Below are 57,671 nucleotides of genomic sequence, written 5' to 3' on the forward strand. Positions count from 1 at the left end.
CTCTTGTTCATATGGCAAGTATTGTAATTTGACTTTTCAAAGATGAGTTACAAATCTAATTGTTAACGGATTAAAAAGCTGCAAATTTTACACCAACAGATAACAGGCGGCAATTCCTCAAAATATTTACATCTATATATACCATTGAATACCAGCAACAGTATAGGCTTTAGCGGGAGACAGTGGTAAAAAACGGGGTCTGAGGGGTGGGAAATTCTGGAAATAATACTATTTTACCACTACCTTCATGTGAAAAGAAGTAGAGCATTATTTAATTTTTCAACAAATGGAACTATTTATCCCGGGCGATGCTAACTGCGGAGATAGAGATGCAATCCCCCACTGTTTGAATCAGCAAACAAAAAATTTTCACACCGGATATACCGGTCAGTTTTGCACCGCCATCAGAATAAGAGCGCTCTTTTGTTGAATTGCTGTTATATTCATCATCCATAATTAACACTAAACATATAGCCAAATGCCCTGGCTTACAGATTAAAACTAATTTTTAAAGCATTTCCGTACATGCTTAAGGTAAGAGTATTCAAGGCGATAGAGTATCCTGAAGAATGTTTGCAGTATATAGCAGGCCACCGGAAAGTGCTTGAAGCTTATGGCGTGACCAAGGTTACGTCTGCCAATGTAGACTGGATGTACGAGCCATACACCTATATCATCACAGTTAGCAGTGACGACTATACGAAAACGTATGGCGGGTGCAGGATTCAGCTGGCAGGCGGGAGCGTGCCCTTACCCATTGAATCGGCTATTAATGCCATGGATCCCCGGATTTACAGTATTGTAAAGGAGCTGGCGGACGCCGGCGGTACGGGCGAGTTCTGCGGACTCTGGAATTCACGCGAAGTAGCCGGCTGGGGCATTGGCAGCATCGTGCTCTTCCGTGTGGTGAATGCCGTACTGAACCAGTTGCCGGTGACTACCTTCCTCGGTTTCTGCGCACAGGCTACCTTCAGAAACAGCATCAGAACCGGTTACCAGATCATGACCAACATCGGTAACCAGGGTACTTTTTACTACCCCAAGGAAGACCTGATAGCTACCGCCCTGATCCTGCACGATCCCCTGGAACTGAAAAGCGCCCATCCTGAAGACAGAGACCGTATGATGAGTCTGCGTCACAACCCCGTACAAACCATAATAGAAAGAGGTCCTAAAGGTGAAATGCAGGTAGATTACGATCTTCGCATTATCTCTGCCACCAGCGACATACCGCTGTTCACCTAGTAAATGATATCAAGATGAACAACACGATAGTACATGCGATTCAGCAAAGCAAACGTTTGAATGATGATTATAAGGTAAGATTTTTCAGGTTACAGGATCCTGTTCAGTTAGCAGACCTGACCAACCTGTTGCAGCAGCAGCCACACATCCGGGTGTCTGACGAGATACAGACGCAACTGGCTGAGCTGATAAAACTACAGCATCCGGCAGAGCGGCTGACCGACGAAGCCGTTCAGGAACGGATAGCCGCACACCTCGGCGCTACCCCGGCAGCCGCTTACGGCGTATGGGTATACTACCCCTGGCTGTCGTGCGTGGTACACCTGCTCGATGAAAACGAGTTCATCTGGCTCCGCACCAGCAGAAATAAACAGAAGATAACGGAAGCAGAAAGACAACTGCTGCATACCCGGAAACTGGGCGTGATTGGATTATCCGTAGGCCAGGCTGTAGCAGTTGCCATTGCTATGGAAAGGCTCTGCGGCGAGTTGCGGATCGCGGATTTCGACCGGCTGGATCTCAGCAATATGAACAGGATCCGCACTGGCGTGCAGCACCTCGGTGTCCGCAAAACAGTATTGGTAGCCAGGGAAATAGCAGAAATTGATCCTTTCCTGCGGGTTATCTGTTATGAAGAAGGCATCCATGAAGGAAACATCCATGATTTTCTGACACAGGGCGGCCGGCTGGACATACTGATAGAAGAATGCGACAGCCTGGATGTTAAACTGCTGGCCCGGCATAAGGCCCGCGCACTCCGCATACCGGTGCTGATGGATACCAGCGACCGCGGCATGGTAGATGTGGAACGGTTTGATCTGCACCCTGATTTACCTATCTTGCATGGACGTATACCGGAAGACATCACGCCGGAAAAAGTCCGCCTGATGCAAGGCCCTGAAAGAATGCAGCTGGTAGACAGCATCGTGAATATAAGCCGGCTTTCACCCAGAATGCAGTCTTCCCTGCAGGAAATAGGCAAAACCATTACTACCTGGCCCCAGCTGGCTTCTGCTGTGATGCTTGGCGGCGCAGCCATTGCACACGTCTGCCGCGAGCTGGGACTTGACAGAAATATCAGCTCCGGCCGTTATTATGTGGACCTGGATCATATTTTTAACCGATAAAAATGATTGATTATAAGACAATGCTACACCTGACCAAACCGGCACTTTACAAATTCGTGTGCCTGTTACTGTTAGTAATGATCCGCTACATGCCCGCCCAGGCAGATACCATTACCATTGCCCCCAATCATTCCATCCAACTGGCGGAATACGGCCAGCTGGAATACCTGCTGGATGCGGAAGGCAACATGCAGTTCCCGGAAATTGAAAATTCCCCTGCCTTCAAAAAGCTCAACAAGCAGATCCCCAATTTCGGGCTCACCCAGGATGCCATCTGGCTGCGTTTCACCATCAGCAATACTACCCCGTCTGCCCACCTGATGCTGAACGTTACCTACCCTATCCTGGACCTGATAGATCTCTATTACCCGGATTCTACCGGGAAATATCAGGTAATACCGGGCGGAGAGCTGCGCCCCTTCAACAAAAGGCCGGTTAACCATCAGAATTTCGTATACAACCTGAATATCCCTAACGGTACCGCACAAACGTTCTACCTGCGTATTCAGAGCCGGGAAGCCATATTAGTGCCTATCTATGCAGGCACCGAAAGGGAAATCTATAATAAACTGTACAACGACGACCTCCTGCTGGCTATCTACATCGGTATCATACTGGTGATGATCTGCTATAATACGTTTATCTTCTTCTCGGTTAAAGACTGGAGCTACTTCTACTACATTATATATATCGCCTGTGTGGGGCTGGCACAGATCTGCCTGCACGGCTTCGGATACCGTTTCTTCTGGCACGAAAATATTTATGTGACCGAGCAGAGTGTGCTATGGGCCGGTGCGCTGTCCGGCATATCCGTACTGCTGTTTGTGCAGAGCTTTCTGCATGTACGGGATAAAGCGCCCTGGGCCTACCGGGTCATGTCCCTGTTCATCATCGTATATTCCAGTACCATTGTATTATCGCTGCTGGGTTACTTCTCCATCGCCTATGCGCTGATAGATTTTCTGGCCATCACCGGCGTTATCTTCATCATGGTATTTGCGGTCATGCAGGCAGTCCGGAAGTCGCGTACCGCGCGTATTTTCGTACTGGCGTGGACGGTATTCATCCTTGCGATCATCTGTTTTGTGCTGAAAGATGTGGGTATCATCCCCTACAACATCTTCACCAGTCACATTATCGTTATCGGGTCAGCGATAGAAGTTATCCTGCTGTCATTTGCACTGGCAGATAAAATCAACACCTTCAAGGCTGAAAAGGAAGCCTCACAGGCCATTGCACTGGAAATATCGAAAGAAAACGAACAGCTGGTAAGAGAACAGAACATTATACTGGAAGCCAAAGTGCAGGAAAGAACCGAAGAACTGCAGAACAGTAACCTGGATCTCAACATAGCCCTTACTAATCTGAAAGAGGCGCAGACCCAGCTGGTAGAGAAGGAGAAAATGGCGTCCCTCGGTCAGCTGACCGCTGGCATAGCCCACGAGATCAATAACCCGATCAATTTTGTTACCTCCAATATCAAACCGCTGAAGCTCGATATTGCAGACCTGAAAAGCCTGCTGACGCGCTATGATGAGCTGTCTGCCAAATCAGAGCCTGAAATCAGGAAGGAGCTGGCGGATATTGAAAAGTTCAAGCGGGAAATAGACATCGAGTATATTCATGAAGAAATTACGTCCCTGATAAAAGGAATAGAAGACGGAGCCGCCCGCACCGCAGAAATTGTAAAGGGGCTGCGTACCTTCAGCCGGCTGGATGAAAGCGAAGTCAAATCCATTGATATTCATGAGGGCCTGGACTCTACCCTGGTATTACTGCGTAACGGCATTCCCGCCAATGTGAATATCATCAAGGAATATGCTGACCTGCCCAAGATAGAATGCTATGCCGGCAAGATCAACCAGGTATTTATGAATATTTTCTCCAACGCATTGAATGCCATCAGATCCAAGGCAGTGCAGCGGGAAGAATCCATCACCATCATCACCCGGCAGGAGGGAGATTTTATCGTGATTACCATCAGGGACACCGGCATCGGGATGTCCAGGGAGGTGCAGGAAAAGATCTTCGACCCCTTCTTTACCACCAAGGATGTAGGCGAAGGCACCGGCCTGGGATTATCTATCGTATTCAGTATTATAGAGAAACACAAAGGCAAAATAGTAGTGAATTCCAACCCTAACGAAGGAGCAGAATTTATTATATATTTACCTCTCAACATAGTAAATCATTTGTCTTAACCATAAGCTCCCTTAATGAAAGAAAGCCGCATTAGAATATTATACATCGATGATGAAATTCATAATCTGAACGCATTTAAGGCCAGCTTTCGCAGAAGCTATGAGATATATACCGCCACCTCCGCACAGGAAGGCAAGCAATTGCTGAAAGAGATTATGGTGCATATTATCATTGCTGACCAGAAGATGCCTGTATCTACAGGTGTGGAGTTTTTCAATGAAATCAAGGATACGCTTCCCGATCCGATGCGTATACTACTCACGGGCTATACGGACGTGGATGATATCATTGATGCGATCAACAAAGGACATATATTCTCCTATATCAAGAAACCCTGGGATGAACACGAGCTGCACAAAACCATCAACAATGCGTATGAGATCTATCATACCCGCAGGCAGCTCAAAGAGAAAATTACAGAGCTGGAAAAAACGAACGATGAATTAAACCGCTTCATCTATTCCACCTCGCATGATCTCCGTTCCCCGTTAATGTCTGTACTGGGTATTATCAACCTTTCCCGCCTGGATAATTCTGTAGTGGATCCCAATGGTTATGTTGACATGGTAGAATCCTGTGTGCTGAAGCTGGATGACTTCATTCAGAAGATCATAGAATACTACCGCAACTCCCGGCTGGAAGTGGAATACGAGAAGATTGACTTTAACAGTCTGCTGAATGACTGCATCACTGCGTTCAAGCCCCAGAACACCCAGATCCGTTTCCATACGCAGGTAGAGCAGATGATAGATTTCCGCGGCGATACCTTCCGCATCAGCGTTATTTTAAACAATCTTATCTCCAATGCTGTTAAGTACCAAAAACCGGACGAAGCTGAACCCATGGTGAACCTGGCGGTTAAAGTAGAACCGCACAAGGCAACCATTTCGATCCGTGATAATGGCATTGGTATCCTGAGCGAGCATCTGAATAATATTTTCAAGATGTTTTTCCGTTCAAAAAATAACAATAAACCCGGCAGCGGTATAGGGCTGTATATTGTGAAAGAAGCGCTGAGTAAAATAGGTGGCACCATTAATGTGGAGTCTAAATACGGAGAAGGCACCCAATTTGAAATTACCATCCCCAATAGAAATGAATTCGATACCTGACCTACGTGTCATATTGATAGATGACAATGAGATTGATTTATTACTGCATGAACGGTTGATTACACTTCAACAGATCAGCAGAACAGTACTTTCATTTGTAAATGCCAACAAGGCGCTGGAATTCCTGTCTTCCAACATTTCCCTGCCCCGTATACCCCCTACCGTTATCCTGCTGGATATACAAATGCCGGAGATGGATGGCTTCGAATTCCTGCAGGCTTTTGACGCCTATCCTGCCAAAATAAAATCCCAGTGTCACATTATTATGGTCTCTTCCTCCCTTGATTATGGTGATATTACCCGTACCAATGCCAATCCGCTGGTAATAAAATTATTACGCAAACCATTGCTGATAAAGGATTTGAAAGAAACCGTAGAAGGAATTTTCAAAGATTTTCTATAAAATGTTTTGTTTTCCGGAAAAAAATATATTTTTGCACTCCCGCAAGGGGATCAGGGGGATTAGCTCATCTGGTAGAGCGCAAGCATGGCATGTTTGAGGTGATCGGTTCGAGTCCGATATCCTCCACTGAAAATTGAAGTACCGGTGTAAGCCGGTACTTTTTTTATTTATACCAATTTAATATAATTACGAATTACGAATTGCGAATTACGAATGAGGAGCGAAGACATAAGCGGATAAAGAATTTACTTCTCCCCTTATGTCTTCGCTCCTCATTCGTAATTCGTAATTCGTAATTATTTTTTACTCTGACTTACCGGCAGCACAATAACAAACGCCGTTCCTTCCCCTTCTGTACTTCTGGCGGTAATAATGCCCTGATGTTTGTCGATTACCTTTTTGGCGATGGCCAGGCCGATGCCGGTGCCTTCGTACATGTCTGCGGTGTGCAGGCGCTGGAAGATGGTGAATATTTTAGATAGATATTTTTCGTTGAATCCGATGCCATTATCCTGGATGATGATGCGGCAATAGCTTCCGTCAGCAACCGGGGGACTGTCTGCATGGTTGTCTGCTACCAGGGCCGCGCTGATGCTGATTTCCGGTGGGGTATCCTTTTTGGAAAATTTGAGCGCATTGCTGATAATATTCTGGAATACCTGCCTGATCTGGCCGGGCACTACTTCTATGGGTGGCATTTTTTCCACGCTGACAACAGCCCGGGTTTCTGAAATGGTCAGTTCCAGGTCGCTGATGATTTCTTCCACAACGATGTTGAGGTCTGTTACTTCGTATATGCTTGCTACGGATAGCCGGGAGTAGCTGAGCAGATCGTTGATGAGGCGGGCCATACGTTCTGAAGAGCCTACAATGCGTTCCATGTATGACATGGCATTCGGGTCCATCTTCAGGAAACGGTCGCGCAGAATGGCGCCAAACAGCTGAATTTTCCGCAGGGGTTCTTTCAGGTCATGCGAAGCTACCGAGGCAAACTGCTGCAAATCGTGGTTGCTGGCTTCCAGCGACTTATTAATCTCTATCAGCTCTTCGGTTCTTTCCTTTACTTTTTGTTCCAGAATTTCGTTGGCCTGTTTCTGATGCGCGATATCCGTGAAAGTCCCGATCCATTTCACGATCTCCTCTCCTTCCCTGACGGGAATGATACGCAGCAGGTGGCAGCGGAAAGCGTTATCCTGCTTGTCTTTCAGGTATACTTCCGTTTCCAGCGGCAAGCCGTTAATGATCGTCTCCTGCAGGTATTGCTGCAGGGTTTTATCCATGGGCAGGGTTTCCGGCAGGTCGGTAATATCATCGGCATATTTAAACCAGTTACGGTTGGCGTATTCTATTTCGCCGGATACGGTGAGTGTAAAAGCTATCTGTGGCAGCACTTCCAGGGTGGTATGCAGCTCATTGACTTTTTCGCTAAGCGCTGCCTGCGCCAGCTTACGCACTTCTACTTCCTCCTGCAGGGATTGCTGTATCTGCTTCAGCTCCTGCGATTGTTCGTAGAGCCGGGAGAAGGTTTTTACCTTCATCAGTAAAACATCCGGATCAACAGGTTTGGTGAGGTAATCAATTCCGCCGGAATCATACCCTTTTACGATGAAGCGCTTGTCTTTGTTAACTGCAGACAGAAAAATGATGGGGATATCCTTTGCCTTGCTGTAGCCGGAAATGGCTTCGGCCACCTCAAAGCCGTCCATACTGGGCATCTGCACGTCCAGGATGATGAGCTTATAACTATGTTTTAATATTTTTTTCAGGGCTTCTTCGCCGGATAAAGCTGTATCTACTTCGAACTGGTATAGTTCGAGGATCTTCCGGATAGATAAAATATTTTCCGGCTTATCATCAACAATTAAAATCATACGCTAAAAATATTCACTGTTATATTTCAATAACCATACCTTAACCGGCAACTGTTCCGGCAAAATTGTTAATAAATGCGGCCATTTCGCAGGCCGGCAGCACATGGTGTACAGGTGCGGCAAGTATAGCCTGCCGGGGCATGTAATCTACTTCAGCAGTGTCCGGATCCTGTACCAGTGTAATACCACCGGCATCGTGGATATCCCGGAGCCCTTCCACGCCGTCGTTGTTGGCGCCGGAAAGCAGGATGGCGGCCATCCGGGAGCGCCATGCCCATGCGGCAGCCGAAAAGGTCACATCTATACTGGGTCTGCTGTAATTAACCTTCTCTGAATAGTCAAGAGAAAATGTATGATCTCCTTCTATGAGCAGATGATAATCTGCCGGGGCAATGTATATCACGCCGGGCAGCAGTTCTTCCTTTTCTTCTGCTTCCTTTACCTGCAGGCGTGTTTTAACAGATAACAATTCAGTAAGTACAGAATCATAGTAACTCTGGCGATGCAACACGATAACAACCGCTGCGTTGAGCTGCGGATCCAGGTCCGGCAACAGTGTCAGGATAGCCTGGAGTCCTCCGGCAGAACCGCCTATCAGTATCAGTTGTGGCGCATTTTCCATGGTTATGTTGATTTCATATCAGAGGTGATTCTTACGCCATATTTTCTCCCTGTTGTCCAGTTGTCTGAACTTTGTGGACACGCTGGTGAAGTTAAGTGTTTCCTTGCTGCCGAGCGCCAGGAATCCCAGTGGTTCCAGGCTGTCACAGAACAGGCGTAATACTTTATCCTGCAGGGTTTTATTAAAATATATCAATACGTTTCTGCACACAATCAGTTGAAATTCATTGAAAGAGCCGTCTGTTACCAGGTTATGGGGAGAAAAGATAATTTTTCCGCCCAGGTCTTTCCTGAATTTAGCATATTCATAATTAGCGGTATAGTAGGAAGAGAAGTCGTGCAAGCCGCCGGCTTCCATGTAATTGCGGGAGTACTGCTGCATCTGCGAGATGGGGAAAATGCCTTTGCGGCCGCGTTCCAGTACGCTGGTGTTGATATCGGTAGCATAGATCACTGATTTATGCAGCAGGTTGGCTTCTTTCAGCAGGATGGCCATAGAATATACTTCTTCCCCTGTGGAGCAGCCGGCATGCCAGATACGGATCAGCGGATAGGTAGCCAGTACCGGCAATACTTCCTGCCGCAGGGTGGCATAAAAGTGAGGATCACGGAACATTTCGGTTACGTTCACCGTGATCTCTTCCACAAACCTGATTGCATATTCCGGGTCCGTCATTACGCGGTACCGGAACTCTGCAAAACTCGGAAACCTGTCTGCCTGGAAAAGGTGGTTCACCCGCCTGTGAATGGATGCGGGCGCATACCCGGTAAAGTCGTAACCATACCTTTCCAGCACATCGTTCAGCAACATGTGCACTTCCGGCTCACTTACATGCATTCTTACCACAGCTTATACCGATATGTACCGTTGTATTTGTGTCAGCAACACATCTACATCGATAGGTTTTGAAATATAGTTGTCGGCGCCTGCTTCCAGGCACTTTTCGCGGTCGCCCACCATGGCTTTGGCGGTAACTGCTATAATGGGCAGGGCCCTGTTTCTGTCATTACTGCGCAGGGCGGCAATGGTTTCATAGCCATCCATATCGGGCATCATAATATCCATCAGCACTACCCCCACCTGGTGATCGGCATCCAGGAGCTGCAGGCCTTCTTCGCCGGTGGTGGCGGAAATACAGGCAATTCCTCTGGAACGGAGCACCGCTTTCAGCGCAAAGATATTGCGTGCATCATCATCGATTATCAATACTTGTTTCTGTTCCATATTTACTTCATGCCTTTATCGTATAGCCATACCCGTAACAGGGATATTAACTGATCTACATCCACGGGTTTTGAAATATAATCTGATGCGCCTGCCTGCAGACATTTTTCGCGGTCGCCCATCATCGCTTTGGCAGTAACGGCGATCACCGGCAGCTGCGCCAGCTTCGGCTGTCTGCGGATAGCGGCAATAGCATCGTAGCCGTCCATCTCCGGCATCATCATATCCATCAGCACTATGTCCACCGGATGTTCTTCCAGTTGCTGCAACGCTTCTTTTCCGTCGATGGCGGACACCACTTTCATCTGATGCATTTCCAGCGCCTTGGTGAGAGAATAGATGTTACGCACGTCATCATCTGCGATGAGCACGGTTTTATCTTTCAGCACTTCATTGAGCAGTGCCATCTTCCCGTTGCCGGACTGTACTTCCGGCGCTTTTTCCGATACCAGGTGCAGGAACAGGGATACTTCATCGAGCATACGCTGATAGGAATGGGCCGTTTTCACGACGATGGAATCCGCATATTGCCGGATACGCTGTTCTTCAGACCTGGAAAGGCTTTTACCGGTAAAGATAATCACCGGTATATTTTCCAGCCCTTTGATCTCCTTTACCTTTTCCAGCGCTTCGTAGGCATGCTGGTCCGGGATGCCCATATCCAGTATCACGCAGTCTACATCTTTCTGTTGCAGCAGCTGAATACCTTCATTGACGGTGCCGCTGATTTCAGAGTTCACCTGGTAATTGCTGAGGAAGTAGGCCAGCGCTTTGGCGTGTTTGGCATTTTCTTCGAGTATCAGCACTTTCTTGGTGGAGCGCTGCAATACAAACTCCATTTTTTCAAAAATGAGTTGCATGCTCTCTGCTGTAACCGGCTTGCTGATGAAGTCCACCGCGCCTTTCAGCAGGCTTTCCTTTCTCGCTTCCATGGAAGAGATGATGTGTACGGGGATGGCTTTGGTGGCCGGATCATTTTTCAGTTCTTCCATTACCTGCCATCCGTCTTTTACCGGCAGTTGAATATCCAGCAGGATGCCTACAGGCTTGTATTTGCGGGCCAGCTCACCGGCCTGGTCGCCGCGCACGGTTACCACGCCTTTGTATCCGCGCTGCCGGGTAAAGTCGAGCAGGGTTTTGGCGGTATAGGTATCGTCTTCCACTATCAGGATGACAGCATCGCCGGCTTGTACGGCTTCCCGGTCATCTTTAATATCTGCCGGTATGACGGAAGAAAGGAAAGGACCTCCTGCGGCCAGTCCTTCTTCCACCACATTTTTCTCCGGGGTGGCCGCCGCGACCGGTACCGGTTTTACCGGTGCAGGTACATATTTTCGTTTATACGGTAACGTTATATAGAATTCACTTCCCTTGTCGTCGCTGTTCAGGTGAATCTGGCCTCCCAGTAATTTTGCCAGCTCCCGGCTGATGGATAATCCCAGGCCGGTGCCGCCGTATTTCCGTCTGGTAGAGCCATCTGCCTGCTGGAAGGCTTCAAAGATGATCTGCTGTTTTTCCGGAGGAATACCGATACCGGTATCTTTTACAGCGAAACGGATTGTGCCGGGCACTTCTCCTGCGCGTACTTCCAGCGTTACGGCGCCTCTGGCGGTAAATTTGAGTGCGTTGGACAACAGATTTTTCAATATCTGCTCCAGCCTGTTCTGATCTGTCTCTATTGTTTCGGGAATCTCAGCATCCTTTACCAGTTTAAGTTCCAGCCCTTTCTCCCTGGCAATGGGCTCAAACAGCGCCTGCATGTTGGACAGTATATTGGCGATATATACCTGCCCGTATTCCAGTTCCATCTTGCCGGACTCGATCTTCGACAGGTCCAGTATTTCATCAATCAGCGTCAGCAGCCCCTTTCCGGAAGTGTTGATAACGTTGGCGTATTCCACCTGGTCTGTATTCAGGTTATGTTCATTATTCTCTGACAGCAGCCTTGACAGCAGCAGGATGGAATTCAGCGGCGTACGCAGTTCGTGCGACATGTTGGCCAGGAATTCCGATTTATATTTGGTACTGAGTGCCAGCTCTTCTGCCTTTTTATGAATATCAAGGTTACGCTCAACGATGATCTGATTTTTTTCTTCCAGCAACCTGCTGCGCTCTTCCAGTTCGGCGTTGGATTGCATCAGTTCTTCCTGCTGTACTTTCAGCTCTTCTTCAGATACCTGTAATTTTTGCGTCTGCGCTTCCAGTTCCACATTCAGGCTTTCCAGTTCGCTGTGTTGCACCTGTAGTTCTTCCGCCTGTGATTGCGTTTCCTCCAGCAGTTCCTGCAGTTTGGTTCTGCTGCGGGTACTCTGGATAGCAATGGCAATATTGACAGCGGCCTGTTTCACATAGTCCAGCACCTCATCGCCGAAAGGATGCAGCGCGCCTATTTCCAGCACGCCTTCTGCAATGCCTGCATGTACCAGCGGAACAATCAGCACATGACCGGGTTGCGCGCCGGTGGTGCCTCCGGAAATATGCAGGAAGTTATCCGGTGTTTCTTTAAGGTACATAGGCTCCCGTTGCATCATGGCCTGGCCCAGCAATGTTTTGCCCGCTGTAATCACCGCAGGCGCCGGGTACTGGTCAGACAGCGCATAGCCGGCAGAGAAGTGCAGTTCACCCGCCTGCCTGATATACAACACACCAACCTGCGCCCTGGTATAGAACACCAGGTCGGTGAGCGCATCTTTGGTAAGGGATCCCATGTCCCTTTCAGCCAGCAGGGTTTCGCTGATGCGGGTGATGCCTGACTGCACCCACATTTTACGCTCATTGTTGTTTCTTAACTCTTTCAGATCTGCTGCCATCTGCACCACGGCATGCCCCAGCACATCTTCCTCGCTGCGGGGCTGTACGCCGATATTGAAATTGCCTTTCCCGATTTTATCTGCCGCATCAGCCAGCTCAAGGCCGGTGCGGTCTATCTCTTCAAAGGAGCGGGCCAGGCTGCCGATGGCATCTTTCGATACAATACCCGTTTTAATACCGCCCATACCTTTGGAAATCTTATCTGCCGCATCGCGGAGCATATTGAGGCTATCTGTGATGGACTTGATGGTAAAGGACACAAAACCAATTACCAGCGCCACAATAAGTACCAGGAAAACAAGATAGCGGGTTTTAAGATCGTTTTCTGCTTTGGAAATAGCGCGGGCTTCTTTACTCACACGTTCAATGATGCTGCGCTGCAGTTGTTTCAGCTGATCCACGGCCTTACTGGAATTATCCCACCAGGAATCCGCATTAAACAGCGTATCAATTCTTCTTGACCGGATCGTGTTGGCAATAAAATCCTGGGTGATGGTGAATTCATTTGTTTTCTCCATCTGCTCAAAATCCCTTACTGTCACCGGTGATCCTTTGTCTGTAAACTCAGCCCGCAGGGAAGCATATACTTCTGCATTATTTTCTATACGCGAAAAATCTTCCGGCCACACTTCCTTCTTCTGCATGAAATAATAGATATCCATCCGGATCATTCCCTGGTAGGTAGCCATCTGGGCCAGCAGGTATAACGCATTAAGATCGTTCTGCAGCGTTTTCAGGTCGGCCACATCCGGCGTGTTGGTCCGGGAAAGATTATTCAGTCTGAATATGAGATTGGAATAGTAATCCAGTACTTCCCGCTGGGGCATTGATTTATTATCTATTTCTTTTCTCTTCTTCGCTAAAGTATTCAGCAGAGAATACTGAAAGAAGTGGCTGTCGTTCGCCAGCAGGCTACCTTTCACGGAGTTGATAGCCATGTCGGTTTTCGCGCGCTGCAGGAGCAGGTCCTGCTGAGAGCCATTACCGGAAACATAGTTTACGCTGTAGCGGCGTTCCATATGTACTTCATCCGCCACTTTCATGATAGTGGTGGTATTGTTCACTTCCAGCAGCAGGTTATCGATGTTTTTAATATCCTGGCTTTGCTTGTTGAATACCTGAATTCCAAAATAGATAAGGCATATCAGAGGGACCAATGCAATTAACAACAGCTTGCGTGGTAAGGGAAGCTGCATAAAAAATTTTTTCATCCGCCAGAGCTTGTTTAATTTTAACTATCCGGAAAGGCTGATGGAACCCATACAAACCTCATACCCGTCAGTAAGTTAAGTTGAATTATATTCATAAGAAAATAACCAACAAAATCATATTTTTGCCTTTATTTTTAATTTCTTATGGTCAATAGCTGTAAATATAGCTCAGTGCTTTTAATTGATGATGATGTGGATGACAGGATGATATTTGGCGATGTATTAAAAGAACTGGTGCCGGATATTATTTACAACGAAGCCATCAACGGGGAGGACGCATTAACCAAACTCGGAAACGGGCTTCTGCCGGACATCATTTTCGTAGACCTCAACATGCCAAGAATTGACGGCAAACAGTTTCTCGCAGAGATACAGAAACTGGAGCAGCTGCGTCATATTCCTGTTATCATCTATACTACCTCCTCCCACGAATCCGATAAGAAAGAAACCCGTGCACTGGGTGCAGCCTATTTTCTTACCAAGCCGAATAGTTTGCATGAATTGAACCTGGTGCTGAAAGGTATACTGGAGCGGACCATCGCTTATGAGGTGAAATAAAAACAATACATTTTTTTCCGGAAGAAATTTTTGACAGAAATCTGTCAGCCGGAAACCTGTTTCCCAAAAAATCCGTAAATATCAAAGGGCCTCACAAAGAATTGTATGGCCGGCAGTTCGTAATTGTTAAGATATAAAGTTTGCCGTTCCCAACGGCATTAAAGTTGTTTCAGCACTTCTTCCAGCCAGCCTTTCCGGCTCAGATCCACTTTTACATCCGGCTGAATACCTTTTCCGTCAGCCACCTCCCCTGCATTAATACGGCGGGATCGTGTGACGGGCCAGGCGAGTATAAGGTCAGGGGAATAGAACTGTTTATGGCAGCAGCCGGCTGCGTCGGCGGCTCCTGTGGCGGGTTCCCCAAAACGCTTTACCTTGCTGCTTTTCCGGCTTTCGACAATCAGTTGTTCTGCCGCACCGGCGCTGTTCCTGTTCATAATCACCGCGATGCGGGCGGGATAAGGCAGCACTTCCGGCAGGGTGATCGTTTCATCGGGCGTAAATGGAATAAATTTTCCCGGTGCGGTATCACTGCGGCGAATCAGTTGCCGGTATTTTTCCCGCTCTCCGTTGGGCAGGCTTTCTGCCGCTGCTACTTCCTGTTCAAACCGGCGTATATTCTCCGGCGTTGCCAGGAAATCATCGCCTTCCAGCTGCCACGGACCGGTATATAACAAGGGTCTGATACTGCGATATACCAGATCAGTGCCCCCGTTGTTATCGCGCAGATCCAGTACCATCCTGGCGTTGCGGCGCAGCTGACCGGAGTGGGCGCTGATAACGGAATCTATACTGGCGGCAGATACTGATTTCAGACGCAGGTAGCCGGTACTGCTGTCCAGCTGCCGGTAATAGGCGTTGCCGGAAGTTTCTTCCGGAAACAGGACCTCCGCTGCGGTGACCTTCCGCGGAGCAGCAACTACATTTCTGCCGACTTTTTTCCAGCCCTGAGCCGCCAGCAGTGCGGCGGTATCAGTTGCTCCCCGGCTGGCGCCGTAATCTTTTCCATACATGATAACATCGTAATATCCGTATCCGGCAGGTATCAGTTCGAGCTTCACATGTCCCGGCTGCCAGCTGCCAACGGCAGAATGGATAATAACGCCGGCGTATGTACGTAGTCCTCTGGCAGACTTCACTACCGCTATCGTATATACGCTGTCCTGCTGATAGATGCCTTCTATGTCTGCAGTCGTTTTCAGGTAGAGGTCACGCACACGGTCTACGGTAAGCGGCAGGGAATCGGGGGCAAACCGGCCTCCGCTGATATACAGGTTTTTATCATTAAACGCGTTGATCCATTTTCCTAAAAGGTAATAGCAATATTTTTCACTGTTGATTCTGGCAGCCTGCCGGCGATAGGTATCGTATTCCGCCTGGTAGGCAGGCAGCCCGGCGGTGGTTACCCTGGCAGAAAATCCGGCGTAATTGTTTTCAACAAACAGTTTCAGGCTGTCCAGCTTCCTTTCACAGTTGCACCGCTGCCGGGCATTTGCAGTGATAATAATACAACATAACAGGGAAGCGGCTAAAAGCAGTTTCATGGTAGCGTATCAGGATTCTTTCAGAAAGGTTTTTCAGTGGTTATATGCTACAGGTTGCCGGCATTCGGACTGGATCACTTTATCTGGGAGGAGACTGTCGGCTAACCTAAAAACATTAAATATTGATTAAATATATAAAAACAGTTTCAATAATTATAATTTATTTAAGGTGTCAGTATACATGATCCAATATTAATAAATTGCACGTTCTAATATGACGGTATTATGTACTTAGAAGAACTGGAACAATTGTACAATGAACAGGCATACACAGTAGCAACTATTCAACTGGAAGCCTATCTGCAGGAACATGCCACCTCCGCGCAGGCATGGCACCTGATGGGGCTGTGTAAACTGGAAATTGCCAAATCAGCAGAAACAAGGGAAGAAGCCACTGAAGTATATACCTCCGCCTATCATGCCTTCAGCGAAGCCCTGACACACGATTCTGCGCATATACAGGCACGCCTGCACCGCGCCTATATGGGCGCCAATGTAATAGACGGCAAAGCCGATACCACGCTCAGCGACTGTGAGCAACTCATCGATAACGGTGATGATGAACTGACCACCAAGGCACTGCTGTACCGTTTCCAGGTATGGGTGCTGCTGAATGAAACTGACAAAGCGCTGGCCGACATGCACCGTAACCTGGAAATATATGAATCGCTCTACAAAGATGACCTGCCGCAGCTGAATGTAGCGAGGTTCCAATGCAATACCCGCATCGGCGACGTATACTACCATAATGATGATAAACCGGCGGCACTTGATTATTACAGGAAAGCATTCCATTGCACCGTATATAATAACCGCAGCCTGTCTACCATCTATTTCGCACTGGAAATGGAAGATTACGACTTTGCTGCCGACATGCTGCATATCATGACTACCGCCGGGGAATACTCCGAGGAAGATATGCTTGCCCTCCTGAGAAAAATTAAACAGCAGCTGGACGAAGGCCTGCAACATGCTGCGCTGGCCAGGGAATTCTGCTGGGGCACCATCGACTACTGGCACCATTTCTACGGTGAAGATGAGGCAGAAGGCACACTGGAACAAATCTCCACCGGTAAACGGTTTATTGCACAATACCCGGAAGAATCCTACTTCTATCATTTCACCGCTACCGCCCTCTTCAATATAGGCAGCTACGGCGAATCACTGCCCTATTACGAAAAGGCGACAGCCATCAGCGCATATCCCAGCACCATCATCCGCTGGTATTACGCCATGTATAAAACTACCGGACAGTTTCCGGCATCATGGCCTGAAACAGACTACAGCGTGCCGTTTGACTGGTACAGCGCGGGCGTCATCTGTGGCGAACTGGTGCAACAGGAACAACAGACGCCCGGCAGAGAACAGTTGCTGCAGCTGAAGAAATATCTCTATAAAAAAGCCTTTGACATCTACCATCCCTATTGGTATAGTAATACAGGATCGTCCTACGCAGGTCATCCTCACCACTTTGCGATGTGCTGTAATAACTACGGTATCACCCTGTTCGAGCTGGGCGATTTTGAAGAAGCCACCCGCGTGCATAACATCGGATATAACATGTCGCCCTTCTGGGAACAGCTGGAATCCAGGGCAGAAGCGTGGCACGCCCAGGAAAAATATGCAGAGGCGGTTACCGACCGGCAAACCATCCTCAACAACTTTACCAGCACCCTGCCACTTGTATACTACGTATCCATTCATGAGCGCATTATAGAAGATCTCACTACGCTGGAACGTTACGAGGAAGCCCTCGCGCTCTATCATAAAATTCTGCAGGAATACGATGAGTGGATTGCTGCTGATATGCAGGAACTGTCTGCAGAAGAATGCGACTCCATCATTTACAATATAGACCGCATCAAAACAGACCGCGCCTTTATCAAAACCGGTACAGACGGGGATCTTACAGAACGTATTGAAGCGCTGGAAGCACATCTGACAGAAAAACCGGACGACAGCGATGCCTACTTCAATCTGATGTATCTCTATTTTGAAGGAGGCCGGTATGAACACTGCATCGGAGCTATTAATAATCGTATATCCATTGGCGGTATAGCAAGATTACCCCTGGTATCGCAGATGAAAATTTATTACTTCCGCGGAAAAGCAGCGTTAAAGCTGGGAAAATACCAGCCCGCCATCAGTGATATGCTGCAGACCCTGGATATCATGTCCGGCGGCGGAGAAGCAGATAATACTCCCAACAACCGTTGCGGCGTATTTGCGTTCCTCGCAGAAGCCTACCTCGGCGCCGGCGATACGGACAACAGCATCACCTACGGCCAGAAATGCATACAGATCTACAAAACCATGAACTGGTCCTGGGATAATGAATGCGTTAACTTCTATTTCATCCTGGCCCAGGCCTATGCTGCCAGGGAGGATAACAGTCACTGCAAAAAAATGCTCGATAAAATACTGGAAAACACACCCGGACATGAACCGGCACTCCAGCTGAAAGCCACCCTGAAAGGCAGCGGAGGCTTGTTTTCCTTTCTCCGGAAGAAAAAGAGTTAGGGAGTTAAGGATTTACGGATGTTGTAATTTTCTGATTACTAAATGCAGCGGAGATATACGTGTATATCTCCGCTGCATTTTAGTGTATATTCATCATGTTGTCAGCTGGTATTCAGCTATTCAGTAACGGCAACGGATATACTTTTGTTTCAGCTTACATGTACATCTATCTACACAATCATCACCGTTCATATCACCGCTGGAGATATCGGGATTAAATTACTTTTGAGCCTTTTGCAATTTTCTGATATAAGCGGGCAATGGTAAAAACTGGCTTTTCCTTCCACTTCTCCGTTCTTCCAGAACACCATTTTCAACCAACCCTCCAAGATCATTTCGTGCAGTTTGATTACTAACTCCAAATTTATTCTGAACCTGAGCCACTGTAAAGTAAATTGTAACATCTTTTAATATTTCCTGAATCAAACCAATTTGCCGATCATTAAAAGATGTATTGCGGAGCAATGTAATAATATTCTGTTTTTCTGCTGTTTTACGCTGAATATAACTTTTCAAATCCTCCATAGCGATATTAATTGACCGGAGGTTATAAATAATAAAATATGTTAAATCATTATCATCTAACTCCGTATGCAGATATGCATGAGCATATTGGGCTTTTGAATTTAGAATAGTGCGAGACACTGACATATATTCAATTAGCCAGTATCCTTTTTTAATCAAATACCAGTAAAAAATAGTCCTGGCAGTTCTACCATTACCATCTGCAAACGGGTGAATATACCCCATAAGGAAATGTAAAATAATCCCCTTGGTAATTGGATGCATGAAGAAACTCAGCTTTTCCCTGTCATTGGCAAAATGACAAAAATCATCCATAAGTTGCTCTAATTGATCTGCAGGCGGAGGTGTGTAAACTGATTTTCCCGTTTGAACATCTACAACGTTAATATCATCACTCTTTCGAATTACGCCTTCCTCACTTCTTTCTGAAAATGTGTTTTTGGTAAGTATTGCATGAATCTGAAGAATTGCATCCTTGGTAATATCCATACTTTTATTCTCCACAATCCATTTCATTGCCTCATAGTTGTTGAGAATCATTTGCTCGGAGGTATTTCTGGGCTTTCGGTTATTCTCCAACATTTCTTTTGCCACCTTTCGGGTGGTGGCTGCCCCTTCCAGTTGGCTGGAGGCAATGGCCTCTTCCATCAGCGAGCTAATCAGGTAACGATCTCTATCTTCTGAAGGTATGATGCTATCTCCTTGTAAAGACCCCCCTAAGTTCATGTCGAATGCATGAAGAGCCTGCTGTACTACCGATGGAGATCCGACAAGAAATTTGAATTTTGGCAGAGAAGAAATACTGAGTCTTTTATTAGATATTCGCCAGGTTTTCACAGCGGCCCAGAGCCTTTTGGCATCTATCTTCCAGTCATCAGCAAGATATTTCCACTTTTCCCAGTAATAATATTTATTATCGTTTATATCTAGGAATTCCTGGAATTTCTTTTTCTCACTTAACTGTGACAACACTTCAGCATAAACAAAATCTTTGGGCGTGATAGGTGGGCCTTCAGGTATTCTCATTTTCTCCTAATTTTTACAAAATTAGGAGTTTTAAGGGACTATAAACTTGTATAGTTCCTCATTCTCCTAAAATTGACAAAAAAAGGAGTAAATTGACAACACAATATTTATAATTGATAATCAGAGAATTATATCAATATCTCTTTTCTTGACAACATCATTAAACCCCAGACAGCAGATTTGTATTCCATCCGCCCCAGGCCCTTTCATCAGTTAATCAACACCTTATTTCTAACCAGGAGGCAGGCGCCGATAATGCCGGAGCGCTCTCCCAGTGTAGATATTTTCAGTTTGGTATCGTTGTTTACCAGGCTGAGGGAGTATTTGTTCACGGCGCTTTTTATCGGTAAACGAATGTAATCCTGTGTGGCTGCCAGGCTTCCGCCTAAGATCACCAGTTCGGGGTTAAAGATATTAATCAGCAGCGCGATGCCGCGGCCCAGGTTCTCACCGATGCTGGCAATCAACTCTATCGCCAGTACGTCGTCGTGGTTGGCAGCGTCAATAATATCCTGGAGCTGAATGTCTTCCGGAGCCAGCCCCTTACGGGTAAGCATAGACGAAGATCCTTCCCGGAGGCGGTCGCGGAACATACGCATGAGCGCCCATCCGGAGGCCTCTGTTTCCAGACAGCCTTTCTTTCCGCAATGACAGATGATTTCATTGTCAAACAGCGGAATATGGCCAACTTCGCCGCTGTAGCCGGATTTACCGTAATACAGCTGTCCGTCAATCAGTACCCCCATTCCAATGCCGTAGTCCAGGTTCAGGAACAATACATTTCTTTCCCCATGCACGGCATCTGAGCAGAACTCGCCATAGGCCATGGCCCGGGAGTCGTTCTCCAGAAATACCCGGATACCTATTTTGGTTTCAATGATTTTACTGAGCGGCTCCTCATCAAAGTAAAAGAAGCTGTAACTGTAGCCGGTAGCGAAATTGATACGCCCGGACAGGTTGATGCCAATACCAAGAATTTTTTCTTTCGGTACCGGCAACGCCTTGATAAAATGACTGATCAGCCGGCAGAGTTCTTCCAGCGATGCTTTACTGTTATCCAGCTTATAGGGAATATTTTCTTCCGTGCGGATCAGGTTTTTCTGCAGATCAGATAATCCCAGGTTCAGGTGATGCTGCTTTACATCTACGCCGATAAAGAAAGCGGAGTCGGGAACCAGCCCATACAGGTTTGGTTTGCGGCCGCCGGTAGATTCTATCTTGCCGTAGTCTTTCACCAGCCCGTCGTGTATCAGGTCGTTCAGTAAGGTCGTTACTTTCGGTGCACTCAGGTTCAGTTCCCGGCACATGTCCGCAATAGTGGCATTCCCGATGTTGGCAAAGTAAGCCAGGGCAGCCTTTTTCAGATGAATATTTTTATAGGCAACCCCTGTCAGGTTTTCATTGTTCAATTCTTCAAAAAAGGTTTTACCCATACTACGGCGCTTTCAGTTTTTAATATGCGGTTAAGATAATCCGCTTCTTCTTAATTTTTTCAGAAAAGAAGAAACTACAAAAATCCATTATTTATACAAACTTCTTATATTTTGAAAAATATTCTTCTATTCATTTCAATTAAATAAAATTTATTAATTACTAGTGATAGTTGATGAAATATTTCATTATCTTGATTTAGGCGTTTTTTATTATGAAACGGAGAAAACCATTACGGGCCACCTGTTATGCCTGCTACCATGGAATAGCCACCGGCGGTTCAGACAGATCTGATGCACAGGCGTACGCATACCGGGTCAGTCAAACCTGGTTATGTCCGCAGCATACCAACCCGCTGTCAAAGGCTGACAGCCTGTCTCCCCGTCCCCAAAATTCATTTTTTTAATTCGGGGAAAATAATACCTTTGCAATCCTTTTTGAGCAAAAAAGGCAGCTCTTTTTTATTATTCAAACGCCTCCCCGGGAAGCCGACGAATAGCAAAAGTTCTTATTTTTATCCTTTTCCGGGTGTGGTGAAATTGGTAGACATGCCAGACTTAGGATCTGGTGCCGCAAGGCATGGGGGTTCGAGTCCCTCCACCCGGACATATTCTATTATGTGGCAATGTGTCAATATGGCAATGTGATAATGCTATGCTTACCTTCACTTTCATTGTCACTGCAGTCGTATCAGACGCGCTCTCACTTAATTATCAGCTTTTTTAATCCTGCCATTCCTGCTTGCCGTTGTGACTTCATGGCAGAAAAATAAACAAGGAATCATTATTGCTTCTTAAAGAACATTTTTATACAATTCAATTATGGCAACCGTTACCAGAGAAAACATTGGTTTATTGAACGATAAGATCACTGTGAAAGTGAGCCAGGAAGATTACCTTCCTAATTTTGACAAAGCAGTAAAGCAATTCAGCAAAAATGCAAACATACCCGGCTTCCGTAAAGGCATGGTACCTGCAGGTATGATTAAGAAGATGCATGGTCCTGCTATTTTTGGCGACGAAGTGCTGAAAACAGTGGAAAAAGAACTGATGGGTTATGTACAGGCTGAAAAGCTGGATATCTTCGGTCAGCCTTTATCTCTGGATAAAACTGCGAAAGACCTCGATTTCAGCAACCCTGCTGAATACGCATTCGAATTTGAAGTGGGTCTGAAACCTGCTTTCGAAGTTACTCCGCTGGAAAACAACAAAACCACCCTTACCAAATATAAAGTAACCGTTACCGATGAAATGGTAAACGATGAAATCCAGCGTTTACAGCTGAAAGGTGGTAAAACTTCCGAGCCTGAAACAATCACTTCAGAAGATAATGTAATAAACGTTACATTCGAAGAAGCTGATGCAAAAGGCAACGTAGCGGAAGGTGGCATTACCAAAGAAAACGCCCTGCTGGTGAAATATTTCACCCCGGCTGTTCAGGCTGAACTGCAAGGCAAAAAAATCGGTGACAGCATCACCATTAAACTGGCTGACTCCTTTGACGAACAGCGTCTGGGCTGGATCCTGAAAGATCTGGGCTTCGCTGCTGACGATAAGGAAGCTGCACAGAAAACTTTCAAACTGGCGATCACTAAAGTGACCCTGATTGAAAAAAGAGAACTGAACGAAGAATTCTTCAAAGAAGTTTATCCTGCTGAAAGCATCACAACAGAAGAAGCTTTCCGCGCTAAACTGAAAGAAGAAATCGGCAAGTACTGGGACAACGAAAGCCGTAACCACATGCACAACGACCTGTTCGAAGTGCTGGTACATGAAACTCCTATCGAATTACCGAAAGAGTTCCTGAAACGCTGGTTACAGGTTGGCGGTGAAAAACCTAAAACTGCTGAAGAAGCAGAAAAAGAATTCCCCGGCTTTGACCACCAACTGCGCTGGACGCTGATCAGCGATAAACTGGTTCGTGAAAATAAACTGGAAGTTTCTTTCGAAGATCTGAGAGAAAGTGCCAAACAAAAAGTACTGGGCTACTATGGCGGCGCCGCTGCAGATGGAGCAGAATGGCTGGATAGCTACCTGGATCGCCTGTTACAGGATGAAAAATTTGTTGACCAGACTTACCGTGAAATGATCACCACCAAGTTATTTGACTGGGCGGAAAGCAAGGTGACCGTGAAAGAAGAGGAAATCAAAGCAGACGATTTTGTTAATTTACCTCATAAACATCACCATCATGAACATTAATAACGATGAATTCAGAAAATATGCCATCAAGCATCGTGGAATCAGCAGCCTGGTAGTAGATAGCTATGCTAAAAGTCACCAGATTAACAGCCTGACTCCATATATCCTCGAAGAGCGCCAGATGAACATGACACAGATGGACGTTTTCTCCAGGCTGATGGCTGATCGTATTATTTTCCTGGGAGATCCCGTTAACGACTACGTGGCTAACGTAATTACCGCGCAGCTGTTATTCCTGGAGTCTTCCGACCGTAACCGTGATATACAGATGTACATCAATAGCCCCGGAGGCAGCGTGTATGCCGGCCTGGGTATTTATGATACCATGCAGATCATTTCTCCTGATGTTGCTACTATCTGCACCGGTATGGCGGCCTCCTTCGGCGCTGTACTCCTGGTAGCCGGCACAAAAGGCAAACGTACTGCCCTGAAACACGCCCGCGTAATGATTCACCAGCCTCACGGCGGCGCTGAAGGTCAGACTTCTGACATCGAAATCACTGCCCGTGAGTTCGTTAAGCTCAAAAAAGAACTGAACGAAATCATTGCCGGCCACTGCGGTCAACCCGTGAAAAAAGTGGAAAAAGATTCTGACCGTGACTACTGGATGACCGCTGACGAAGCGAAAGAATACGGCATCATCGATGACGTACTCCAGAAAAATCCTAAGAAACAACTGGATACTCCACAATAATTCCGGTTATCCGGACAATCAGGCGAATCCTGGTTAAGACAATTTTAACAGTCCCGCCTGTGGCGGGGCTGTTTTATTTTACCTCCTACCCGGATTTTTAGTGTAAATTTGTAACCCTGTAATATCATTGCAGGCAATGACAGATTCGTCGAAAAATAACTTATTCTGAAATGAAAGAATCGAAAATTCGTTGTTCCTTCTGCAACCGCTCCAAAGATGATGTGCAGATACTGATTGCGGGCGCCGAAGGACATATCTGTGAAAACTGTGTCGCCAACGCACAGGAAATTATTGACGCGGAGCTGTTCTCTCCCGGCAAGAAACCTGCATCCTCCGGCGCTGCCAGCGTAATGCCCAAAGTGGCTAAACCCGTGGAACTTAAAAAGTTCCTGGATGAATACGTTATCGGACAGGACGATGCCAAAAAAATCCTGGCTGTAGCTGTATACAATCACTATAAAAGACTGAACCAGCAAATAGGCGACGATGAAGTGGAAATCGAAAAATCCAATATCATCATGGTAGGTGAAACCGGTACCGGTAAAACCCTCCTGGCCAAATCCATCGCCAAACAGCTGAACGTTCCGTTCACCATCGTGGATGCTACCGTATTCACCGAAGCCGGCTACGTAGGCGAAGACGTGGAAAGTATCCTCAGCCGCCTGCTCCAGGTATGTAACTACGACGTGGAAGCTGCTGAACGCGGTATCGTTTACATCGATGAAATCGATAAAATCGCCCGCAAAAACGATAACCCTTCCATCACCCGCGATGTAAGCGGCGAAGGCGTGCAGCAAGGTCTGCTTAAACTGCTGGAAGGTGCAGAAGTACTGGTACCTCCGCAGGGCGGCCGTAAACACCCGGAACAAAAACTTATCAAACTCAACACCAGCAATATCCTGTTCATCTGCGGCGGCGCTTTCGATGGTATCGACAGAATCATCAGCAGAAGAGTACAGACGCATTCCATCGGCTTTACCGTTAACAAGGAAAAAGAAGAAGAAAGCAGGAAACAAATACTCCGCTATGTGAACTCCCAGGATCTCAAATCCTTCGGACTCATTCCGGAACTCCTGGGCCGACTGCCGGTAGTTACCTACCTCAACTCCCTGGACAGAGATACGCTGAAAGCCATCCTCACCACACCGAAAAATGCACTGATCAAACAGTACAAAAAACTGTTTGCCATCGAAAATATCGATCTGCAGGTGGATGATGAGGCAGTAGAATATATTGTAGACAAAGCCATGGAATACAAACTGGGTGCACGCGGCCTCCGCTCCATCTGCGAAGTGGTACTCAGCGACGCCATGTACGAACTGCCATCCAGCAACGAATCCGCTTTTGCCCTGACCAAAGAATATGCGCAGGCCAAACTGGAACAGTCTACCCTGGTGAAATTAAAAGTAGCGTAATAACCAATAAAACCCTTTTTTTATGCAGGAACTCATTCAGCAATTACAGGCGAAGGCCGGACTTACTCCTGAGCAGGCTGCTCAGTCCATCGAAGTGATAAAGGAATATGTGAAAGGTAAGCTCCCTCCCTTTATCGCAGGTACTGTAGACAACTGGTTTGCAGGCATGTCTAAATCTGATGAAGGCAAAAAAGAAGGTCAGGCCAGTGATTTCCTGATTTAAGATTTTATTATTTTATTATTTGAGATTTGAGATTTGAGATTTGACCTGAGCGGATAAAAAAATGCAGCGGATGTTCTCCGCTGCATTTTTTTATCCGCTCAGGTCAAATCTCAAATAACCAAATAATAAAATTTCCCCATACTTAGAGGCTGCTGAGATACCGGAAAAGGGCTTTGAGTTCTTCGTCGGTGTATTGGGAGGTCATGGACCAGGGCATGTCTTTATTTTCCAGTTGTTTGCCTTCGGGTGTTCTGCCGGTGCGCAAAGTGGAAATAAAGCCCGATTCCGTCCATTTTCCCAGATTGCCCCTGGAGGTAATATCCGCCACCCTTTTTCCGCCCGGAATGGGGCTTTCTCCCCCTGTTAAATGAGGATTATGACAGCCGGTACAGGACACCGACAGATAAGCGCCGTATTCTTTCGTGGCAGCTGGCGCCATTACTGCAGGCTGACGAAACCTGTGATCTACCTTTTGTGCCGGAAACAGCGGCATTTTACCCAGTACCGTAAGTACCCTGCCTACCGGGCCGGCATGTGTACGGGGCAGCTCCCGGTCAACCGGCGGCTGCGCCTTACAAAATGCAATGATCGCTGCTATGTCCTGGTCTGATAACCGGGCATACTCATAAGATGGCATCAGCAGCAGGGATTTCCCCTCATGGCTCACCCCGTGCCGAAGTGCCAGTAACCAGTCGCGGGTACTGTATCCGGGCCTTAAACCACCTTTTCCGGTGGTCAGGTTAGCGCCGGCAAAATAGCCGATGAGCGGATCATCCAGGAAGGTTTTTCCGGCCAGGTTTTTATCATGACAATCACTGCATCCCTTAATTGTAAAAAGGTGTTCTCCGGCCGCGATGGCAGCAGCGTCCGTCGGGATGGGAATTTCGCGCAGCTGTATGGCATAGCGTGTGTTTTGCTGCCGGTTGAATAAAAAGGTGAAGATGCTGTAAGCAATAACGAACATGACGACAAGGCACAGCAATGCTATGCCGGTCCATTTAAGGATTCGGGCTAACATACAAATAATGCTTAATGAAGAAAAGTTTTTACGCGTACAAAATTAAGCGGGATGTATGTCTCCCGTTTCAGTACTACTACTGATTTTTGGGGGTTAAACGTAGTACTGATGGTGGTGGAGCGTAGGTTCAGGTAAATAACGTGGATTACAGGTCCTGTAATCTTTATCTGGTTTGCAGATTGAAGCTCTTTCTGGTTATAGAAAAGCACCCGGGTTAAAGGGTGCTTTCCTGAGAGTAAAAGTGTTTCAAATCTTTCTTGATTTTTGTGTTAAGGTTGATAAACGGTAAAGAGTGATGAATTAACCCAAATTTAACGTTCCTTTTGCAATATCAAATAACACTAAAGGGGTAATATTTCATTTAATTGTCAAAAAAGATGAATGGTTTGCACCTTCGGTTTTTTTACATTAAAAAAATATCATCCTTACAATCAAATAAGAATCAATAACAAAAACGATATAGCTATTTCAATGATTCTCTGGCGATAACGATTTTTTGAATTTCAGAGGTCCCTTCTCCGATGGTGCATAATTTTGCATCACGATAATATTTTTCCACCGGGAAATCTTTCGTGTAGCCGTAGCCACCGAAAATCTGTACGGCATCGTTGGCTGTTTTCACCGCTACTTCCGACGCATAGTATTTGGCGATGGCTGCTTCACGGGTCATTTTCACCTTTCTGTTCTTCATGTCTGCTGCCTGGAGCGTCAGTAATTCCGCGGCTTCTATTTCGGTAGCCATATCTGCCAGTTTGAAAGAGATGCCCTGGAAGGAGGCGATCGGCTGATCAAACTGGTAGCGCTCCTGCGCATATTTCAGGGCTGCATCGCGGGCGCCTTTGGCGATGCCGAGAGACAGGGCAGCGATAGAAATGCGGCCACCGTCCAGAACTTTCATGGACTGGATAAAGCCATCTCCCACTTCGCCGAGTACATTGGCTGCCGGCACGCGGCAATTGTCAAATATCATTTCTGCCGTTTCGGAGGCGCGCATACCGAGTTTATTTTCTTTTTTGCCGCCGCTGAAACCGGGGGTTCCCTTTTCTACCACAAAGGCCGTCATACCGTGGCTGTCTCTGACATCGCCGGTACGGGCTATGACTACAGCCACATCACAGCTTTTGCCGTGCGTGATCCAGCATTTGGTACCGTTGATGATCCAGTCGTCCCCGTCTTTTTTAGCCACGCACTTCATGTTCATGGCATCGGAGCCGGTATTGGGTTCTGTTAGTCCCCATGCTCCCAACCATTCTGCGGTGGCCAGTTTGGGCAGGTAGCGCTGTTTCTGTTCTTCATTGCCGAACTGCAGAATGTGTCCGGTGCATAACGAGTTATGTGCAGCCACACTGAGGCCGATAGCTCCGCAAAACCTGGCGATTTCGCTGACTACGGTTACGTACTCCAGGTAGCTGAGACCGCTGCCGCCGTATTCCTGCGGCACCAGTACTCCCATCAATCCCAGTTCCCCCAGTTGCCTGAATAATGACACAGGAAATTCCTGTGTTTCATCCCACTCCAACACGTGCGGTGCGATGTGTGTTTTTCCGAAGTCCCGGATCATCTGGGCAATCTGTTGCTGCATATCCGTTGGCTCAAAATTCATAACGTGCGGGTTTAAAAAGTGATAACAATGTAAGGTTCAATTTTACGATAAATAATTTCATCCACCAACGGCAGGCTGCGAAGCTCGTCAACACGCCTGAAACCCGCATGGGCACTGCGATACTGAACAATCAGACGGGCCAGTTTATAACGTATATATGGATGAGCCGCCAAAGATTTTTCATCTGTGAGGTTGAGGTCTATTTTTTTTAGAGAACCATCACCGATCTTCAAAAAAGGTTGAATTTTTTGAAATGTACTGTCAGGCAAACCGTAGCACTCCCCCACCTGCGATATGGCAAAGAAGCCGCCCAGCTTATCCCGGAAGGCAGTAATACGCCGGGCATAACCCGGCCCGATTCCTGGCAGCAGCTGCCATGCAATAGTATCTGCCGTATTGATATCAATGACTGCCGGCAGTTTGCGCGGTGGGCCTCCGCTGCGTTCCGTTCGCTTGTATGCGGACTGATAACCGCTGTGGTAAACGGTATCAGTATACCGGGTGCGATGATATGGCCGTCCGGCAGCAGCAATTTTCACATAGGGTATCAGCCGTGTGCAGGTTGCAGCCGTCAATCCATAGATCCGCTGCAGGTCCGCCGCTTCGCGGAAACGCCCGCCCTTCTCCCGGAAACGCTGAATAGTTGCTGCCGTACGGGCAGGCACGCCTAATTGTTCCCAGCCGCTGACCGGCAAGGTATTCGGATCAAAATAAAACAAGGCTCCGGTGGAAACGGCCACCTCTTCCCTCCGCCCTGCTGTTACAGCGGGAGCATCCGGTTTGCGCTGCGCTTCAAATGCCGTTACGGCTGCATGTAATGCCGTACTATCGCCCACGGTTACACGCTGCAACGGGAACAGCATATCCGGCAGCCAGGCCGTCATCAACATGAGAGCTACCATTACCAGGATACCTATACGTTCCCTCGGCGAAAACCGCCACCATTCCTTTACCGGAGCTTTCCACATGGGCTAACATTTACAGTGGAAAATTACGGCCGTGAAAAATGAAGAATGTTAACCGGATGTGAAGAAGTTAAATTTCTATGGTCAGACCGTCATACGCCAGCGCCATGCCATCGGGCAGCTCTTTCATCACCTCGTCATGCAGTCCCATCTGGTGGCTGATATGCGTGAAATACACCTGCGGCACTTCCAGTTCTTTGCCCAGCGCGATAGCTTCTTCCAGGGTAAAATGGGAAATATGTTTTTCCCTTCTCAGGGCATTCAGCACCAGTACCTTTGAGCCACGTATCTTCTCTTTCTCTTCCGGTGCAATGTAGTTGGCGTCTGTGATATAGGTAAAGTCATGTATGCGGAACCCCATGACCGGCATTTTGTAATGCATTACCTGTATAGGCGTGATGGTGAGTCCGTTGATGGCAAACGGGGTATCGTCAATGGTTCTGAGGTTGATTTCCGGAATACCCGGATATTTAAATTCAGCGAAGGCGTATGCAAATTCACGCATGATAATATTCTGGGAAAATTCTGTGGCGTAAATATCAATGGCGCCCTGCTGAAAGTAGTTAAAGGCACGGATATCGTCCATGCCTGCAATATGATCTTTATGAGAATGCGTAATCAGTACCGCTTCCAGGTGCTTCACGCCTGCGCGCAGCATCTGGTACCGGAAATCGGGGGTGGTATCCACTACAATATTCCCTTCGGGGGAAGAAATAAAAATGCTGCTCCTCAGTCGCTTGTCCTTTTTGTTGGCAGAGGTGCAAACCTCGCAGCCGCAAGCTATTACCGGTACTCCCTGCGATGTGCCTGTTCCGAGAAATGTAACTTTCATCCCGATGTTTGATTAGTGCTGGTTTATTATTCTGCGCTTTCGCTGCCGATGTTATTATTTTCATCCGATGCATCCGGCACCGGTTTACTGTTGAGGATCTGCTTGTACAGCTTATGTGATTCTGCAGTCAGCAGGTCTTCATCCAGCGGCAGGGTAGAAATAATGTCCAGCAGGGTGTTGATGCGTCCTTCCAGATTCAGGAATTTGTTGATCACCACAACCTTCTTGTGTTCCAGGATGCAATAACCGGAAGTAAAGGAGCCTTTTTCGAAGCGCAGCACGTATTTGGCGTCTTCGAAAATCTTTTCCAGTTTAGTGAGATTACCGGGGGTGATTTTAATATTCATGCAGCAAAAGTAGGCAAAAATAGTGTTTGGAAACAGCTATTTGCTGGCCATTCTGGCTACCGGTACAATCATTTCTTCCAGTGAAATACCGCCATGCTGAAAGGTGTTGCGGTAGTAGTTCACGAAATAATTGTAATTGTTCGGATAACATAAATATCCGTCTCCCCTTGCAAAAATATAGGATGAATTCACGTTGGGCTTGGGCAGTCCGGCTTCCCGCGGATCCCTGAATGCCAGTACATCCCGCGCATCATAGTTGAGGTTGCGGCCGTGCTTGTAGCGCAGGTTGGTGGTTGTCTGTTTATCGCCGATAACTTTCACGGGTGTTTTCACGCGTACGCTGCCATGATCGGTGGCGATAATGAGATTGATTTTTTTATCACTGATGCGTTTCAGCGCCTGGTGCAATGGACTGTGTTCAAACCAGCTGGCGGTCAGGGAGCGGTAGGAGGCTTCATCTCCGGCCAGTTCCTTCAGCACTTCCATTTCTGTGCGGGCATGGCTCAGCATGTCCACAAAGTTGTATACGACGATGCTCAGCGGATAGTCGAGCAGGTTATGAATATTGTTCAGCATATGCTGCGCATCCTGGTGATTGGTCACTTTTGTGTAGGAAAACCGTGGATCCATTTTCAGCCGCTGCAGCTGTGCCGCAAAGAATTTTTCTTCATACAGGTTTTTTCCGCCTTCTTCATCATCATTCTTCCATTCTTCCGGGAATTTACGTTCAATGTCTACCGGCAGCAGTCCGGAAAAGATGGCGTTCCGGCTGTATTGCGTGCTGGTAGGCAGTATACTGAAGAAGGTATCTTCTTCCAGCAGGCGGAAAGACTCCTGGAAGATCGGCAGGATGGCCTTGTATTGGTCCAGCCGCAGGTTATCGATCAGCAGGAATACGTTGGGCACTTCCGGATCCAGTGCGGGCACTACCTTTTTTTCGAAAAGGGTGTGCGACATCACCGGGGCGTCTTTTGTTTTGGGATGCAGCCAGTCTGCATAATTACGGCTGATGAATTTGGAGAATTCGGTATTGGCTTCCGCTTTCTGGGTGTTGAAAACTTCCAGCATTTCCGGGCTGTTGGCTTTGGTCATCTCCATTTCCCAGTAAACGAGTTTTTTGTAGATGTCCATCCATTCGTTGTAGTCCGGACTGGAGTTAAGCGCCATGAACAGGGAGCGGAACTCCTGCTGGTAGGCATTGGTGGTTTTTTCGGCCACCAGTCTTTTATTGTCAATGATTTTTTTGAGCGACAGCAGTACCTGGTTGGGATTAACGGGTTTGATGAGATAGTCGGTGATCTGGGAGCCGATGGCGTCGTCCATCACGTTTTCCGCCTCGTTTTTGGTAATCATGACCACGGGGATCTGCTGGTCTATCTCCTTTATTTTGCCGAGGGTTTCCAGTCCGGTGATACCGGGCATGGACTCATCCAGCAGCACTACGTCTACCACCTGTTCCTTCAGGAATTCCAGGGCGTCATATCCGTTGGTGAGCGCGGATACCTTGTAGCCTTTGCTTTCCAAAAAAATTATCTGTGATTTTAAAGATTCTATTTCGTCGTCTACCCAAAGTATATTTATCTGGTTCATAGTTCATTTTGAAGGTTCCGGAAAGAAAATTACCGCTATTTTTTCTCAAAAACCATTCCCTGCCTGCCCGGCACCGGTAATTATATGTTAAAATAGTACGGGATATCCAAAAATCCCAGGTGGAAAAAGCGGCTGAGGTCTTAAAGTTATTTACCTTCGCGCATAACATTTTTCTACCTGTAACCTACCAGCTGTTTTTACTGTAATAGGGGTATTCCATATAAAAAGCGTCATTATAAGTAAAAAAATTACATATAATTAATTCATATTGTAGTTTTGTATAATGGCACACAGCATTTTGGATGTGGATAACTCATCTGAAATTGAACAACTTGATGCAATGACCGAACGCAAGCGAAAAATTGTTAATGATCCGGTGTATGGCTTTATTACCATAGATCACCCGTTGATTTTTAACCTCATTTCCCATCCCTGTTATCAGCGGTTGCGCCGCATTCATCAGATGGCGCTGGCACACCTGGTATATCCCGGTGCAATGCACACCAGGTTTCATCATAGTTTGGGAGCCTATCATCTGATGACCATGGCGTTGCAGGAGTTGAAGAGCAAAGGCACGGAGATTACTGAAGCGGAGGAAGTAGCTGCCAGAATGGCGATACTGCTGCATGATATAGGCCACGGGCCTTATTCTCATGCATTGGAGAATGGTATTATTGAGGGCGTTTCCCACGAGGAGATTTCGCAATGGCTGATGGAAGACCTGAACAAACAGATGGATGGTGCGCTGACGCTGACCCTGGATATCTTCAATGGCCGTTATCATAAAAAATTCCTGCATCAGCTGGTTTCCAGCCAGCTGGATGTGGACAGAATGGATTATCTGAACCGTGACAGCTTCTTCACCGGCGTGGCAGAGGGCACTATCGGCTACGACCGTATCATAAAAATGCTGAAAGTTCACCAGGGTGAGCTGATGGTAGAAGAGAAAGGTATTTATTCAATAGAAAAATTCATTATTGCACGCAGGCTGATGTATTGGCAGGTATACCTGCATAAAACCGTACTGAGCGCGGAAAATATGCTGGTAAAAATCCTGCAGCGGGCTAAAATGCTGGCACAGGACGGGCAAAAGCTGTTCTGCTCCCCTGCCCTGGAATATTTCCTGTACAATACCATTACCCGGGATAACTTTGAACAGGAGCCGGATTGCCTGCGCCTGTTCTGTAAACTGGATGATTACGATATACTGGGAGCCATTAAGGTATGGACCGGACATTCGGATAAAGTACTGTCACTTTTATGCAACTGGCTTATTAACAGGGAGTTATTCAAGGTAGTGCTCCACAACGAACCTTTTGACAACAGCACGGTTGAGCTGCTGCGTCAACAGGTGGCACAAAAATGGGAGATATCAGGAGCGGATCTTGATTTCTTCGTTTTCACCGATGTAGCCTCCCTGCGGGCCTATAATGCAAGCGACGAAAATATCAATATTCTTTACAAAGACGGAACTGTGAAAGACATTTCCTCCATTGATAACGCACTGATTAGTCACACACTGGCTATACCGGTAAAAAAATTCTACATTTGTCATCCAAAAATCTAGGCTAACAACGTTTTATAAAGCATTAAAATGTTAAAGAATTAATTCATACAAATCCGGAAGTAGCCTGGAAAACATTACAAATATTAATTATGCAGTTTAGCGCATTACAATTAGCTACCATGTTAGATGGTAAGCTGGAGGGAAATCCGGACGTGAAGGTGAGCAACATCGCCAAGATCGAAGAAGCTGGCGAAGGGATGCTCAGTTTTATTGCCAATCCAAAGTATGAAGAGTTCATATATACCACAAACGCGTCCATTTTAATAGTAAATGAGAGCCTGGTGATAGAACGCCCCATTACATCTACCCTGATCCGGGTGAAAGATGCCTACAGCAGCTTCGCCCTGTTGCTGGAGAAATACCGCTACCTGACAGGTAACAAATCCGGTATTCAGCAGCCATCCCATATACCCCAGACGGTAAAAATGGGGGAAAATGTGTTCGTAGGCGCCTTCGCCTACCTGGGAGAAAATGTGGTGCTCGGCAATAATGTAAAGATATACCCTGGAGTTTATCTCGGAGATAATGTTATTGTTAACAATGACGCTGTGCTGTATCCGGGTGTAAAAGTATACGATAATTGCATTGTGGGAAGCCGTGTGATCCTGCATGCAGGCTGTGTGATTGGCGGCGACGGCTTCGGTTTTGCCCCTCAGCCGGACGGTTCCTATAAAAAAGTACCGCAGATCGGTAACGTAGTGATCCACGATGATGTGGAAATCGGCGCCAATACTACTATTGACCGCGCTACGATGGGTTCTACCGTTATCCGTCAGGGTGTGAAACTGGATAACCTTATCCAGGTGGCACACAACGTGGACATAGGCCCCAATACTGTTATTGCTGCGCAGACAGGCGTTTCAGGCAGTACCAAAATAGGGCAGAACTGCGTGATCGGCGGCCAGGTAGGTATGGTGGGTCATATTCATATCGCCGACGGCACCAAAATCAATGCACAGAGCGGTTTGTCCAAGTCTATTACCGTCCCTAACAGCTCTCTGACCGGCTCCCCGGCGTACGATTATAAAAGTTCGCTGAAAAGTCAGGCAATTTTTAGAAATTTGCCGGACCTTGAAAAAAGGGTGAAGGAATTAGAGGAGATGGTAAAACAACTGTTACAGGAAAGAGCAGGGGTTTAATTTTATCTGAAGATCAAACAGTTATACATTAGTTAATATGATGGAAAATCAACAGTTGCAGAACCAGCACACATTGAAAGGCGATATCAGTATTTCAGGTGTGGGTTTGCATACAGGAGCCAGCGTAAACATGACACTGAAGCCGGCATCAGCAGGCTTTGGTATCAAATTCCAACGTATAGACCTTCCTGACCAGCCTGTAGTAAAAGCGGATGTAGACTACGTAGTGGATACCGCCCGCGGCACCACCCTGGAGCACAACGGCGCACGCGTGAGCACCGTGGAGCACCTGCTGGCAGCCCTGGTGGGAACCGGTGTGGATAACGTGCTGATTGAACTGGACGGCCCCGAAATTCCTATTATGGACGGCAGCTCCCTCCCTTTCATTGAAGCTATCGAAAAAACCGGTATCCAGGACCAGGACGCCAAAAAGATCTATTATACCATAGATACCAATATCAGCTATTACGACGAGCAGAAAAAGGTGGAAATGGTGGCTTTGCCGGCTGTTGACTACCGTATTACCTGCCTGATCGATTTCAATTCACCGGTACTGGGTACGCAGCACGCCAAAATGGGCGGTATAGAAGAATTCAGAAATGACATTGCTTCTTCCCGTACCTTCTGCTTCCTGCATGAACTGGAATACCTGCTTAACAACAACCTGATTAAAGGCGGAGATATCAACAACGCCATCGTGGTGGTAGACAGGGCAGTGAATGAAGATGACATGCAGCGCCTGGCAAAAGCATTCAACCGTGAAACGATCTCTGTTCAGCGCGAAGGCATCCTGAACAACATAGAGCTGCGCTTCCCCAACGAGCCGGCCCGTCATAAACTCCTGGATGTAGTGGGCGATCTGGCCCTGATTGGTTTCCCGATCAAGGCGCACATCATTGCCAACCGTCCCGGCCATGCTTCCAACGTGGAATTTGCCCGTAAAATCAAGGCATATATCAAGAAAAACAAGCACAATAAAGACGTACCCGTGTACGATCCCAATCAGCCGCCTGTTTTCGATACCCCGCGTATAGAAAGAACCCTGCCGCACCGTTACCCGATGCTGCTGGTAGATAAAATCATTGAACTGGGTGAAGAACGCGTAGTAGGTATTAAGAACGTTACCTTCAACGAACACTTCTTCCAGGGCCATTTCCCGGGCAACCCTGTCATGCCGGGCGTATTACAGCTGGAAGCGCTGGCGCAGGTAGGTGGTATCCTGGCCCTGAACCGCGTACCGGATCCTGAAAACTACGACACCTACTTTCTGAAAATAGACAACTGTAAGTTTAAACAGAAAGTATTTCCCGGTGATACCATGATCCTTAAGATGGAGCTGCTCAGCCCCATCAGAAGAGGTATCGTTGAAATGCGGGGAACGGTATTCATCGGAAACAAAGTGGTAACGGAAGCCGATATGATAGCACAAATTATAAAAACAAGAGAAGGCAAATAACGCATGATTCACCCGCTCACATACATACATCCGGACGCCAAAGTTGCGCCCAATGTAAAAATTGATCCGTTTACCGTAATTCACAAAAACGTAGAAATAGGAGACGGCACCTGGATAGGTTCTAACGTAACCATCATGGAAGGAGCCAGAATAGGCAAAAACTGCCGCATATTCCCCGGCGCTGTTATTTCTGCCATCCCACAGGATTTAAAATATGCGGGTGAAGAAACAACGGTAGAAATCGGCAACAATACCACGATCCGTGAATTTGTGACGATTAACCGTGGCACCAAAGACAAATGGAAAACCGTGATCGGCAACAACTGCCTCATCATGGCCTACAGCCATATTGCCCACGATTGTGAAGTAGGCAACTACTGCGTCTTCTCCAACAATACCACCCTTGCCGGCCACATCACCGTTGGCGATCACGTGGTACTGGCGGGCATGGTAGCCATCCAGCAGTTCTGTAAGGTAGGCGACCACGCATTCGTTACCGGCGGTTCCATGGTACGTAAAGACGTACCTCCTTACGTAAAGGCTGCCCGTGAGCCCCTGTCCTACGTTGGCGTAAACTCCGTAGGCTTAAAGAGAAGAGGTTTCTCCCTGGAAAAAATCAATCATATCCTGGATATTTACCGTGTGATCTTTGTGAAAGGGTTTAAATTATCCAAGGCTGTCAGCATCATCGAAGCAGAATTCCCTGCTACCGACGAAAGAGATGAAATACTCTCCTTCATCCGTGAGTCCGGCCGCGGTATTATGAGAGGTTATACTTCCCGCTCCAATGACGATATCTCTTAATCAGACGGGCAAACGCTTTAACTACGACTGGATTTTTCGTGGTGTAACGCAGACCTTCCGTGAAGGACAGCGATACGCTATATTAGGGCCTAACGGTTCCGGGAAATCCACCTTATTACAGGTTATCAGCGGCGCCATTCAGCACAACGAAGGCGTCATCGAATATGGCACACCGGAAAAACCCATCGCTCCTGATGCGTTTTTCCGGTACTGTGCTATCGCAGCTCCTTACCTGGAGCTGATTGAAGAACTCACCCTCACAGAAATCATCGGATTTCACCTGCAGTTTAAAAAATTCCTTCCCGGTATCACTCCTGCTATTGCCATGCAAAAGGTAGGACTGGAAAAGGCAGCCGGCAAACAGCTCCGGTATTTCTCCTCCGGTATGAAACAGCGCATAAAACTGGCCCTGGCCATTTTCAGCGATGTGCCCGTACTCCTGCTCGACGAACCCTGCACCAACCTGGACGCGGCCGGTATAGAGGTATACCAGCAACTGATCCGCGAATTCGGTGGCAACCGCCTCATCATTGTCAGCTCCAACGACCCCCAGGAATATTTCATGTGCGAACACTTCCTCCGTATACAGGACTATAAAAAATAACGTATAGCCGTTACGGTTCTCTCCTGCGCTGCCGTTTTGCAAAAAACAACGGCTTATTGCTATTTTATTATCTTCGCTGACAACTAAACACAGCTAAAAGCTTTTTATGCAAACTGCCAGTAAAAAGGTGATTAATGGCTGGGCCATGTATGACTGGGCCAACTCCGTTTACAACCTTGTTATCACTACTACCTTCTTCCCTATCTATTTTCTAGCTGTTACAGAGGAACATGTGTCGTTCCTGGGAATGCGATTTGTCAATTCCGCCCTGTACAACTATGTACAGGCTGCAGCCTTCCTCCTCGTGGCCATCACCACGCCGATACTGTCTTCCATCGCCGATACCCGCGGCAACAAAAAGATCTTCCTGAAGTTCTTTACCATCCTGGGTTCAGCAGCCTGTGCAGCCTTGTACTTCTTCGATAAAAGTTCGCTGAACACCGGTGTATTTGCCTTCATGCTGGCTACTGTCGGCTATTGCGGCGGACTTGTATTCTATAACTCCTATCTGCCGGAGATAGCCGCGCCGGAAGACCGTGACCGTATCAGCGCCAAAGGATACAGTCTGGGTTATATCGGCAGCGTTATCCTTCAGCTAATCGGGTTTGCACTGGTACTCCTCAAACCTTTCGGTATGGACGATATAAAGCCGGTACAGATTACCTTCCTGCTGGTGGGTGTCTGGTGGATCTGCTTTGCACAGATTCCTTTTGCTACCCTGCCGGCCAGCAAACCATCCGTTGATAAACACCAGGGAAATATATTTACAGAAGGCTTTGCAGAACTACGCAAAGTGTATGCGCAAGTGAAAACCATGCCGGTGCTGAAGCGCTTCCTTCGTGGCTTTTTCTTCTACAGCATGGGTGTACAGACGGTCATGCTGGCTGCTACCATCTTCGGCAGTAAAGTGCTGAACCTCCCATCCAGCACCCTTATTGCCGTAGTGGTAATTATTCAGCTGGTGGCCATTCCCGGCGCATGGAGCATGGCCAGGCTCTCCGGCATCTATGGTAACCTCCGGGTACTGATCGGGGTGCTGATACTCTGGATAGGCATCTGCATCGCCGGTTACAAGATGCAGACCGCCATGCACTTTTACCTGCTGGCAACTGTGGTAGGCCTGGTAATGGGAGGCGTGCAGTCGCTCAGCCGCTCTACCTACGCCAAACTGATGCCGGAAACAAAAGATACGACCAGCTTCTTCAGCTATTACGACGTTACCGAAAAGCTGTCTATCGTTATCGGCATGTTCTCATTTGCCTATATCGACGACCTGACCAACAACCTGCGCAACTCAGTACTGGCGCTGGTGGTATACTTTATCATCGGCCTCGTGTGGATCATCTCCGCCCTGCTGAAACAAAAACAATTGTCTTCCGTTAAATAAATCAAATACCAGAACATTATGCGGTTATATACGATCGATACGGGATTTTTCAAACTGGACGGCGGCGCCATGTTCGGCGTAGTACCCAAAACGATGTGGAACAAACTCAATCCTGCAGATGACAACAACCTCTGCACCTGGGCCATGCGCTGCCTGCTGATAGAAGACGGCAACCGCCTGATACTTGTTGACAACGGTATCGGCGATAAACAGGATGCCAGATTCTTCAGCCATTACTACCTGCACGGCGATGCCACCCTCGATAAATCCCTGGCGGCACACGGCTTCCACCGGGATGATATTACCGACGTTTTCCTCACCCACCTGCACTTCGATCATTGCGGAGGCAGCATCAGAAGAGAAGGCGACAAACTGGTGCCGGCCTTCAAAAATGCTACCTTCTGGAGTAATGAAGACCACTGGAAATGGGCTACCCAGCCCAACGACCGGGAAAAGGCTTCCTTCCTGAAAGAAAATATCCTGCCCATACAGGAAAGCGGGCAGTTGAAATTCATTGAACATAAAGACGGCACTGCCTTTACAGATAATATCTCTGTAAGATTTGCCAGCGGCCACACCGATGCCATGATGCTGCCACAGCTACAATACAAGGATAAAACCATCCTGTACATGGCGGATCTGCTGCCCTCTGTGGCGCACCTCCCCCTCCCATATGTGATGGCATATGACATGTTTCCGCTGACCACCCTCACGGAAAAGAAAAAGTATCTGCAGGAAGCCCTGGATCAGCAATATGTGCTGTTCTTTGAGCATGATCCGCGCATCGAATGCTGTACGCTGGAAATGACGGAAAAAGGTATCCGCGCCGCCAACACCTTTGCCCTGCAGGAACTGTAGCCCTGTCAGTCTGTCATTAAACACAACCCTGCATTATTTTTGATTCCGGTTACCTATGGCTATACATATTACACCGGATAACAAACTAAAAAAGCTGATCGTTGTTGGCGACCGGGTGCTGATAAAGCCCTCTACGCCGCACGACCGCACCAGAAGCGGCTTATACCTGCCTCCCGGCGTGCAGGAAAAAGAAAAGGTGCAAAAAGGATATGTTATCAAAACCGGCCCCGGATACGCTATCCCCATTCCTGTAGACGAAGAGGATTCCTGGAAGCCGGAAGAAGATAAAGTCAAATACATTCCCCTGCAGGCCAAAGAAGGCGACCTCGCCATCTTCCTGCTGAGCGGCTCCACCGAGATTGTCTATGAAGACGAGACGTACTTCATAGTGCCACAGGGAGCGATATTGATGCTGGAACGGGAGGAAGACCTTTAGGGGAGACCCGTTTTTATTGGTTGGAACTGAAGGGCAATTACGAATTACGAATTGCGAATTACGAATGTAAAGGCGAAGAGCTAAACGAAGATTAAAAGTGATATTTAATACTTATCACCTTTAATCTTCGTTTAGCTCTTCGCCTTTACATTCGTAATTCGCAATTCGTAATTCGTAATTCACATTTTTTCCTTACCTTATAAGCACTTCAAACACTTACATTATGGGCAATAAAGAAGCATTTCTGGAATCTATCAAGAGTGGTTATACCTTCAAGGGGGAGCATTTCAAGCTGGGTTGCGCCATGCTGGATGGTGAAGTGGTTACCGGCGCGGATGTGTTCCTGCCATTGAAAACCATGAACCGTCACGGGCTGATTGCCGGAGCTACCGGTACAGGTAAAACCAAGACCCTGCAGGTGATTGCAGAAGGGCTGAGCGATGCCAGCGTGCCGGTGTTACTGATGGATATCAAGGGGGATCTCAGCGGTATAGCCGCTGCCGGTACGGATAATCCCAAAATACAAGAACGCTATCAGAAGATTGGCGGCTCCTGGAGCCCGGCCGCATATCCTGCTGAGCTGCTGTCACTCAGCCAGGAAAAAGGTGTTCGTTTACGCGCTACCGTTAGCGAGTTCGGGCCGGTGCTGCTGTCTAAAATACTGGAGCTGAACGATACCCAGGCGGGCCTTGTAGCCATGCTGTTCAAATATTGCGATGATAATAAACTGCCGCTGCTGGACCTGAAAGATTTCAAAAAAGTACTGCAGTTTGCAGGCAATGAAGGTAAAGCCGAACTGGAAAAAGACTACGGTAAAATTTCCACTACTTCTACCGGCACCATCCTGCGTAAAGTGATAGAGCTGGAACAACAGGGTGCAGAGCTGTTCTTCGGAGAGCGGTCCTTTGAAGTGGATGACCTCATGCGGGTGAGCGATGATGGCCGTGGTGTCATCTCCATTCTGCGTGTAAGCGATATCCAGGACCGTCCCAAACTCTTTTCCACCTTCATGCTCAGCCTGCTGGCCGAATTGTATGCCACACTGCCCGAAGAAGGCGATATGGACAAACCCAAGCTGGTCATGTTTATAGATGAGGCCCATCTCATCTTCAATGAAGCCAGCGATGCCCTGCTCAAACAGATTGATACCATCATCAAACTGATCAGATCCAAAGGCGTGGGCATTTTCTTCTGCACACAAAACCCGATGGATGTTCCCGCATCCGTACTGGGACAGCTGGGACTGAAAGTACAGCATGCCCTGCGCGCCTTTACTGCCAATGACCGTAAAACCATCAAACAGACAGCCGAAAACTATCCGCTGTCTGAATTCTATAAAACAGATGATCTCCTTACTCAGATAGGTATCGGCGAAGCGCTGATTACCTGTCTGAATGAAAAAGGCGTACCCACACCGCTGGCAGCGACCATGCTGGTATCGCCACGCTCCCGCATGGATGTACTGACTACCGGCGAACTAGACGGACTTATCAGTAACTCCAAACTGGTCAGGAAATATGCTGAAACCATCGACAATGAAAGCGCCTACGAAATACTGACCGCCAAACTGCAGGAGGCCGCAGAAAAAACTGCGGAAGCTCCCGCCCCTAAAGGCCGACAGAAAGAAGAAAAAGGCATCTTCGAACAAGTACTGGAAAGCTCCGCAGTAAAACAGGCCGGCCGCACCGCCGCCAGCGTCATCACCCGCAGCCTGCTGGGCGCACTGGGACTGGGCGGCAGAAGCAAAAAGAAAAGCAGCTGGTTTTAGGCTGCTTTCAATAACGGCCCCCTTTAATTAATTACGAATTGCGAATTACGAATTACGAATGTAGAAGCGAAGATTTAAACGAAGATGAAAGAGGATTTACAATAGCTATCTCCTTTCATCTTCGTTTAAATCTTCGCTTCTACATTCGTAATTCGCAATTCGTAATTCGTAATTAATTTATTATTTTGACGCTTTCGGATCTCAAACAATATAATTATGGATAAAGTCATTAAAACAGGTATCTGTTCCTTTGGTATGTCCGGCCAGGTATTTCATGCGCCCTTTCTGTATGTGAATCCGGGTTTTGAGTTTACGGCTGTAGTGGAGAGAAGCAAAAATATTGCACGGCAACGGTATCCGGATGTGAAGGTGTATACGACTGTGGAAGATATGATTGCAGATCCTGAACTGGAGCTGATCGTAGTAAATACACCCAACTATACACATTTCGACTATGTAACCAAGGCACTGGAAGCAGGTAAAAACGTGGTGGTGGAAAAACCCTTTACGGTGACTGCAGCAGAAGCAGATACACTGATAGCACTTGCCTCCTCTAAAAAGCTGCTGCTCAGCGTATATCACAATCGCCGCTATGACAGCGACTTTAAAATAGTACGCCAGGTTATCAGCGACGGGCTGCTGGGTGATATCCTGGAAGCGGAAATACACTACGACCGCTTCAAGGAAGAACTGAGTTATAAGAAACATAAGGAAGGGGGTTTGCCCGGTACCGGCGCCCTGTATGACCTGGGCTCCCACCTGATTGATCAGGCACTGACGCTGTTTGGTATGCCGCAATCCCTCTGGGCCGACATCCGTATCATTCGCCGGGACTCCGTTGTGGATGACTACTTTGAACTGGTACTCTACTATGATACACTCCGGGTACGTCTGAAATGCAGTTACCTCATCCGTGAGGCGCTGCCTTCCTATCAGCTGCACGGACGTGCCGGCTCTTTTATCAAAACGAAATCTGATATACAGGAAGCGCAGCTGCAAAGAGGACTGCTGCCCAATAGTCCGGACTGGGGCGCAGAGCAACCGCATGAATGGGGCTTGCTGCACACCGAAATCAACGGCAAGGTGGTAAAACAATTCCTGCCGGGAACCAATGGTAATTACATGGATTATTATAACGGCATTTACGCCGCGCTGGTAAATAATGCGCCCAACCCCGTTGCTCCGCAGGACGCCAGCAATGTGATCAGGGTAATAGAAGCTGCCTTCAAAAGCAGCCGGGAAGGAAAAGTTATTTCGCTGTAATCATCTTACGCAGTTAGTCTTCTCCGGAGGGCTAACTGCTTTTTAATCTTCCGCTGTCATCTCTCTCTACCAGCCCCTCTTCATTCATAAACTGTAAAACGGCCATCAGATCGCTTTTGCGGACGTCCGGCATTTTTGTCTGCAGTTCCGGGAATAACAGCGGCTGCTGTTTCAGCAGCGCTATAACGTTGTCGGATATACGCTTAAAAGCAGCGGTATCCAGCGGAGCTGATTTTTTCTTCAGGCAGATATCACATACACCGCACGGGGCTGCCTTCTTTTCTCCGAAATAGGCCACCAGCTGCTGTGTGCGGCAGGTGTCCGTATTCCGGGCATAGGCAAACATGGCTGTCAGCCGGTCGGTATAAATTTTCTTCAGCATATCTATGCGCGCCATATTGATGCGCAGCAGCGAAGCGGATACCCGCTCCTGTAAAAAGCAGAGCTGTGGCTCATCCCGGCGGGCATGATAATGAATGATACCATACTGATGCAGCTGGTGCAGCAGGGCGGCAATATCATCATCTTCCATCAGCATGATTCTGCCTATCTGTCTTTCATATACCGGTACGGCATTGTCGAAGATACCTTCGTAGGTGCGGAGTAATACCTTGATGATCTCTTCCAGCGCCGGATAAGCGCTTTCAAAGGCATAGAGGGATTCCTTATTGGTAACAAACTCCACGCGGGAAGGCAGGAACACGCTTTCGCTGAGCTGCAGCACTTCTTCCTGCTCCAGCAGGCGGATGGCGCTGTACACGGTGGTGAGGTTCAGCTGGAAGGTGCGGGCAAAATCATTGATATCAAAATCGAAATATACGCCTTCAGCGCTGCCAACAGGTACCTGCAGGTAGTTTACGACACATTGGTAAACTTCACGGATCTGTTCAAGCGAAGGAAACTGCAGGGCAATACGTGCATGCATGTCCGTTAGTTCCGCTTCATTATACAGCATCACGGCATAGGCTTTCTGTTCGTCCCTGCCTGCGCGGCCGGCCTCCTGGTAGTAGGCTTCCAGGCTGTCGGGAATATCGTAATGCACCACAATACGCACATCCGGCTTGTCTATACCCATACCAAAGGCATTGGTACATACCATGATGCGGATGTCGTTATTGATCCATGCCTCCTGACGGGCGGCGCGTTCTGCCTGTGGCAGGCCGGCATGGTAATAACCTGCGGAGATACCTTCCAGTTGCAGCAGGGTGGCTATTTCGCGGGTACGTTTGCGGTTGCGGCAATATACGATACCGCATCCCGGCACCCGATCCAGTATATGTTTTACTTTATCTACCTTGGTAGTTTCTTCCAGTACGCTGTAAGAAAGATTGGCTCTGGCAAAGCTTTTGGTAAAAACGCCGGCATCTTTCATCAGCAGTTTATCGCAGATGTCCGTCTGTACTTTAGGTGTGGCAGATGCTGTCAGCGCCAATACGGGTATTTCCGGGAAAAAGCTGCGTATATCCGCTATCTTCAGATAGGCAGGTCTGAAATCGTATCCCCATTGGGAGATACAATGCGCTTCATCTACGGCGATGAGGTTTACCGGCAGGCCATCGCAATAGGTCTGAAAAAGTTTGCTTTGTAATCTTTCGGGAGAGATATACAGAAATTTGCAGCCACCGCGGCGCGCCGCTTCCATCACGCGTTCCACATCCTTATAGAGCATGCCGGAATAGATGCAATAGGCAGCAATTCCTTTCTTTTTCAGGTTGGCAACCTGGTCTTTCATGAGTGCGATGAGCGGTGTAACCACCAGGCACAGACCGGGTTTCATCATGGCAGGCACCTGGAAGCAGATGGATTTACCACCGCCGGTAGGCAGTAATGCAAGTGTATCCTGACCGGACAGGATGCTGTTCACAATATCTTCCTGTAACGGGCGGAACTGGCTGTAACCCCAGTATTGGCGGAGTATGTCTGCGGGTGTACTCAATATTTTTTCACGCTATGATGCGTTCGCAATTTACTATTAAGAACGCATATTCCGGGGTTAACGGTACACGTTCTTATAGCGCAGGCGTACAGAATTGATGGCCAGCACTACATCGGAGAGTCCCATAATACCCGCGCCCACAATAGGATTGAGAAATCCCAGTGCAGCCACCGGAATAGCCACCACATTGTAGATGAAGGCCCAGAAAAGATTCTGTCTGATAGTGAGATAGGTATGTTTCCCCAGTCCCATTGCCAGCGGCAGGGCGCCGAGATGATTATTCAGGAGTACCACATTGGCGCTTTGCATAGCCACCTGGGTGGCATCGCTGAGGGAGATACCGATTGTTGCCCTGGACAGGGCGGGAGCATCGTTGATGCCATCGCCCACCATCGCCGTAGGCGCTATCTTCATTAACCTGTCTATTTCCTGCAGTTTCTGTTCTGGAGAATGTTCCGCATACACCTTGCTGATGCCTAGCGTGGCGGCCAGTTCCCGGCATTTGCGTTCTGTATCGCCGCTGAGCAGTACCGGTTCTATACCGGCATCCTTCAGTTGCTGTATTACTGTGGCAGCTTCCGGTCTGATTTCATCGATGAAATCTATCCATCCCAGCAACTGATTATTCCGGATCAGGTAGAGGTTATGGCTGTCATCAGCGGTGAGTCCGGCGGCCATGCGGAAGGAGCCGAGCTGCCATTCGTTGCCCTGCTTATCTTTGGCGCGCATACCTAATCCTTTATGTTCGCGTACCTGCTGCAAAGGTGTTTCCCCGGCGGATTTCCAGAGCGTTACCACAGACCGGGCAATGGGGTGTGAAGAATACTTCTCCAGGCTGTACACCACGCTTTTGAATGCTTCTTCCGTCAGGTCATTATAGCTGTATTGTCCCAGTTGCAGTTTGCCGGTGGTCAGGGTACCGGTTTTATCAAATACGATCTGGCGGATATTGCTGAACATCTCCAGTGTATGCCCCCCTTTGATGAGAATACCATTTTTGGCGGCGCGGCCCAGTCCTACCATAACGGCGGCAGGAGTAGCCAGTCCCATAGCGCAGGGGCATGCTATAACGAGTACGGCTACACTGCGCATCATAGCGGTAGCCAGGGAAGTATGTCCGATAAAATACCAGCCCAGGAAGGTGACGATGGCGATGCTGAGCACCAGCGGTACAAACACGGCACTGATGCGGTCTGCCAGGCGCTGCATAGGCGCTTTATCGCTCTGGGCCTGCTTTACCAGCTCAATGATATAGGAAAGTACGGTATCTTTTCCGGTAGCGGTGATATACACTTTGATGCTGCCGTCTTCCAGGATGGTGCCACCGATTACTTTATCCTTTTCCTGTTTGCTGACAGGGGCACTTTCGCCGGTGATCATAGATTCGTTGGTATGGCCGCTACCCCAGTAGATAGTGCCATCCATGGGAATTTTATCTCCGGTATTCACCAATACGCAGTCGCCGGGGCGCAGCGTACGGTTATCTACTTCTTTGATATGTTCATGACCATGGTCTGTATTGATAAGCCGGGCGGTGGTGATCTGCATCCGTGCCAGGTCAGCAATGGCGGAAGTGGTTTGTTTTACGGAGCGTTCTTCCAGCAGGTTGCCCAGGAAAACGAGGGTGATGATAGCTGCAGTGGTTTCATAAAACAGGTAGTCTGTACTGCCATACATGATGGTGCCGGTGAGGCTGTATACAAACGCTGCGGTGGCGCCCAGCGTCACCAGTACATCCATGTTAGCCATACCGTTCATGACCGATTTCGCGGCACTGCGGCCGAAGTGCCACAGTCCTGTCAGGTATACCGGTAAAGTGAGCCAGAACTGCACCCACGGATGATGTAACCACGGCCAGCTTATCCACATATGTAACAGCAGGGGCAGCGTAAATATTAAGCAAAAAATAAATTTGAAGGTCAGGGTATTAAAAAAAGCCACTTTTACCGGAGCGTCATCGGGCATTACTACCCGGAATCCAAGCTGGGTAATACCATTCAGTACCTCTGCAGAGTCGGCGCCGGCAGGAGCGGTAAAACTCACTTCTTCAGTGGCAAAGCTGACATTCACATTTTCCATCCCTTTCTTTTCCAGGTATTTGGAAATATTCATTGCGCAGGTAGTGCAATGCATCCCTTCCACCTTACAACTAACTGATGTCATAGGTCCTTCTTTTTCCTGCTACAAATTTACTGACCGCAGCAGTAAGGAGGGAAAATATTAATGCAACAGCCATTCATTTGGTTATTGGGTTATTTGAGATTTGGTTATTTGAAATGCAGCGGAGAAGGTGGAGGAGTTTTGAGATCTGGGGATTAGGTGGTTTAGAAATGCAGCGGAGATTTTCGCATAGATCTTTGGTGTGTTAATAAATCTCGAAATTCCAAAATTCCAAAATCGTAAATCCTTAACTTCGCGGATGCAATGGACATTTACACTGGATCAGCTGCCGGAGATTGCCGGTTCCTTCTGGAGCTATTTTGCTGACAAACAGGTGTTTACCCTGAACGGCCCTATGGGCGCAGGAAAAACCACGCTTATCAAGGCATTATGTGCCGCCAGGGGTGTGGAAGATGCCACTGCCAGCCCTACTTTTTCCATTATCAATGAATATGCCTACAGGGACTCGCAGGGGCAGCAACGGCGTATCTTTCACCTGGACCTTTACCGGCTCCGGGATGAAGATGATGCTATCAGTGCGGGAGTGGAAGACACCCTTTACCAGAATGCCATCTGCTTTGTGGAATGGCCCGATGTGGTAGCGCCGCTGTTACCGCCGGACACTATACATCTGCAACTGGAAGTGTTGCCCGATCAAAAAAGGGTATTGCGCGAAACCGCCGCATCTCACAAATAGTGTATCTTTACTTAAATACTGAAAATAACATTCACCGTATATGGAGCAAAGGCAAAAACCTGTAGTGAGTGCTGGCTTTACTTATTCACCACTGGAAGAAACGCTGGATATACCACAGAAGAATTCCCGTTTATACATAGGCATCCCGAAAGAAAACTCCTTCCAGGAAAACCGAATAGCCCTGACGCCCGACGCGGTAAGTATACTGGCTGCACACGGACATCATATAGTGGTAGAACATAAAGCCGGCGACGGATCACATTACTATGACACCGACTATTCAGAGGCCGGCGCTGAGATCGTATATGATAAAAAGGAAGTTTTCAAGGCAGAAATCATTGTTAAATCAGCTCCGCTGAACGATGAGGAAATAGAACTGCTCCATCCCCACCAGATTGTCATCTCACCGATTCACCTGGCTGCGCTCAAAGCGCCGCAGGTACAGAAGATGATGGATAAACGTATCACCCTGCTTTCTTTCGAAAATCTGAAAGATGATGCCGGCACCTACCCCATTGTACGGGCCATGAGTGAAATTGCCGGCGGCGCTGTCATGCTCATCGCAGGTCAGTACCTCAGCAACGGCAACAAGGGTAAAGGTATTCTGCTGGGAGGCATTACCGGCATTCCGCCCACCAAGGTAGTCATCATCGGTGCGGGCATTGTAGGCGAGTTTGCCGCCCGTACTGCCATGGCGCTGGGCGCTTCCGTGAAAGTATTTGATAACAACATCTATAAACTGAAACGCCTGCAGAACAATATCGGCGTACGTGTATTCACCTCCGTTATACAACCCAAAGTGCTGGCGGAACAGCTTCGCAATGCCGATGTAGCCGTAGGCGCCCTCTCCTCACAGAGCGGCCGTACTCCCGTTGTTGTCAGCGAATCCATGGTGAGCAATATGAAAGCCGGCTCTGTCATTGTAGATGTCAGCATCGACCGCGGCGGCTGCTTTGAAACGTCAGAGATCACCAGTCACGAAAATCCTGTTTTCAAAAAATACGACGTAGTCCACTACTGCGTACCCAATATCCCTTCCGGATTTGCACGCACTGCCTCAGAAGCCATCAGCAACGTACTGATGCCTCTCCTCATCGAAGCTGCCGATGACGGCGGTTTCGAAAACCTGGTATGGATAAAACGCGGTGTCCGCAACGGTATCTACCTGTATAAAGGCGCACTGACCAACTACCACCTGAGTGAGAAGTTCAAACTTAAATACACGGATTTGGAGCTGTTGCTGGCAGTTAAAGGATAAAATTCGGGAATTACGAATTACGAATTGCGAATTACGAATGAGGAGCGAAGACATAAGCGAAGAAGTAAATTCTTTATCCGCTTATGTCTTCGCTCCTCATTCGTAATTCGCAATTCGTAATTCGTAATTAAATTTCCAGCGAGTAGCCCATCAATATCGCCGCAATAATCACAGCACCAACCACTATCCTATAATACCCCCACATTTTGAAGCCGTATTTTTTCAGAGCGCCGATGAAGAATTTGATGGCGGCCATGGCTACGAGGAAGGCTACGATATTTCCTACCAGCAGGAGTTTCAGGTTATCGGGGTGTGCCAGGAGCAGGTCTTTTCCTTTCAGCAGCTTATAACCTGTGGCGGCAGCCATGGTAGGCACAGCGAGGAAGAAGGAGAACTCTGCGGCCACATTGCGGGTGAGTTTCTGCTGCATACCGCCGATGATGGAGGCGGCACTGCGGCTTACTCCGGGAATCAGCGCCAGGCACTGGTAAAAACCAATACGCAGTGCAGTGAATATATTTATTTTCTCATCTGTATCGATGGTAGGCTGCTGAAACCAGTTATCTACAAACAGTAATACCACTCCTCCCAGCAACAGGGTAATACCGACGGTGAGCGGGCTTTCCAGCAGCTGATCAATTTTATCGCTGAAGAGGTATCCGCAGATAAGCGCTGGAATAACGGCTACTATCAGCTTCAGGTAGAAATTAAGGCGGTTCTTGTCAAATACCAGAAACTTGCGCCAGTAAAGTACCACTACCGCCAGGATGGCTCCCAGCTGAATCACTACTTCAAATAACTTGGTGAATTCGTCTTTATTAATGCCCAGTAAGGAGCTGACGATAATCATGTGCCCAGTGGATGAAATCGGGAGAAATTCGGTGAGGCCCTCAACAATCGCGATGATGATGGCATGAAAAAAGTTCATGTACGCTGCTATGGTTAAAAGTGAAAAAAAAAGCGATGAGTGATCATCGCTGTTAAATATTGTTGATGGTACTTATTAAGCCTTTGTTTTCGGACGGTGCATGATGGCATATACTTCTACCAGCAGCCCCAGCACAATCACAATCGGAGCCAGGGTAATACGGCGGAAGCTGTACACCTGCTCAGGCTTGAAGGAATTAGGATCGCTGCTGTCGCCACCCATCATCAGCAGGAAGCCGATAACAATTACCACAATGCCCGCCAGCATAAACTTATAGTTTTCTTTAGGCAGAATAGGATGGCTGTCTGCAACCGGCGCTTCTTTTGTTATGGTGGACTTAGTAGTTTCTTTAACCATAGTATTAGATATTAATGATCTTCAGTAAGGGTTTGATTAGTACAAATCATCCAGTTTCAACCGCAGGTATTTCATCACAGAGCGGTGTGTGCTGAACAGGGAAATACAGATACCAACAATAAGCATCCCCAGGAATAAGAGGGCAATCATCACATTATCGCGCAGGCCGTTCAGCTCCGGCAATGTTTTGTTGGCAAAAGACAGGATAGCCACCAGACCGGCAATAGCGATCAACGCACTGATAGCGCCATTCACAATACTGCGCAGGTCAAAAGGCTTGGCAATAAACCATCTGGTTGCTCCTACCATCTGCATGGTTTTAATCAGGAAACGGTTGCTGAACATCGCCAGACGGATGGTATTATCTATCAGGAAGATCACCACCAGCGCCAGCAGGCAACTGATAATCAGGATGACCATCCCTATTTTATTCACGTTTTCATTCAGCTTGCTCACCAGGGTACGCTGATAGGAGATCTCACGCACAATGCTCTGCTGGGAGAGATTATTCTCAATAATCTTCAGACTGTCGTTATTAACATAGCCGGCATTGGCTTTGATGTTAATACTGGCATACAGCGGGTTATATTCCAGCAGTTTGATAAAATCTTCCCCGAAATCTTTCTGGAAGCGCTGTGCTGCCATATCCTTGGACACATATTCAATAGACTTGATATACGGCTTATGGGCGATAGAGTCTCTCAGGGCCAGCGCCTGGCTTTCTTTTACATTGTCTCTCAGAATAACCTGTACCTCAATACTTTCCTTGAAGTACTTACTCAGTTTGCTGGCATGAATAACCACCAGGCCCAGAGTGCCCAGTGAAAACAGTACCAGTGCCACACCAATAATGGAGTACAGGTAAGAAGGTTTAGACTTTTTTGCTGATGATTTCCCGGATTGCGCCATTAATCTGCAGTTTATCGGCGAAAATAATAAAAATTAGTAGTTATGTGTTTAATTTTGCCTCCCGGCTCCATTATAATGTTAAGAATCGGCAATATATAAAGATGTTCGGGTATGACATTGTGCTATTAATGATTTTAACATTATTTTGCTGGTCAGGCATAACAAAAAATTAAATTTATAACTGATAACGCGGTACAGGTGCGGTGTATTGTCTGCATCCCCTTTATTACCGCTCATCTACAACTGATATGGAATACAATTTCAGGGCAATTGAAAAAAAGTGGCAGCAGCAATGGCAGGAGTCCCACGCTTACAAGGTAAGTAACGACAGCCCCAAACCCAAATGTTATGTGTTGGACATGTTCCCCTACCCGTCCGGTGCGGGCCTGCATGTCGGACACCCCCTCGGATACATTGCGACCGATATCTACGCACGCTATAAAAGGCTGAAAGGCTTTAACGTACTGCATACCATGGGGTACGATGCCTTCGGTCTGCCTACAGAACAATATGCGCTGGAAACAGGGCAGCACCCTATCGTTACCACCGAACAGAATATTAAGGCTTTCCGTGAACAGCTGGATAACATCGGCTTTTGCTATGACTGGGACCGCCAGGTAAATACCAGCGACCCTTCCTACTATAAATGGACACAGTGGATTTTCCTGCAGCTGTTTGAAAGCTGGTACAACCGCAGCAGCCAGCAGGCAGAACCTGTCAGCACCCTCACCGCCATCTTTGAAAAAGAAGGCAACACCCGCCATATCTGCCCCGGCGACCGTCAGCTGCAGTTCTCCGCGGAAGAGTGGAAAGGCTTTGACGAAGCTGTACAACGCAATATTATCATGCAGTACCGCCTTGGCTACCTCGACTATGCCGAAGTTAACTGGTGTCCCGCCCTGGGCACCGTACTCGCCAACGATGAAGTAGTGAACGGCGTGAGCGAGCGCGGCGGATATCCCGTGATAAAGAAGAAAATGCGCCAGTGGTTCCTGCGCATCACCGAATACGCCAACCGCCTGCTGGAAGGGCTGGAGAAAGTATCCTTCAGCGACGCCATGAAAGAAATGCAACGCAACTGGATCGGGAAAAGCCAGGGCGCTGAAATAAAGTTTGCCCTGAAAAATGCTGCTGCACATATCGAAGTATATACCACCCGCCCGGATACCATCTTCGGCGTAGACTTTATGGTAATTGCTCCGGAACATGAACTGATACAGCAAATTACTACCCCGGAACAGCAAAGCGAAATTGAGAAATATCTCGACTACGTGCAAAGCCGTTCTGAGCGTGAGCGCATGGCCGATGTTAAACAAATCACCGGCTGTTTCACGGGCGCATATGCCATCAATCCGTTCAATGGCCGCGAAATCCCGGTATGGACCGCTGAATATGTACTGGCAGGCTATGGCACCGGCGCTATTATGGCTGTGCCCTGCGGCGATCAGCGCGACTTCGGCTTTGCCCGCCATTTCAATATCCCCATCACCAATATCATCGGGGATGCTTTCAACGGCAACGAGGCCAATCCTACCAAAGACGCCATCCTCCAGAACAGCGACTTCCTCAACGGCATGGTCATGAGACCCGCTATGGACGTGGTAATCAACAAACTGGAAGAGATGCGTATCGGTAAACGCCAGATCAACTACAAAATGCGCGACGCGGGATTCAGCCGCCAGCGCTACTGGGGCGAACCTTTCCCGATCATCTATAAAGACGGTATCCCATATGCCATGGACGAAAAAGATCTCCCGCTGGAATTACCATATGTGGAAAACTATAAACCGGGAGAAGAAGGAGAAGGCCCGCTGGCCAATATCACCGACTGGGTGAACGTAGCCCCCGGCATTAAAAGGGAAACCAACACCATGCCCGGATACGCCGGCAGCAGCTGGTATTTCCTCCGATACATGGACCCGCATAACAACAACACCTTTGCCGACCGCAAAGCCACCGACTACTGGAATCAGGTAGACGTATACGTGGGCGGCACCGAACACGCTGTAGGCCACCTGCTCTATTCCCGCATGTGGACAAAAGTATTGTTCGACCTCGGCCACATCGGCTTCGACGAACCCTTCAAATCCCTGATCAACCAGGGTATGATCGGCGGCAGCTCCAGGCTCGTATACCGCATACGCGGTACACACCAGTTCGTATCCGCCGGCCTGAAAGACCAGTACGAAACCGACGAACTCCACGTAGATGTTAACATCGTGGATGGCGTGGAACTGGACACCGAAGCCTTCAGAAAATGGAAGCCCGACTTCTCCGAAGCCACCTTCATCCTGGAAGACGGTAAATATATCTGCGGCGTACAGCTCGAAAAAATGAGCAAGCGTTTATTCAATACCGTTAACCCGAACGACCTCGTGGAAAAATTCGGGGCAGATACCTTCCGCATGTACGAAATGTTCCTCGGCCCTGTGGAACAGTCCAAACCATGGGATACCAAAGGCATTGAAGGCGTTCACCGCTTCCTGAAAAAACTGTGGCGCCTGTTCTCTGATGAACAGAAAGGGCTCATCGTTACCAACGATACACCTACACCGGCTGAACAGAAAGTGCTGCACAAAACCATCCACAAAATCGATGGCGATACCACCACCTTCTCGTTCAACACCGCTGTCAGCCAGTTCATGATCTGCGTGAACGAACTCTATACGCTGAAATGCCATAAACGCGCTGTGCTGGAGCCATTACTGATACTCCTCACACCATATGCGCCTCACCTCAGCGAAGAACTGTGGCATCAGCTGGGCAACACCTCCAGCATTCTGGATGCACCTTACCCGGTATACGATGAACAGTTCACCAAAGAAAGCGCCTTCAATTACCCTATCGCTATCAACGGTAAAACACGCGCCGAAATGGGCTTCGCCCTCGATGCCGACAACAGCGCCATCGAACAGGAAGTACTCTCCAGCGAAATAGTACAGAAATGGCTGGAAGGAAAAGCACCGAAGAAAGTGATTATTGTGAAAGGAAGGATGATTAATGTAGTGGTTTAAAATAATTACGAATTACGAATTGCGAATTACGAATGTATAAGCGAAGAGCTAAACGAAGATTAAAAGAGATACTTAATAGTTATCACCTTTAATCTTCGTTTAGCTCTTCGCTTCTACATTCGTAATTCGCAATTCGTAATTCGTAATTATTTCTCACAATATTACCCAGCCTGTAATAAACGCCACCACCGATATAATCAGTGCTGATAATATTAAGCTCAGTCCTGCTGATCTGTCTTCAGCAATTAGCATAGAAACGCCTACTATACCGTAGGCGATGGCCAGCATCAGGGTCATGATGCCTATCGTTTCCAGGTCATTGCCCCGGGTGGCGGCCAGGGCAATAAAGAAGAGCAGCAGGGGAATACCGCTGAGATAAAGTATTCTTCTGATTAATTCCTTCATAATACCTGTTTTATTACATGCTGGCCAGGATCAGCCCGCAGGTGGAAAGTCCTACCAGCAACATAATACCGGCAGACAACAAAAGTGCTTTCCCTATTTCCTCATGTTTAACAATCAACAGGATAACGCCTACTACTACATAGGCCGGTACTACAAACATAAGTAATAACCCTGCACCAATAATGCCCTCGTCGCCTGACAGGACGGCTATCAGAGCTATTCCCAGCGGCACCAGTAAGGCCCAGAGCAGTTTTCTGACAAAAGTACTCATATGGATGCTTTAAGGCTGAATAAAAGTACGTTCCTGCTGCAATGTTTGCAGGTACGCTTCTTTATCGTCCCGGTAAAATAAGTTCATCGTTTCAAACGGAATAATACGGCCATCTTTATGTACAATGTGTACACATGATTTTTTGATGGCGCGTACATCGAAGTCATACGCATCCAGGAAGCGCATGATAACAATGCGGAAAAGATTGTTATAGCCGAGCCCCGGCGCCTGCACCTGCGGCAGGCAACATAGTAAGGATTGCATATCATCCAGCGCCTTATCGGTAGAGATGCCCGTACTGAATATTTTCAGCACATGCTGATGCAGTTTTTCGTCCTGTTCGTATACGATGGTATTCTTTCCGTTATTCAGCAGCACAGCCGGATCCACAAAGCGGGTAAGCGGAAATACCTGCCCGTCTATTTTCAGCGCGTAGGCCATTGCCAGCGCATCCGGGTTACAGGGTACGGGAATGATGTCATTCTGCTGGAAGACAGGCGACTGCTCCAGGATACGTTGTCGTACTTCCGTTAACGTTATACGGTCCGTTGCCGGATCAAAGCCATCAGTACGGCCTGCCACCTGCACCGGCTGAAAGGTAACGCCGCGTACGCAGGGCTGCTGCAGGGCATAGTCTATTATACGACCCATTTCATCTTCATTCACACCCCGTTGCAGGGTAACAACGAGCGTGGTGCTCAGGTTTACCTCGTTCAGGTTGGCCAGCGCCTGCTGCCGTATATCTGTAAGATCCTTTCCACGCATACGTTCCAGCGCCTCCGGTTTAAAAGAGTCAAACTGAAGATACACTTCAAAATCAGGCATATAGGTAGCCAGGCGGGCAGTAAATTCTTTATCCTTTGCAATCCGCACGCCGTTGGTATTTATCATCAGATGGCGGATAGGCTTACGTTTGGCGATATCCAGTATTTCAAAAAACTGCGGATGAATGGTAGGCTCGCCGCCGGAAAGCTGAATAACATCCGGCGTACCTTCGTTGGCCACAATAATATCCAGCATCTCCTCTATCTCTTCCAGCGTACGGTGGCGGCCGTAATGCGGCGACGACATCGCATAGCAGGTAGGGCAGGTCAGGTTACAACGGTCTGTTACCTCGATCACCGTCAGACAGGAATGCTGTTCATGATCCTGGCACAGGCCGCAGTCGTACGGACAGCCGTAATGTGTGCTGGTATTGGTTTTCAGTGGCGCTTCCGAAGGTTTGTTATAATTACGTGTATTCTTATAGTAGTCAATATCTGTGGCTATCAGCACTTTTTCCCGGCCATGTTCCCGGCAGTGCTTCACCAGGAATACCTTGTTATCTTCAAATATAACCTTTGCGTCTACACGCCGTAAACAGGTGCTGCAGATACTCAGCGTAAAATCGTAGTAGGTGTAATTCTTCTCAGGCATATTGCTTCCTTATTAGTCGTGATGGATATATGATAACCGGCAGATAATATATCAATCCTGCCAGGCAGGCCAGCTGAATAGATCCCAGGCCGAAGGCGAAGCGATAGCCGGGCTTGATAAAATCCAGCAGGAGCCTGAACAGCAGGTAGCCTATCATAAAAAGTTTGAATCTTGCGCCGGATACCAGCTGAAAGCGGCTGTCCGTAAAGCGTAATGCCTGCCATAGCAGCAGCAGAAACCCAATTTCATATAGTGATACCGGGTGGCGCAGGGCCTCATCGCCCAGGTGCATGCCCCATGGCAGCGAGGTGGGCAGCCCATAGGTTTCTTCATAGATACCCATGCTGAAACAGCCTGTACGTCCGATCATCATGGCAAGTATAAGCGGATAGGTAAAGAGGTCGCCGCTGGAATGCGGTTCCCGGATGAATTTCTTTACGGATTCAACCCCGATCAATCCGCCGAGAAGCCCACCTACTATCGTTTTGCTCTGGTAGATGTATAACAGCAGATTTCCGGTCTGCATCAGCCCCGGAGGGTTCTCCAGCGCACCCAGCAAACGGCTGCCGAACAAAGCGCCGAAAATTGCGCCGATAATCACCCAGATACGGTTGCCGCTGGGCAGCTGATCGCCCTGGCGGCGACGCAGATACAGGAAATAGCGGAATCCGAGGAACATTCCGAGTGATTCCATAACAGCGTGCAGCGGTAGCCGGAA

Annotated in this window: 48 protein-coding genes and 2 tRNA genes (2 of these 50 cut by a window edge); 26 read left to right on the top strand and 24 right to left on the bottom strand. The window is 47.9% G+C overall.

The features are described 5' to 3' along the window. Window positions 1-11 carry the 5' portion of a superoxide dismutase gene (locus GWG06_RS13625; protein WP_160713860.1) on the bottom strand. It extends 724 nt beyond the left edge of the window, so the window shows 11 of its 735 coding nt (coding positions 1-11); the start codon lies at window positions 9-11; the stop codon falls past the left edge of the window. A 514-nt stretch (window positions 12-525) separates the two neighbouring features. On the opposite strand from GWG06_RS13625, the gene GWG06_RS13630 reads away from it, so the two are divergent. From GWG06_RS13630 to GWG06_RS13655, 6 genes are all read left to right on the top strand, one after another. Then, window positions 526-1,245, top strand: coding sequence for a hypothetical protein (locus GWG06_RS13630; RefSeq protein ID WP_127044336.1), 720 nt, complete (start codon window positions 526-528; stop codon window positions 1,243-1,245). 14 nt (window positions 1,246-1,259) lie between these two features. Next, entirely contained in the window at window positions 1,260-2,372 is a 1,113-nt protein-coding gene (locus tag GWG06_RS13635) for a ThiF family adenylyltransferase (protein WP_127044335.1), read from the top strand. A 2-nt stretch (window positions 2,373-2,374) separates the two neighbouring features. Next, entirely contained in the window at window positions 2,375-4,573 is a 2,199-nt protein-coding gene (locus GWG06_RS30700; RefSeq protein WP_160713861.1) for a sensor histidine kinase, read from the top strand. A 15-nt stretch (window positions 4,574-4,588) separates the two neighbouring features. Beyond that, window positions 4,589-5,686, top strand: a complete 1,098-nt coding sequence (locus tag GWG06_RS13645) for a sensor histidine kinase (protein WP_127044333.1) — start codon at window positions 4,589-4,591, stop codon at window positions 5,684-5,686. Further along, window positions 5,670-6,089 (top strand): response regulator, encoded by a 420-nt coding sequence (locus GWG06_RS13650; protein ID WP_160713862.1) that lies wholly within the window; start codon window positions 5,670-5,672, stop codon window positions 6,087-6,089. The genes GWG06_RS13645 and GWG06_RS13650 overlap by 17 nt, the downstream gene beginning before the upstream one ends. A gap of 53 nt (window positions 6,090-6,142) precedes the next feature. Continuing rightward, a tRNA-Ala gene (locus GWG06_RS13655) sits at window positions 6,143-6,215 on the top strand. Between the two features lie 170 nt (window positions 6,216-6,385). On the opposite strand, the gene GWG06_RS13660 is transcribed toward GWG06_RS13655, so the two are convergent. From GWG06_RS13660 to GWG06_RS13680, 5 genes are read right to left on the bottom strand one after another with little or no spacing between them, the layout of a single operon-like run. Beyond that, a complete protein-coding gene (locus tag GWG06_RS13660) occupies window positions 6,386-7,960 on the bottom strand; it encodes a hybrid sensor histidine kinase/response regulator (RefSeq protein ID WP_160713863.1) in 1,575 nt (524 codons plus the stop codon). Window positions 7,961-8,000: 40 nt separating this feature from the next. Continuing rightward, window positions 8,001-8,582 carry a chemotaxis protein CheB gene (locus GWG06_RS13665; protein ID WP_127043268.1) on the bottom strand — a complete coding sequence of 194 codons (582 nt, stop codon included), beginning with the start codon at window positions 8,580-8,582 and terminating at the stop codon, window positions 8,001-8,003. Window positions 8,583-8,600: 18 nt separating this feature from the next. Beyond that, window positions 8,601-9,419, bottom strand: coding sequence for a CheR family methyltransferase (locus GWG06_RS13670; protein WP_160713864.1), 819 nt, complete (start codon window positions 9,417-9,419; stop codon window positions 8,601-8,603). A gap of 12 nt (window positions 9,420-9,431) precedes the next feature. Beyond that, on the bottom strand, window positions 9,432-9,806 hold the full coding sequence (locus tag GWG06_RS13675) for a response regulator (protein WP_160713865.1): 375 nt from the start codon (window positions 9,804-9,806) through the stop codon (window positions 9,432-9,434). Between the two features lie 2 nt (window positions 9,807-9,808). Next, window positions 9,809-13,828 carry a response regulator gene (locus tag GWG06_RS13680; RefSeq protein WP_160713866.1) on the bottom strand — a complete coding sequence of 1,340 codons (4,020 nt, stop codon included), beginning with the start codon at window positions 13,826-13,828 and terminating at the stop codon, window positions 9,809-9,811. A 171-nt stretch (window positions 13,829-13,999) separates the two neighbouring features. Between GWG06_RS13680 and GWG06_RS13685 the strand changes: the two genes are divergently transcribed. Beyond that, window positions 14,000-14,386 (top strand): response regulator, encoded by a 387-nt coding sequence (locus tag GWG06_RS13685; protein ID WP_158631615.1) that lies wholly within the window; start codon window positions 14,000-14,002, stop codon window positions 14,384-14,386. 158 nt (window positions 14,387-14,544) lie between these two features. Here the strand turns inward: GWG06_RS13685 and GWG06_RS13690 are convergent, their stop codons facing one another. After that, window positions 14,545-15,930 (bottom strand): S41 family peptidase, encoded by a 1,386-nt coding sequence (locus GWG06_RS13690; protein ID WP_160713867.1) that lies wholly within the window; start codon window positions 15,928-15,930, stop codon window positions 14,545-14,547. Window positions 15,931-16,155: 225 nt separating this feature from the next. Here GWG06_RS13690 and GWG06_RS13695 point away from each other — a divergent pair, with 225 nt between their 5' ends. Continuing rightward, complete coding sequence (locus tag GWG06_RS13695) at window positions 16,156-18,450, top strand: tetratricopeptide repeat protein (protein ID WP_160713868.1); 2,295 nt, start codon at window positions 16,156-16,158, stop codon at window positions 18,448-18,450. Window positions 18,451-18,669: 219 nt separating this feature from the next. Here GWG06_RS13695 and GWG06_RS13700 read toward each other — a convergent pair whose 3' ends face one another. Further along, entirely contained in the window at window positions 18,670-20,001 is a 1,332-nt protein-coding gene (locus GWG06_RS13700) for a Fic family protein (RefSeq protein ID WP_127043262.1), read from the bottom strand. Window positions 20,002-20,210: 209 nt separating this feature from the next. Further along, on the bottom strand, window positions 20,211-21,434 hold the full coding sequence (locus GWG06_RS13705) for an ROK family protein (protein ID WP_127043261.1): 1,224 nt from the start codon (window positions 21,432-21,434) through the stop codon (window positions 20,211-20,213). Window positions 21,435-21,956: 522 nt separating this feature from the next. Between GWG06_RS13705 and GWG06_RS13710 the strand changes: the two genes are divergently transcribed. The 5 genes from GWG06_RS13710 to GWG06_RS13730 all read left to right on the top strand — a co-directional run bounded on the left by GWG06_RS13710 (window position 21,957) and on the right by GWG06_RS13730 (window position 25,965). Next, window positions 21,957-22,038 (top strand) — tRNA-Leu (locus GWG06_RS13710). A 215-nt stretch (window positions 22,039-22,253) separates the two neighbouring features. Beyond that, on the top strand, window positions 22,254-23,633 hold the full coding sequence (gene tig / locus GWG06_RS13715) for a trigger factor (protein WP_127044455.1): 1,380 nt from the start codon (window positions 22,254-22,256) through the stop codon (window positions 23,631-23,633). After that, window positions 23,623-24,327 carry an ATP-dependent Clp endopeptidase proteolytic subunit ClpP gene (clpP, locus tag GWG06_RS13720; protein ID WP_113616636.1) on the top strand — a complete coding sequence of 235 codons (705 nt, stop codon included), beginning with the start codon at window positions 23,623-23,625 and terminating at the stop codon, window positions 24,325-24,327. Before tig ends, clpP begins: the two co-directional genes overlap by 11 nt. A gap of 170 nt (window positions 24,328-24,497) precedes the next feature. Then, the gene (gene clpX, locus GWG06_RS13725; protein WP_160713869.1) at window positions 24,498-25,742 is read left to right on the top strand and encodes an ATP-dependent Clp protease ATP-binding subunit ClpX; all 1,245 of its coding nucleotides are present in this window, start codon (window positions 24,498-24,500) and stop codon (window positions 25,740-25,742) included. A gap of 22 nt (window positions 25,743-25,764) precedes the next feature. Beyond that, on the top strand, window positions 25,765-25,965 hold the full coding sequence (locus GWG06_RS13730) for a hypothetical protein (protein ID WP_160713870.1): 201 nt from the start codon (window positions 25,765-25,767) through the stop codon (window positions 25,963-25,965). Window positions 25,966-26,107: 142 nt separating this feature from the next. Here GWG06_RS13730 and GWG06_RS13735 read toward each other — a convergent pair whose 3' ends face one another. From GWG06_RS13735 to porX, 6 genes are all read right to left on the bottom strand, one after another. Beyond that, window positions 26,108-26,983 carry a c-type cytochrome gene (locus GWG06_RS13735; protein WP_160713871.1) on the bottom strand — a complete coding sequence of 292 codons (876 nt, stop codon included), beginning with the start codon at window positions 26,981-26,983 and terminating at the stop codon, window positions 26,108-26,110. Between the two features lie 463 nt (window positions 26,984-27,446). After that, complete coding sequence (locus GWG06_RS13740) at window positions 27,447-28,586, bottom strand: acyl-CoA dehydrogenase family protein (RefSeq protein ID WP_127044242.1); 1,140 nt, start codon at window positions 28,584-28,586, stop codon at window positions 27,447-27,449. A gap of 11 nt (window positions 28,587-28,597) precedes the next feature. After that, window positions 28,598-29,554, bottom strand: coding sequence for a ComEA family DNA-binding protein (locus tag GWG06_RS13745; protein WP_160713872.1), 957 nt, complete (start codon window positions 29,552-29,554; stop codon window positions 28,598-28,600). A gap of 67 nt (window positions 29,555-29,621) precedes the next feature. After that, the gene (locus tag GWG06_RS13750) at window positions 29,622-30,383 is read right to left on the bottom strand and encodes an MBL fold metallo-hydrolase (RefSeq protein ID WP_127044240.1); all 762 of its coding nucleotides are present in this window, start codon (window positions 30,381-30,383) and stop codon (window positions 29,622-29,624) included. A 26-nt stretch (window positions 30,384-30,409) separates the two neighbouring features. Next, entirely contained in the window at window positions 30,410-30,730 is a 321-nt protein-coding gene (locus tag GWG06_RS13755) for a hypothetical protein (RefSeq protein ID WP_160713873.1), read from the bottom strand. Between the two features lie 36 nt (window positions 30,731-30,766). After that, window positions 30,767-32,320 carry a T9SS response regulator signal transducer PorX gene (gene porX / locus GWG06_RS13760; protein WP_127044238.1) on the bottom strand — a complete coding sequence of 518 codons (1,554 nt, stop codon included), beginning with the start codon at window positions 32,318-32,320 and terminating at the stop codon, window positions 30,767-30,769. A gap of 340 nt (window positions 32,321-32,660) precedes the next feature. Here porX and GWG06_RS13765 point away from each other — a divergent pair, with 340 nt between their 5' ends. The 10 genes from GWG06_RS13765 to GWG06_RS13810 all read left to right on the top strand — a co-directional run bounded on the left by GWG06_RS13765 (window position 32,661) and on the right by GWG06_RS13810 (window position 43,602). Continuing rightward, window positions 32,661-33,887 (top strand): HD domain-containing protein, encoded by a 1,227-nt coding sequence (locus tag GWG06_RS13765; RefSeq protein WP_127038292.1) that lies wholly within the window; start codon window positions 32,661-32,663, stop codon window positions 33,885-33,887. Between the two features lie 89 nt (window positions 33,888-33,976). Beyond that, window positions 33,977-35,026, top strand: a complete 1,050-nt coding sequence (gene lpxD / locus GWG06_RS13770) for a UDP-3-O-(3-hydroxymyristoyl)glucosamine N-acyltransferase (RefSeq protein WP_127038286.1) — start codon at window positions 33,977-33,979, stop codon at window positions 35,024-35,026. Window positions 35,027-35,063: 37 nt separating this feature from the next. Next, window positions 35,064-36,482 (top strand): bifunctional UDP-3-O-[3-hydroxymyristoyl] N-acetylglucosamine deacetylase/3-hydroxyacyl-ACP dehydratase, encoded by a 1,419-nt coding sequence (locus GWG06_RS13775; protein WP_235938332.1) that lies wholly within the window; start codon window positions 35,064-35,066, stop codon window positions 36,480-36,482. A gap of 3 nt (window positions 36,483-36,485) precedes the next feature. After that, window positions 36,486-37,286, top strand: coding sequence for an acyl-ACP--UDP-N-acetylglucosamine O-acyltransferase (gene lpxA, locus GWG06_RS13780; RefSeq protein ID WP_127038284.1), 801 nt, complete (start codon window positions 36,486-36,488; stop codon window positions 37,284-37,286). Continuing rightward, window positions 37,270-37,890 carry an ABC transporter ATP-binding protein gene (locus GWG06_RS13785; RefSeq protein ID WP_160713874.1) on the top strand — a complete coding sequence of 207 codons (621 nt, stop codon included), beginning with the start codon at window positions 37,270-37,272 and terminating at the stop codon, window positions 37,888-37,890. The genes lpxA and GWG06_RS13785 overlap by 17 nt, the downstream gene beginning before the upstream one ends. Before the next feature lie 106 nt (window positions 37,891-37,996). Further along, window positions 37,997-39,277 carry an MFS transporter gene (locus tag GWG06_RS13790; protein WP_160713875.1) on the top strand — a complete coding sequence of 427 codons (1,281 nt, stop codon included), beginning with the start codon at window positions 37,997-37,999 and terminating at the stop codon, window positions 39,275-39,277. A gap of 18 nt (window positions 39,278-39,295) precedes the next feature. Beyond that, the gene (locus tag GWG06_RS13795) at window positions 39,296-40,135 is read left to right on the top strand and encodes an MBL fold metallo-hydrolase (RefSeq protein WP_127038278.1); all 840 of its coding nucleotides are present in this window, start codon (window positions 39,296-39,298) and stop codon (window positions 40,133-40,135) included. Window positions 40,136-40,190: 55 nt separating this feature from the next. Continuing rightward, window positions 40,191-40,571 (top strand): co-chaperone GroES, encoded by a 381-nt coding sequence (locus tag GWG06_RS13800; protein ID WP_235938334.1) that lies wholly within the window; start codon window positions 40,191-40,193, stop codon window positions 40,569-40,571. A 223-nt stretch (window positions 40,572-40,794) separates the two neighbouring features. Next, window positions 40,795-42,339, top strand: coding sequence for a helicase HerA-like domain-containing protein (locus tag GWG06_RS13805; RefSeq protein ID WP_160713876.1), 1,545 nt, complete (start codon window positions 40,795-40,797; stop codon window positions 42,337-42,339). Between the two features lie 216 nt (window positions 42,340-42,555). Further along, a complete protein-coding gene (locus GWG06_RS13810; RefSeq protein WP_127038274.1) occupies window positions 42,556-43,602 on the top strand; it encodes a Gfo/Idh/MocA family oxidoreductase in 1,047 nt (348 codons plus the stop codon). Between the two features lie 31 nt (window positions 43,603-43,633). Here the strand turns inward: GWG06_RS13810 and GWG06_RS13815 are convergent, their stop codons facing one another. Next, entirely contained in the window at window positions 43,634-45,538 is a 1,905-nt protein-coding gene (locus GWG06_RS13815; RefSeq protein WP_160713878.1) for a RecQ family ATP-dependent DNA helicase, read from the bottom strand. A 57-nt stretch (window positions 45,539-45,595) separates the two neighbouring features. Next, the gene (locus tag GWG06_RS13820; RefSeq protein WP_160713879.1) at window positions 45,596-47,701 is read right to left on the bottom strand and encodes a heavy metal translocating P-type ATPase; all 2,106 of its coding nucleotides are present in this window, start codon (window positions 47,699-47,701) and stop codon (window positions 45,596-45,598) included. Window positions 47,702-47,957: 256 nt separating this feature from the next. On the opposite strand from GWG06_RS13820, the gene tsaE reads away from it, so the two are divergent. Further along, window positions 47,958-48,395, top strand: coding sequence for a tRNA (adenosine(37)-N6)-threonylcarbamoyltransferase complex ATPase subunit type 1 TsaE (gene tsaE, locus GWG06_RS13825; RefSeq protein WP_160713880.1), 438 nt, complete (start codon window positions 47,958-47,960; stop codon window positions 48,393-48,395). Between the two features lie 40 nt (window positions 48,396-48,435). Next, window positions 48,436-49,653: an alanine dehydrogenase gene (locus GWG06_RS13830; RefSeq protein WP_127038266.1), complete on the top strand. Its 1,218-nt coding sequence runs from the start codon at window positions 48,436-48,438 to the stop codon at window positions 49,651-49,653. 127 nt (window positions 49,654-49,780) lie between these two features. Here GWG06_RS13830 and GWG06_RS13835 read toward each other — a convergent pair whose 3' ends face one another. The 3 genes from GWG06_RS13835 to GWG06_RS13845 all read right to left on the bottom strand — a co-directional run bounded on the left by GWG06_RS13835 (window position 49,781) and on the right by GWG06_RS13845 (window position 51,847). Further along, window positions 49,781-50,581 carry an undecaprenyl-diphosphate phosphatase gene (locus GWG06_RS13835; protein ID WP_127038263.1) on the bottom strand — a complete coding sequence of 267 codons (801 nt, stop codon included), beginning with the start codon at window positions 50,579-50,581 and terminating at the stop codon, window positions 49,781-49,783. A 75-nt stretch (window positions 50,582-50,656) separates the two neighbouring features. Further along, complete coding sequence (locus GWG06_RS13840; RefSeq protein ID WP_127038261.1) at window positions 50,657-50,938, bottom strand: DUF3098 domain-containing protein; 282 nt, start codon at window positions 50,936-50,938, stop codon at window positions 50,657-50,659. Window positions 50,939-50,974: 36 nt separating this feature from the next. Beyond that, on the bottom strand, window positions 50,975-51,847 hold the full coding sequence (locus GWG06_RS13845) for a cell division protein FtsX (protein WP_127038259.1): 873 nt from the start codon (window positions 51,845-51,847) through the stop codon (window positions 50,975-50,977). Window positions 51,848-52,095: 248 nt separating this feature from the next. Here GWG06_RS13845 and leuS point away from each other — a divergent pair, with 248 nt between their 5' ends. Continuing rightward, on the top strand, window positions 52,096-54,861 hold the full coding sequence (gene leuS, locus GWG06_RS13850; RefSeq protein WP_160713881.1) for a leucine--tRNA ligase: 2,766 nt from the start codon (window positions 52,096-52,098) through the stop codon (window positions 54,859-54,861). A gap of 153 nt (window positions 54,862-55,014) precedes the next feature. Here the strand turns inward: leuS and GWG06_RS13855 are convergent, their stop codons facing one another. The 4 genes in view from GWG06_RS13855 to GWG06_RS13870 are tightly spaced (at most 13 nt apart) and all read right to left on the bottom strand, a layout consistent with a single transcriptional unit that may run on beyond the window. Further along, complete coding sequence (locus GWG06_RS13855; protein ID WP_160713882.1) at window positions 55,015-55,266, bottom strand: hypothetical protein; 252 nt, start codon at window positions 55,264-55,266, stop codon at window positions 55,015-55,017. Window positions 55,267-55,279: 13 nt separating this feature from the next. After that, window positions 55,280-55,537: a hypothetical protein gene (locus GWG06_RS13860; protein WP_127038253.1), complete on the bottom strand. Its 258-nt coding sequence runs from the start codon at window positions 55,535-55,537 to the stop codon at window positions 55,280-55,282. A 9-nt stretch (window positions 55,538-55,546) separates the two neighbouring features. Beyond that, window positions 55,547-56,953, bottom strand: coding sequence for a radical SAM protein (locus tag GWG06_RS13865; RefSeq protein WP_160713883.1), 1,407 nt, complete (start codon window positions 56,951-56,953; stop codon window positions 55,547-55,549). Continuing rightward, on the bottom strand, window positions 56,946-57,671 hold the 3' portion of the coding sequence (locus GWG06_RS13870; RefSeq protein WP_160713884.1) for a prolipoprotein diacylglyceryl transferase. 33 nt of this gene lie beyond the right edge of the window; only the last 726 of its 759 coding nucleotides appear in the window; the start codon falls outside the window, past its right edge; it ends in the stop codon at window positions 56,946-56,948. The genes GWG06_RS13865 and GWG06_RS13870 overlap by 8 nt, the downstream gene beginning before the upstream one ends.

It is taken from the genome of Chitinophaga solisilvae (genome assembly GCF_009928525.1).
Classification (GTDB): domain Bacteria; phylum Bacteroidota; class Bacteroidia; order Chitinophagales; family Chitinophagaceae; genus Chitinophaga; species Chitinophaga solisilvae.

Bases quoted from the DNA above. Each gene is read 5' to 3' on its own strand.
- GWG06_RS13630 (WP_127044336.1), top strand. From the start codon at position 526: ATGCTTAAGGTAAGAGTATTCAAGGCGATAGAGTATCCTGAAGAATGT.
- GWG06_RS13635 (WP_127044335.1), top strand. From the start codon at position 1,260: ATGAACAACACGATAGTACATGCGATTCAGCAAAGCAAACGTTTGAAT.
- GWG06_RS30700 (WP_160713861.1), top strand. From the start codon at position 2,375: ATGATTGATTATAAGACAATGCTACACCTGACCAAACCGGCACTTTAC.
- GWG06_RS13645 (WP_127044333.1), top strand. From the start codon at position 4,589: ATGAAAGAAAGCCGCATTAGAATATTATACATCGATGATGAAATTCAT.
- GWG06_RS13650 (WP_160713862.1), top strand. From the start codon at position 5,670: ATGAATTCGATACCTGACCTACGTGTCATATTGATAGATGACAATGAG.
- GWG06_RS13660 (WP_160713863.1), bottom strand. From the start codon at position 7,960: ATGATTTTAATTGTTGATGATAAGCCGGAAAATATTTTATCTATCCGG.
- GWG06_RS13665 (WP_127043268.1), bottom strand. From the start codon at position 8,582: ATGGAAAATGCGCCACAACTGATACTGATAGGCGGTTCTGCCGGAGGA.
- GWG06_RS13670 (WP_160713864.1), bottom strand. From the start codon at position 9,419: ATGCATGTAAGTGAGCCGGAAGTGCACATGTTGCTGAACGATGTGCTG.
- GWG06_RS13675 (WP_160713865.1), bottom strand. From the start codon at position 9,806: ATGGAACAGAAACAAGTATTGATAATCGATGATGATGCACGCAATATC.
- GWG06_RS13680 (WP_160713866.1), bottom strand. From the start codon at position 13,828: ATGAAAAAATTTTTTATGCAGCTTCCCTTACCACGCAAGCTGTTGTTA.
- GWG06_RS13690 (WP_160713867.1), bottom strand. From the start codon at position 15,930: ATGAAACTGCTTTTAGCCGCTTCCCTGTTATGTTGTATTATTATCACT.
- GWG06_RS13695 (WP_160713868.1), top strand. From the start codon at position 16,156: ATGTACTTAGAAGAACTGGAACAATTGTACAATGAACAGGCATACACA.
- GWG06_RS13700 (WP_127043262.1), bottom strand. From the start codon at position 20,001: ATGAGAATACCTGAAGGCCCACCTATCACGCCCAAAGATTTTGTTTAT.
- GWG06_RS13705 (WP_127043261.1), bottom strand. From the start codon at position 21,434: ATGGGTAAAACCTTTTTTGAAGAATTGAACAATGAAAACCTGACAGGG.
- tig (WP_127044455.1), top strand. From the start codon at position 22,254: ATGGCAACCGTTACCAGAGAAAACATTGGTTTATTGAACGATAAGATC.
- clpP (WP_113616636.1), top strand. From the start codon at position 23,623: ATGAACATTAATAACGATGAATTCAGAAAATATGCCATCAAGCATCGT.
- clpX (WP_160713869.1), top strand. From the start codon at position 24,498: ATGAAAGAATCGAAAATTCGTTGTTCCTTCTGCAACCGCTCCAAAGAT.
- GWG06_RS13730 (WP_160713870.1), top strand. From the start codon at position 25,765: ATGCAGGAACTCATTCAGCAATTACAGGCGAAGGCCGGACTTACTCCT.
- GWG06_RS13735 (WP_160713871.1), bottom strand. From the start codon at position 26,983: ATGTTAGCCCGAATCCTTAAATGGACCGGCATAGCATTGCTGTGCCTT.
- GWG06_RS13740 (WP_127044242.1), bottom strand. From the start codon at position 28,586: ATGAATTTTGAGCCAACGGATATGCAGCAACAGATTGCCCAGATGATC.
- GWG06_RS13745 (WP_160713872.1), bottom strand. From the start codon at position 29,554: ATGTGGAAAGCTCCGGTAAAGGAATGGTGGCGGTTTTCGCCGAGGGAA.
- GWG06_RS13750 (WP_127044240.1), bottom strand. From the start codon at position 30,383: ATGAAAGTTACATTTCTCGGAACAGGCACATCGCAGGGAGTACCGGTA.
- GWG06_RS13755 (WP_160713873.1), bottom strand. From the start codon at position 30,730: ATGAATATTAAAATCACCCCCGGTAATCTCACTAAACTGGAAAAGATT.
- porX (WP_127044238.1), bottom strand. From the start codon at position 32,320: ATGAACCAGATAAATATACTTTGGGTAGACGACGAAATAGAATCTTTA.
- GWG06_RS13765 (WP_127038292.1), top strand. From the start codon at position 32,661: ATGACCGAACGCAAGCGAAAAATTGTTAATGATCCGGTGTATGGCTTT.
- lpxD (WP_127038286.1), top strand. From the start codon at position 33,977: ATGCAGTTTAGCGCATTACAATTAGCTACCATGTTAGATGGTAAGCTG.
- GWG06_RS13775 (WP_235938332.1), top strand. From the start codon at position 35,064: ATGATGGAAAATCAACAGTTGCAGAACCAGCACACATTGAAAGGCGAT.
- lpxA (WP_127038284.1), top strand. From the start codon at position 36,486: ATGATTCACCCGCTCACATACATACATCCGGACGCCAAAGTTGCGCCC.
- GWG06_RS13785 (WP_160713874.1), top strand. From the start codon at position 37,270: ATGACGATATCTCTTAATCAGACGGGCAAACGCTTTAACTACGACTGG.
- GWG06_RS13790 (WP_160713875.1), top strand. From the start codon at position 37,997: ATGCAAACTGCCAGTAAAAAGGTGATTAATGGCTGGGCCATGTATGAC.
- GWG06_RS13795 (WP_127038278.1), top strand. From the start codon at position 39,296: ATGCGGTTATATACGATCGATACGGGATTTTTCAAACTGGACGGCGGC.
- GWG06_RS13800 (WP_235938334.1), top strand. From the start codon at position 40,191: ATGGCTATACATATTACACCGGATAACAAACTAAAAAAGCTGATCGTT.
- GWG06_RS13805 (WP_160713876.1), top strand. From the start codon at position 40,795: ATGGGCAATAAAGAAGCATTTCTGGAATCTATCAAGAGTGGTTATACC.
- GWG06_RS13810 (WP_127038274.1), top strand. From the start codon at position 42,556: ATGGATAAAGTCATTAAAACAGGTATCTGTTCCTTTGGTATGTCCGGC.
- GWG06_RS13820 (WP_160713879.1), bottom strand. From the start codon at position 47,701: ATGACATCAGTTAGTTGTAAGGTGGAAGGGATGCATTGCACTACCTGC.
- tsaE (WP_160713880.1), top strand. From the start codon at position 47,958: ATGCAATGGACATTTACACTGGATCAGCTGCCGGAGATTGCCGGTTCC.
- GWG06_RS13830 (WP_127038266.1), top strand. From the start codon at position 48,436: ATGGAGCAAAGGCAAAAACCTGTAGTGAGTGCTGGCTTTACTTATTCA.
- GWG06_RS13835 (WP_127038263.1), bottom strand. From the start codon at position 50,581: ATGAACTTTTTTCATGCCATCATCATCGCGATTGTTGAGGGCCTCACC.
- GWG06_RS13840 (WP_127038261.1), bottom strand. From the start codon at position 50,938: ATGGTTAAAGAAACTACTAAGTCCACCATAACAAAAGAAGCGCCGGTT.
- GWG06_RS13845 (WP_127038259.1), bottom strand. From the start codon at position 51,847: ATGGCGCAATCCGGGAAATCATCAGCAAAAAAGTCTAAACCTTCTTAC.
- leuS (WP_160713881.1), top strand. From the start codon at position 52,096: ATGGAATACAATTTCAGGGCAATTGAAAAAAAGTGGCAGCAGCAATGG.
- GWG06_RS13855 (WP_160713882.1), bottom strand. From the start codon at position 55,266: ATGAAGGAATTAATCAGAAGAATACTTTATCTCAGCGGTATTCCCCTG.
- GWG06_RS13860 (WP_127038253.1), bottom strand. From the start codon at position 55,537: ATGAGTACTTTTGTCAGAAAACTGCTCTGGGCCTTACTGGTGCCGCTG.
- GWG06_RS13865 (WP_160713883.1), bottom strand. From the start codon at position 56,953: ATGCCTGAGAAGAATTACACCTACTACGATTTTACGCTGAGTATCTGC.